Source organism: Pseudomonas sp. GM33, assembly GCF_000282295.1.
GTDB classification, from domain to species: domain Bacteria; phylum Pseudomonadota; class Gammaproteobacteria; order Pseudomonadales; family Pseudomonadaceae; genus Aquipseudomonas; species Aquipseudomonas laurylsulfatiphila.
Genome location: NZ_AKJO01000030.1, coordinates 1 through 40,538 on the forward strand (window position 1 = coordinate 1; position 40,538 = coordinate 40,538).

The 40,538-nt window shown below is 61.1% G+C and carries 34 protein-coding genes; 18 read left to right on the plus strand and 16 right to left on the minus strand.

What is annotated here, in order from left to right; genetic code table 11:
- Positions 1 to 134 precede the first annotated feature (134 nt).
- Both PMI26_RS24285 and PMI26_RS24280 read right to left on the minus strand, forming a co-directional pair.
- Complete coding sequence (locus tag PMI26_RS24285; protein WP_007971327.1) at positions 135 to 917, minus strand: response regulator transcription factor; 783 nt, start codon at positions 915 to 917, stop codon at positions 135 to 137.
- 114 nt (positions 918 to 1,031) lie between these two features.
- Positions 1,032 to 1,502: a prepilin peptidase gene (locus tag PMI26_RS24280; protein ID WP_007971329.1), complete on the minus strand. Its 471-nt coding sequence runs from the start codon at positions 1,500 to 1,502 to the stop codon at positions 1,032 to 1,034.
- Between the two features lie 75 nt (positions 1,503 to 1,577).
- Between PMI26_RS24280 and PMI26_RS24275 the strand changes: the two genes are divergently transcribed.
- Both PMI26_RS24275 and PMI26_RS24270 read left to right on the plus strand, forming a co-directional pair.
- Positions 1,578 to 2,018 carry a TadE/TadG family type IV pilus assembly protein gene (locus PMI26_RS24275; protein ID WP_007971331.1) on the plus strand — a complete coding sequence of 147 codons (441 nt, stop codon included), beginning with the start codon at positions 1,578 to 1,580 and terminating at the stop codon, positions 2,016 to 2,018.
- Positions 2,015 to 4,756, plus strand: coding sequence for a PAS domain-containing sensor histidine kinase (locus PMI26_RS24270; protein ID WP_007971332.1), 2,742 nt, complete (start codon positions 2,015 to 2,017; stop codon positions 4,754 to 4,756). The genes PMI26_RS24275 and PMI26_RS24270 overlap by 4 nt, the downstream gene beginning before the upstream one ends.
- Here PMI26_RS24270 and PMI26_RS24265 read toward each other — a convergent pair.
- The 5 genes from PMI26_RS24265 to PMI26_RS24245 all read right to left on the minus strand — a co-directional run bounded on the left by PMI26_RS24265 (position 4,753) and on the right by PMI26_RS24245 (position 9,241).
- On the minus strand, positions 4,753 to 6,723 hold the full coding sequence (locus PMI26_RS24265; RefSeq protein ID WP_007971334.1) for a pilus assembly protein TadG-related protein: 1,971 nt from the start codon (positions 6,721 to 6,723) through the stop codon (positions 4,753 to 4,755). The genes PMI26_RS24270 and PMI26_RS24265 overlap by 4 nt on opposite strands.
- Positions 6,724 to 6,967: 244 nt before the next feature.
- Positions 6,968 to 7,531 (minus strand): DUF4136 domain-containing protein, encoded by a 564-nt coding sequence (locus tag PMI26_RS24260; protein ID WP_007971335.1) that lies wholly within the window; start codon positions 7,529 to 7,531, stop codon positions 6,968 to 6,970.
- 37 nt (positions 7,532 to 7,568) lie between these two features.
- Positions 7,569 to 8,177 carry a DUF4136 domain-containing protein gene (locus PMI26_RS24255; RefSeq protein WP_007971337.1) on the minus strand — a complete coding sequence of 203 codons (609 nt, stop codon included), beginning with the start codon at positions 8,175 to 8,177 and terminating at the stop codon, positions 7,569 to 7,571.
- Positions 8,178 to 8,189: 12 nt separating this feature from the next.
- A complete protein-coding gene (locus PMI26_RS24250) occupies positions 8,190 to 8,939 on the minus strand; it encodes a methyltransferase domain-containing protein (RefSeq protein WP_007971340.1) in 750 nt (249 codons plus the stop codon).
- A complete protein-coding gene (locus PMI26_RS24245) occupies positions 8,939 to 9,241 on the minus strand; it encodes a MazG-like family protein (RefSeq protein WP_007971343.1) in 303 nt (100 codons plus the stop codon). Before PMI26_RS24245 ends, PMI26_RS24250 begins: the two co-directional genes overlap by 1 nt.
- Positions 9,242 to 9,500: 259 nt before the next feature.
- Between PMI26_RS24245 and PMI26_RS24240 the strand changes: the two genes are divergently transcribed.
- Together PMI26_RS24240 and PMI26_RS24235 are read left to right on the plus strand one after the other, a co-directional pair.
- The gene (locus tag PMI26_RS24240) at positions 9,501 to 9,794 is read left to right on the plus strand and encodes a hypothetical protein (protein ID WP_007971346.1); all 294 of its coding nucleotides are present in this window, start codon (positions 9,501 to 9,503) and stop codon (positions 9,792 to 9,794) included.
- Positions 9,795 to 9,971: 177 nt separating this feature from the next.
- Positions 9,972 to 11,321 (plus strand): MATE family efflux transporter, encoded by a 1,350-nt coding sequence (locus tag PMI26_RS24235; RefSeq protein ID WP_007971348.1) that lies wholly within the window; start codon positions 9,972 to 9,974, stop codon positions 11,319 to 11,321.
- Between the two features lie 11 nt (positions 11,322 to 11,332).
- Here the strand turns inward: PMI26_RS24235 and PMI26_RS24230 are convergent, their stop codons facing one another.
- From PMI26_RS24230 to PMI26_RS24205, 6 genes are all read right to left on the minus strand, one after another.
- A complete protein-coding gene (locus PMI26_RS24230; protein WP_007971350.1) occupies positions 11,333 to 12,133 on the minus strand; it encodes a DUF4123 domain-containing protein in 801 nt (266 codons plus the stop codon).
- Positions 12,130 to 13,449: a type VI secretion system Vgr family protein gene (locus tag PMI26_RS24225; RefSeq protein ID WP_007971352.1), complete on the minus strand. Its 1,320-nt coding sequence runs from the start codon at positions 13,447 to 13,449 to the stop codon at positions 12,130 to 12,132. Before PMI26_RS24225 ends, PMI26_RS24230 begins: the two co-directional genes overlap by 4 nt.
- A gap of 232 nt (positions 13,450 to 13,681) precedes the next feature.
- Entirely contained in the window at positions 13,682 to 15,595 is a 1,914-nt protein-coding gene (gene speA, locus PMI26_RS24220; protein WP_007971353.1) for an arginine decarboxylase, read from the minus strand.
- Positions 15,596 to 15,814: 219 nt separating this feature from the next.
- Entirely contained in the window at positions 15,815 to 16,186 is a 372-nt protein-coding gene (locus PMI26_RS24215; protein ID WP_007971354.1) for a translation initiation factor Sui1, read from the minus strand.
- Between the two features lie 303 nt (positions 16,187 to 16,489).
- A complete protein-coding gene (locus tag PMI26_RS24210; protein WP_007971355.1) occupies positions 16,490 to 17,047 on the minus strand; it encodes an NUDIX hydrolase in 558 nt (185 codons plus the stop codon).
- Positions 17,048 to 17,050: 3 nt separating this feature from the next.
- A complete protein-coding gene (locus PMI26_RS24205) occupies positions 17,051 to 18,118 on the minus strand; it encodes a DUF2333 family protein (protein ID WP_007971356.1) in 1,068 nt (355 codons plus the stop codon).
- A 485-nt stretch (positions 18,119 to 18,603) separates the two neighbouring features.
- Here PMI26_RS24205 and gcbA point away from each other — a divergent pair, with 485 nt between their 5' ends.
- From gcbA to PMI26_RS24135, 14 genes are all read left to right on the plus strand, one after another.
- Positions 18,604 to 20,274 (plus strand): diguanylate cyclase GcbA, encoded by a 1,671-nt coding sequence (gene gcbA / locus PMI26_RS24200; protein WP_007971357.1) that lies wholly within the window; start codon positions 18,604 to 18,606, stop codon positions 20,272 to 20,274.
- A gap of 955 nt (positions 20,275 to 21,229) precedes the next feature.
- Positions 21,230 to 22,273 carry a methyl-accepting chemotaxis protein gene (locus tag PMI26_RS32220; RefSeq protein ID WP_371317839.1) on the plus strand — a complete coding sequence of 348 codons (1,044 nt, stop codon included), beginning with the start codon at positions 21,230 to 21,232 and terminating at the stop codon, positions 22,271 to 22,273.
- Positions 22,274 to 22,445: 172 nt separating this feature from the next.
- Positions 22,446 to 24,191 carry a protein-disulfide reductase DsbD gene (locus PMI26_RS24190; RefSeq protein WP_007971359.1) on the plus strand — a complete coding sequence of 582 codons (1,746 nt, stop codon included), beginning with the start codon at positions 22,446 to 22,448 and terminating at the stop codon, positions 24,189 to 24,191.
- A gap of 132 nt (positions 24,192 to 24,323) precedes the next feature.
- Entirely contained in the window at positions 24,324 to 24,779 is a 456-nt protein-coding gene (gene aroQ / locus PMI26_RS24185; RefSeq protein WP_007971361.1) for a type II 3-dehydroquinate dehydratase, read from the plus strand.
- 24 nt (positions 24,780 to 24,803) lie between these two features.
- Positions 24,804 to 25,268, plus strand: a complete 465-nt coding sequence (gene accB, locus PMI26_RS24180) for an acetyl-CoA carboxylase biotin carboxyl carrier protein (protein ID WP_007971363.1) — start codon at positions 24,804 to 24,806, stop codon at positions 25,266 to 25,268.
- 17 nt (positions 25,269 to 25,285) lie between these two features.
- A complete protein-coding gene (accC, locus tag PMI26_RS24175; RefSeq protein ID WP_007971365.1) occupies positions 25,286 to 26,644 on the plus strand; it encodes an acetyl-CoA carboxylase biotin carboxylase subunit in 1,359 nt (452 codons plus the stop codon).
- A gap of 273 nt (positions 26,645 to 26,917) precedes the next feature.
- The gene (prmA, locus tag PMI26_RS24170; protein ID WP_007971366.1) at positions 26,918 to 27,796 is read left to right on the plus strand and encodes a 50S ribosomal protein L11 methyltransferase; all 879 of its coding nucleotides are present in this window, start codon (positions 26,918 to 26,920) and stop codon (positions 27,794 to 27,796) included.
- A gap of 30 nt (positions 27,797 to 27,826) precedes the next feature.
- On the plus strand, positions 27,827 to 29,080 hold the full coding sequence (locus PMI26_RS24165) for a DUF3426 domain-containing protein (protein ID WP_007971368.1): 1,254 nt from the start codon (positions 27,827 to 27,829) through the stop codon (positions 29,078 to 29,080).
- A 184-nt stretch (positions 29,081 to 29,264) separates the two neighbouring features.
- Positions 29,265 to 30,275, plus strand: a complete 1,011-nt coding sequence (gene dusB / locus PMI26_RS24160) for a tRNA dihydrouridine synthase DusB (protein ID WP_007971370.1) — start codon at positions 29,265 to 29,267, stop codon at positions 30,273 to 30,275.
- On the plus strand, positions 30,272 to 30,592 hold the full coding sequence (fis, locus tag PMI26_RS24155; RefSeq protein ID WP_015093301.1) for a DNA-binding transcriptional regulator Fis: 321 nt from the start codon (positions 30,272 to 30,274) through the stop codon (positions 30,590 to 30,592). Before dusB ends, fis begins: the two co-directional genes overlap by 4 nt.
- An 82-nt stretch (positions 30,593 to 30,674) precedes the next feature.
- Complete coding sequence (purH, locus tag PMI26_RS24150) at positions 30,675 to 32,282, plus strand: bifunctional phosphoribosylaminoimidazolecarboxamide formyltransferase/IMP cyclohydrolase (protein WP_007971373.1); 1,608 nt, start codon at positions 30,675 to 30,677, stop codon at positions 32,280 to 32,282.
- A 155-nt stretch (positions 32,283 to 32,437) separates the two neighbouring features.
- Positions 32,438 to 33,733, plus strand: coding sequence for a phosphoribosylamine--glycine ligase (gene purD / locus PMI26_RS24145; RefSeq protein ID WP_007971374.1), 1,296 nt, complete (start codon positions 32,438 to 32,440; stop codon positions 33,731 to 33,733).
- Between the two features lie 100 nt (positions 33,734 to 33,833).
- A complete protein-coding gene (locus PMI26_RS24140; protein ID WP_007971376.1) occupies positions 33,834 to 36,611 on the plus strand; it encodes a hybrid sensor histidine kinase/response regulator in 2,778 nt (925 codons plus the stop codon).
- Positions 36,612 to 36,677: 66 nt separating this feature from the next.
- Positions 36,678 to 37,274, plus strand: a complete 597-nt coding sequence (locus tag PMI26_RS24135; RefSeq protein ID WP_007971378.1) for a MarC family protein — start codon at positions 36,678 to 36,680, stop codon at positions 37,272 to 37,274.
- A gap of 84 nt (positions 37,275 to 37,358) precedes the next feature.
- On the opposite strand, the gene PMI26_RS24130 is transcribed toward PMI26_RS24135, so the two are convergent.
- The 3 genes from PMI26_RS24130 to cobJ all read right to left on the minus strand — a co-directional run.
- On the minus strand, positions 37,359 to 38,006 hold the full coding sequence (locus PMI26_RS24130) for a hypothetical protein (protein WP_007971384.1): 648 nt from the start codon (positions 38,004 to 38,006) through the stop codon (positions 37,359 to 37,361).
- 56 nt (positions 38,007 to 38,062) lie between these two features.
- The gene (locus PMI26_RS24125) at positions 38,063 to 38,878 is read right to left on the minus strand and encodes a hypothetical protein (RefSeq protein ID WP_007971386.1); all 816 of its coding nucleotides are present in this window, start codon (positions 38,876 to 38,878) and stop codon (positions 38,063 to 38,065) included.
- 206 nt (positions 38,879 to 39,084) lie between these two features.
- The coding region (gene cobJ / locus PMI26_RS24120) for a precorrin-3B C(17)-methyltransferase (RefSeq protein ID WP_007971387.1) at positions 39,085 to 40,538 on the minus strand (1,454 nt) is incomplete at its 5' end.

A 40,538-nucleotide genomic window follows, 5' to 3' on the forward strand; every position in this document is an offset into this window, starting at 1 on the left:
CCTTTTGGTTACTTTTGGGGCGTTTGCCAAAAATGACCCGCTGTAAGAGCGGAACCATAAGCCGCCGTTACCGCAGGAATGGATATGTACTCAACTCAAACCACCAGCATGGTCGGCCCAGAGGCCGCCAAGCCTCAGTGCGCCGAAACCCGCTGCCGCCCCCCAGAACCATTGGGCGACAAAGCCAGCGCCAACTGCGTCCGATTATGCATATGCGTCAACCGCAAAACCTGCGACACATACAACTTCACCGTGTTCTCGGTAATCCCCAACTCACAGGCAATCTGATAGTTGGTCTGCCCCTTGCCCACCAACCGCGCCACTTCCAGTTGCCGCGGAGACAGCTGATTGAAAATCGCCGGAACCTCCACCGCATCAGAATCAGCGACACCCCGACCACCCGCGTCCGCCGCCTGCGGCCCGCGCCGAACCTTGTCCAGGTCCTGGTACAGATCATCGATCGACTCGGACAAATACTGCAGCTTCTGATTCAAATGCCCCAACTGCAGGTTCTTGTACCTTTCCTGCAAGGCCACTTCCTGGCGCTGCAAACCTTCGAACAACTCATTTAGATCGATCGGTTTCTGGTAATAGTCAGACACGCCAGCGCGCAGGGCCTTGATCACGTCCTGCTTGTCGGCACACCCGGTGAGCATGATCGCCTCGAACGCCCGGTGCTTGCCCGACAATCGTTGCAGCTCCTGCATCAGCTCGATGCCGTCCATGCCGGGCATGTGAAAGTCCAGCAACACCAGGCCAATATCGAGGTCTTCGCTGAAACGCTTGATCGCCTGATAGCCCGATTCGCAGGGAACACAGCGGTAACCTTTGCCCTCCAGAAATTCGCAAAGCTCTTCAACGATCAATGGCGCATCGTCGACCACAAGGACTTTTACTGCCGAAGTAAACTTGCTCACGAGTAACTCCCTGTCAGGTCAAAGGTTGACCTGTCCCCCACCGACAGCCAGCGGCTGTACAACTGCTGTCTGAAAAGTAGACGTACTTTCCGGCTCTGTACATGTCAGGACCGACTAGTGAAACCAGGCCAATGTCAGCATCAGCCCCGCCAGCACAAAGGGCGCAAATGGCTGCTTCCTTGACATTTCGGGCGCCATGTAAAAAAGATGGGTTCTAAGCCCTTGACTCATATGAAGCCAGACTCTTGGCGCCAGCAGCAGCCAGAAAATACTGGCCAATCCGGCGCCAATAAACGTGCCGAGCACGTGCATACCGTCCGTCGCAAGACCCAGGGCGGCCATGAGTTTCACGTCCCCGCCGCCCATTCGCTTCATGGCGTAACCCGGTAGCGTGAAGCCCACGGCCAACAAAAAAGCCCAGCCGCCCTGCTGCGCCTCGGCCCCCAGCCAGGTCGTGCCGTTCCACAGCAACCACGCCAGGGCCAGGGCGCCGGCGCCCAGGGTCAGGCCATTGGCGATGTGCCGTTGCCGGGCATCCTGTGCGGCGCAAAGCGCCAGCCAGATCAATAGGACAAAGCTCTGCATTCGGTAAAAAACGTCCGTTTTGGCTGAATGATTCTATGCTGACATTACTCAGTGTTGGTCAGGGTAGACGCACTCATGAAAGCCAGCCTCCCCCACAAACAAAAAGGTGCCGCCGCGATTGAATTCGCCCTGGTGTTCATCATTTTCTTTGGCGTGTTCTACGGCATCATCAGTTACAGTCTGCCGCTGCTGTTGATGCAGTCATTCAACCAGTCGACCGCCGAAGCCGTGCGCCGCAGCGTAGCGCTGGACCCGGCCACCCCCGGCTACAGCGCCGCGCTGATCGCCCGCGCCACGACGGAGCTGACCACGCAAACGGCCTGGATTGCGCCGGCCCTGAACTTCAATGTCGCCACCGACGCCAACATCACTTACGTGGGCGGGTTGCTGACAGTCCGCATCAGTTACCCCACCAATAAAATCAGCGCCGTCATCCCGTTCCTGAACCTGCCCGGGATCGGTCGGGTACCCAATCTGCCGGCCACCCTCACGGCCAGTGCGAGCCTGCAATTTTGAGTGCCGGGGACAAACTGTTCGGGCGTCTGCTGCATCGTCACCCGCCGCCCCCACCGGAGCCGCCGGAGGCACTGCAGGTGCACAGCTTCGGATTGCAGATGCAGCTCAATGCCGATGGGCGTGTCGTTCAATTGAGCGGTCCGCTGCGCCACTTGCTGGCCCAGCAAACCCCAGGCGCACAGGCACCGCACCTGCTCGACTTCCTGTTGCCCCACAGCGGCCTCGTCATCGAAGGCGCGCCGGCGCAATGGCAGGGACAAACCCTGGACCTGGACTTCTACAGTCTCAATGGTCCGCCCCTGCATTTGCGTGGCTGGGTGCAACCCTTGGCCGATGCCTGGTTGTTGCAGATGCTCGACATCGGCGACTTGTTGCTCGAGCGCCGGCAATCGCGCAACCGCGAGCAATGCCAGGTGTTGGCGCTTCAAATCGCCGAACAGTTGCGCCTGTGCAGCCTGACACGCCTGCCCGAAGTGCTGGGTGAACAACTGCAAAGCCTGGCCCAGCGCTTTCAGATCCCCTGCATTGCCCTGGCCTTGCTCGATGAGCAGGAACAGGGTTGGCAGATTCACCAGCACTACACGGCTTTCGATGCACCGCAGCTATGGCAAAACGACCAGCGCCTGGGCACGGGGCTGGACAGTTTGAGCGGCTCGGCACCTCAGTACCTGACCCCGCGCGAACACCCGCGCCTGCAAGGCACGTTCGGCAATACCGATGGCTTCGCCGTGCCCTACCACGATGCGCAAGGGGTAGTCGCCTGGTTGCTGTGCGGTTTCTACACACCACAACAACGTGCCCCCGATGTCACCGAACGCGACTGGCTGCAAATCACCGCCGCGCTCGCCAGCCCCTTGCTCGAACGCCTGCGCGAGCACCGGCATCACCTGCAACTGGAACGCCTGGAGTCGCTGCAAGCGTTGCTGGGCACAGGCTGGTGGGAAGTCTTCAGCGACAGCGAAGAGGTGCAGTTGGCACCTTCGCTGGCGACAACCCTGAACCTTGGAACATCGCGTTTATCCGTACAGGACTGGCTCAACCAGGTGTATCCCGCCGACCGTGAAGAGCTGCGCATCCGTCTGCAGGACTTGCAGGTGTCGGGCATGCCGCTGCTGTTGTGCGTGCGCCTGTATCGTCCCGACGATGCACTCGAACCCGTCTGGTACCGCCTGCAAGGCCAAGCGCTGGGCGTGGGCAAAAACCGTCGGCTGGTGGGTTTCATGCACGACATCAGCGACATCAAGAATCAGCAGCAGAGCGCCGCCGCCGCCCATGCACGCCTGGACAATCTGATCGCCAGTTCACCGGCGGTGATTTATGTACAGCGCTATGACGAAGGCGCTCTGCAACCGGAGTTCTTCAGCGACAGCCTGTTCCCGTTGCTCGGCTGGACCCTGGCCGACTGCGCACCCGGAACGCTGGTGGAACGGGTGCATCCCGACGACCGTCTGCAGTATTTCGAGCGCACGCGGCTGTTGCTGCGTGAAGGCTCGGTGCGCGCCCGCTATCGGTTGCGCGACAGTCACGGTGACTATCACTGGCTGCTCGATGAAGCGAAGTTGCTGCGCGACGACCTCGGCTTGCCGGTGGAAGCAGTGGGCCTGTGGCTGGACGTCACCGAAGCGACCCTGGCGACCGAGCAGGTCAGGCAGAGTGAGGAGCGCTACCGGATTCTGGTGGAAGACTCGCCGGCGATGATCTGCCGCTACCAGCCGGACCTGACCCTGACCTTCGGCAATCGCCCGCTGGCCACCTATCTGGAATTGGCGCCCGAGCAATTGCCGGGGGTGAATCTGGGCAACTGGATGTCCGGGGAACAGCGCGAGGCATTCACCCGGCGGCTGAACCAGTTGAGCCCGGAGTTTCCGGTGAGCACCGCCGAGATCAACCTGCAACTGCCCGGGCGCGAACACGCCTGGTGGGTCTGGTCCGATCGCGGGGTGTTCGACGAACAGGGCCGCTTGCTTGAGGTTCAGGCCGTGGGGCGGGACAACACCGAGGTACGACGCTCGCAGCAGCAGCTCACACAAAGCGCGAAAATGGCCACCCTCGGTGAAATGGCCACCGGCCTGGCCCATGAGATCAACCAGCCGCTGAACGTGATGCGCATGGCCATCGTCAATGTCCTCAAGCGCCTCAACAACGGCGACGTACAGGTCGATTACCTGATCGACAAGCTCAGCCGTATCGACACCCAGGTGCAACGCGCCGCGCGGGTGGTAGACCACATGCGGGTGTTCGGCCGTCGCTCGGAAATCGAGCAGCAACCGTTCAACCCGGCCCAGGCCATCGAAGGCACACTGGCGCTGTTGTCCGAAGGGATGCGCGGCAAAGGTGTCGACCTGCGTATCAGCGAGACCGGTTTTGAAGTGCTGGTGCGCGGCTACGTCGATCAGCTTGAGCAGGTGCTGATCAACCTGATGGTCAACGCCCGGGATGCATTGCTCGGCAAGCGCGAGGCCAACCCCGATTTCAAACCGTGGATTTCGGTGTACGCCGAACGGGATACACACGCGGTACGCCTGTGGGTCGAGGACAACGGCGGCGGTATCGACCCGCGTTTGCTGGAGCGGATTTTCGAGCCGTTCTTCACCACCAAACCGGTGGGTGTCGGCACCGGTCTGGGGCTCTCGGTGAGCTATGGCATCGTCGAGAACATGGGCGGCAGACTGAGCGTCAGGAACTCCACCGAGGGTGCGCGGTTCTGCATCGAGTTGCCGATTGTGGTACCGGACTAGATCACCAGGGAGGGGCGTCCGGGCGGTTTGCAACTGAGATTGGCGCCGACATCGACCTTGTTCAGGGTGATCCCGAGGTTGGCCAGCAGGCCGTCAAGAATGGGGTCGACCAAAGGGCTGAGCAAGCTCTGGATCGCAACGCCCAGCGTGCTTTGCACACCGTTGAGGGTACCGGCCGCAACGACCAGCAAGTCCCCCAGCAAACTCGACCCGGTCGGCTTGTAGGCCTCAACCTGAATTCCCCCCAACGTGCCTTTCAGGCTGTTGACGATGCCTTGCGTGCCCAGGCTATAGACCAGCGGCGGCTGCTTGATTTCCGGTGGTTGGTTGTACACGTGGTTGGTTTGGGTGCTGGCGACTGAAGTGTCGACTTTTACCCCAAGTCCACCGCCATAGAACGGAACGCGGGTGCTCTGGTTGCAAACCCCGAACACACAACTGACCTTGCCGATATCAATCAACGCCAGGGGCTGAACACTGACATCGGCCGACGATGAAAACGCATTGGCGGTGTCGATCTTGCCGACTTTGAGTTTCACCAGCGACGTGTTGGTCTGGGTGGTCAGGGTTTTGGTGGCGTCGCTGACGCAGGTGTAGGCAGTGACGTGGCTGTCGGCTGCGGCCACTTCCAGGGAAATGTCGATGGTTGGCGTGGGTAGGATCTTCAGATCGGTTTTGTCGCAAGAGCCGGTCAATGTGCAAAGCAGCGAACTCAGCGTACCGGCCAGGTTCAAGTGCAACAGATCATTCAACGTATCCGTCAGCCCGCTGACCAAGGCGTTGTTGGTGACGGCGCTGGCCAGACCACTGATACCGGACAGCACTGGCAAATTGAGCGACAGCACTGTGCGCACCTGGGCGGTGCGCACGTAAATCCGGTTGGGATCATTGAGCTGGCCAGTGACCAGCGCCGGGTTTCCAATGGCCGACAACTGCGGCGGCTGGATGACTTTGACCTTGACCCCGCCATTGACCAGCCCCGGAATGCTCAACGGGATGTTGGCGACGGCGGCATTCTGGCTGTTGGCCAAATGGATGAAGGCCTCGACCAACTGAAACACCTGCAAATTGGTATTGAGAGCCGACGACACCGTGCCCGTTTGCAGTTGCAGTAATTGCCCCAGAACAATCGTCGTACTGCCCGCTGCCACCTTCAGGCCGGTCAGGCCGCTGACCGCCACGCTGGTGCTCGTGCCACCGGCCTGGAGTACCGTGATGGCGGAGTCGAGCAGTTGAGTCAGGGCGATGTTTTTGCTCAGCAGCGCGGTGTAGTCCCCGGCGGTGACGTGAGCATCAATGGCCAGTTGATTGAGATAACCGAGCAGGCTGATCTGCGTATCAACCAGCCCCTGCCACCCGGCAACACTCAGGTTCAGGCTGCCACCGAGCATCTGCCCCAGCAGCAGGTTCAAGGCCGCTGACTTGCTGGAGTCGACCACCAGCGCCGTACTGCCGATGGTCAACATCGCAAGGGGTGGAAGGACCGCCGGCGCACTGACCGCCGTCGCCGTCAGTTGGGTGGTCAGGCTGACGGGGCCAGGGCCCATCAGCGCATAGATGCCCGCCGCCACGCTGGTCGGCACGGTGTGGGTGACGATCACCCGGACCGCGTCTTTTTTACTGGCATCGACCCCAAAGGTCCGAAGGTTGTTGGCCCCCGTCTGCAATGTTCCGCAAGTGGTGTTCAGGGTCATGCTGTCGGCGGCGTCGTAGCCGTTGCGAGTGGCGCTGGCCTGGGCATAAGTCGCCGCAGTGGCCGCCGGCACCAGGCAATCCCCGTTGCGAGCGACCGCTTCCAGCACCGCCACGTCGGCGATGCGCTGCAACTTGCGTTGCTCCAGGTACAACCTGCCGGTATCGACCACCAGCAACATGAACCCCAGAGCCAGCGTCAGGGTCAAAGCGGCCATCAAGCCGATCGCCCCCCGTTGCCGGGCCGGGCCGCGAAACTGCATGCGGAGAGACATGGCGCACTCCTTTGCCGGCGCACTGCCGGGCGCGACCTCCGTTGGTGAAAAGCAGTGTAGACAAGGGTGGCCAAGACTGCTGGCAACTCGCCAGCCCAAGCAACAAAAAAACCCTGTGGGAGCGGGCTTGCTCGCGAAGGGGGCGGTACATCCAATTACAGATTTGCCTGACAGAATGCCTTCGCGAGCAAGTCGGATCGCCGCACCGCCGCTCCCACAGGGATGATTGTTGGTATTGAGTGGATCAGCTTGAGTGCGGTGGATAGTTGGCCAATATCCGCGTGACTGTTTCCAGGATGGCATCACGACGATCTGACGGGTTCGGTGTGCGGCTGAGTATCTGTTCGTCACTGCCACGCCACACCAGTTTGCCGTCCTTGCCGTCGAGCAGGTCGATCTGGATGGTCGCTACCTTGTAGCTGACATTACGGGTTTCGTTGTACATGGGCGCGCCGTAGTAACCATACCACGGGTACCCCCACCCGCCGCCGTAGTTGGTAGTCACCTGCTGTTGCCGCTCTTCGACAATCAGGTAGGTCTGCACATTCAAGTCGCCCTTGGCACCCGCGGCGGCCGGGCGCAGACCGCGCTGGTCCAGTTGATCGGCAACCGCCTGACGGATGCGCTGGTCGGTCAGGTCGCTCTTGATCCGTGGATCATCGGGACGATATTGCACGGCGGGTTCTTTCCACGCCCAGCTGCGATAGGCAGCAAAATCGCGGCTGGCGTCAAAATCATGATTGACCTGGTTGGCGGCGCAGGCACTGAGCAGCGCGACCATGGCCAGTAGAATGAAACGGCGGAACATGATGGTTCTCCTGCGAAATGCTTCTTATCTACAGAAGCTAACTGGGAGGATACGCCGACATCGCCTTTTCCACAGCCTCCCGCATGGCATCGGCGCGCTCGCTTTCGCTGCCCCGGTTGCCGGTTTCAGCGCTGGAGCTCCATATCGGCTGACCGCTTTTGGCGTCATACATATCCACCTGAACCACCACGACCTGTTCCTGATAGGTCCGGATGATCGGCACGGTGGCGTATGCGCCATATCCAGGGCCATAGCCGTTGTAGCCGCCATAACCGCCGCCGTAATAGTCGTCCTGAACCTGACGCAAGCGGGTTTCCATCCGCAGGTCTGCGCTGACAAACAGGTCCGCTGGACGATTGTCGTGTAGCGGACGTAAACCCCGCTGATCCAGCGCATTGCTGACCGCTTCGGCAATCTGTGCGGAATCAGCCCAGGCCGTACCCGGTGGCAGGTGCCCGTCGAGCCAGGCCCAACTGCGGTAGCGCCCATAGTCACGGGGTGCTGCCGGGTAAGCGCTGCGATCGAAGGTCTTGGCGGCCTGGGGCGGTGCCGGCGGCAAGGGGTTGGACGTGGCGACATAAGGATTGCTGCCCTGACAGGCCGCCAGCCCCAGGCAGAACAGCAGTACACCTGAATGACTTTTCATTGCGTGCTCCGATCAGACAGGCCGACAGATCCAGTGCAAGTAACGTCCAAGCCCGGCATAGGCTGGATGACGGCGGTGGGCCAGTTCCATTTCCAACAGGTCCACCAGCTCGGCGCGGGCCTGAAATTCCACCGGCATGTAATCGTGAAAAACCCGCACGCCACTCTGGGTTTCGACCCGCCACAGACCTTCAAGTTGCGCCGCCAATTCACGCGGATCAAGGGGCTGCTGCGGGGTCAGGCTCTGCTTTTCACCGGCCATGTCGTTCTTGCGCATCTTGCGGAAATGGCCCTTGAGCAAGTTGCGGTAAATCAGCGCATCGCGGTTGTAGAACGCCAGGGACAGCCAGCCGTCCGCCTTGGTCAATTGATGCAACACCGGCAGGATGGCGTGGGGTTCAGCCAGCCATTCCAGCACGGCGTGGCACAACACCAGGTCGTAGGGTTCGGTGAGCTGCCCGAGCAGTTCCTGCCAGGGTGCCTGAATGAAGGTGGCGCTCTGTCCGGCGTCGGCGAAGCGTTGGCGGGCGCCTTCGAGCATCGGTTCGGCAGGTTCGGCGAGGGTCACCTGATGGCCACGCTGGGCCAGCCACAACGACATGTGGCCAAGGCCCGCGCCGATGTCCAGCACGCGCAGCGGGCGGTCGGGCAAGGTTTCGGCCAGATCGGCCTGCAACACCGCCAGACGGATCGCACCTTTGGCGCCGCCGTAGATTTTTTCGGCGAAACGGGTCGCCAGTTGATCGAAATGACGGTCGCTCATCAGCTGAACCTCCGCTCGCTGTCCGCCAGTTTGCTGCGCACCACGGCCTCCATGTCCAGGCCCAGCTCGCTGCACAACAGCAAAAGATAAAGCACGATGTCACCGACTTCCTGCCCGGCATGGGCGAGTTTATCCGCCGGCAACTGGCGTGACTGGTCTTCGGTCAGCCACTGGAAAATCTCCACCAGTTCGGACATTTCCACGCTCGCGGCCATGGCGAGGTTTTTCGGGCTGTGAAATTGCCGCCAGTCATTGCGGTCACGGATGGCGTGCAGGCGTTCGGTCAGTTCAACAAGGTTCATCGGGCTCTCCTGAAGGCGTATAGCTTCGGGGGGATGACCGAGGATGGCAAGTGACAACGGTTGAGTGCCGTGCAGGTTTTTTGTGGGAGCGGGCTTGCTCGCGAATGCGGTTGTCCAGTTAATAATGATTCGACTGACACGCCGCCTTCGCGAGCAAGCCCGCTCCCACAGTTGCGGTGCAACCCTCTATGCTTGTGGGAACTCGGCAGCATGATCGACAGCCCAAGGCTCAATTCTCTTTAATCAGGACGTTCACTCCATGCAGGTAGAAGGTTTTTCCGAATGGCTCGGCCAGGTACTCGGCTCGATCATCCGCTTCATCGTTGATGGTCTCAGTGGGCTGTTCAATCTGTTGAGCAACGCCAGCAGCAATTTTGTCGAAGGCTTGTCCCAGGCGCTGGGCATGGAGACTTCGGTCGTCAGCATCGTGACCTTGATCCTCGGGCTGATTCTGCTGTGGACGGCGATCCGCGCCTTTCTCAATGCATCCTTCATCATGGGGATCATCTGGTTGATGCTGGGGCTTTGGCTGCTCAGCTGGATCATTCACTGACCCCACCGGACACTGTGGGAGCGGGCTTGCTCGCGAAGAGGGAGTGACAGTCGAATCAATATTGACTGGACGACCGCTTTCGCCAGCAAGCCGGATCGCCGCACCGCCGCTCCCACAATTGAATACACGGCATGCTCTAAATCTGCCGCTACAATGCCCGCTCCCCAAGGAGCCTGCATGTCCAACCTGACCGCCGACTGGCGCGACCGCCCTACCCATCGCCGGGTCTGGGCACTCGCCGCGCCGATGATTCTTTCGAACATTTCCGTACCGCTGGTGGCGTTGGTCGACAGCACCGTCATCGGTCACCTGCCCCATGCCCATCAACTTGGCGCCGTCGCGGTCGGGGCCAGTCTGTATACCTTCCTTGCCTGGGCCATGGGTTTTCTGCGCATGGGTTCCACCGGGTTCGCCGCCCAGGCGGCCGGGCGCGGGGATGGTGCGGCCTTGCGGCAGATTCTGTTGCAAGGCCTGTTGCTCGCCTTCGGCCTGGCCCTGGTCCTGGGTGCAGTGGGCGTGCCGTTGAGCACAGTGGCGCTGCACTTCATGCAACCCTCGGCGGAGCTTGACCAGCTGACCCGCGAGTTTTTCCACACCCGTCTGTTCGGGCTGCCCGCGGCGCTGGCCAGTTATGCACTGGTCGGCTGGTTTCTCGGCACCCAGAATGCCCGGGCGCCGCTGGCGATTCTGCTGAGTACCAACCTGATCAATATCGCCCTGAACCTGTGGTTCGTCCTCGGCCTCGAATGGGGCGTGGTCGGTGCGGCCCGGGCCTCGGTGATTGCCGAATGGACAGGGGCGCTGATCGGCTTGCTGATGACCCGCAAGGCCCTGCGCGCCTATCCCGGGCATATCGTCTGGGCGGCATTGGCGCTGTGGCACAGTTGGCGGCCATTGCTGGCGGTCAACCGCGACATTTTCATCCGCAGCCTGGCGCTGCAATCGGTGTTTTTCCTGATCACGGTGCAGGGCACGCGGCTGGGCGACGCCACGGTCGCGGCCAATGCCCTGCTGCTCAACGGTTTGCTGCTGACCGCCCACGCCCTCGATGGCCTGGCCCACGCCGTGGAAGCGCTGTGCGGGCATGCCCTCGGTGCCCGCGACCGCGATGCCCTGCGTCGTTCATTGGTGGTGGCGGGCGGCTGGTCGTTGCTGGCGAGCCTGGGCTTTGCCGCGCTGTTTCTGTTCGCCGGGCATTTGTTCATCGAGATGCAGACCGACATTCAAAGTGTGCGCGACACCGCGTTCATCTACCTGCCCTACCTCGCCGTACTGCCGCTGATTGCCGTCTGGAGCTACCTGCTCGACGGCCTTTTCATCGGCGCCACCCGCGCCAGGGAAATGCGCAACGGCATGGTGCTGACCGTGGTGCTGGTGCTGCCTTTCGGCTGGGCACTGCAAGGCTGGGGCAACCATGGCCTGTGGATAACCTTTTTGTTGTTCATGCTGCTGCGCAGCCTGACCCTCGGCGTGATCGCCTGGCGCCTGCGCCGTCACGATGGCTGGTTTGCCGGCAGCACTCACTGAGCGGATCGAGCTCATGGCCAGGGGCGGTCGTTCTGCCACAGGTGGCGCAGGCTATCGAGGCGCTCCTGCTGCGTCCTGCCCGGCAATGGCTGCACGGGCACGGCGTCGGGGTACTGCAAACGTAGCCATATCCAGCCATCAAGCACCGGGCGCTCGCTGAAACCCAGCGCCAGCCCTTCCTGCACATGGGCCCACAGGCGGGAGAAGTCGGCACCGCTGGATCGGTTCCAGCGCCAGGCATGTTGTTCGAGCAGGCAGGTTTGCAGTTTTCCCTGTTGCCCGGCACTGAGGCTCTCCTCGACGGCCAAAGGGCTGACCGCCAACCCGGGGTTGGACAAGCGCTGCCACCCCTCACATCCTGTTGCGCGATCGGCCCAACTGCCGCCGAACCAACGCAAATGCTGGATCGGCCCTAGCCAGCGACTCAGTTCAGCGGCATCGCAGGCATCGAAAAAATAGCTGGCCGTGATCGGGTTGTAGTAGTTCAAAAGGGCCCGGTGCAAGCCAAGCGTCACCGTGAGCATGCGCCGTAAATGCGCCAGCAACGACTCAACGCCGGCCTCGCTGACCATCAGCAATCCGGGCCAGCGTTGGCCGTCGACGATGCACAGATCGGCCAGTGCCGGGCAGGTGCGCAGATCGACCAGGAGCGGCCCCTGCTCACGCAGCGCATGCCACTCCGTACCTTCGAACAACCCGGACCACCGGGCTTGTGCAAACATCTGCCGAAGCATGACACCCGCCTGCGGCGTGCCCGGCACATCCAGCAACAACCACTGCGGGGGCGCCTCGGGCGTACGTGTGACGATCATGCTCCAGAGCTCTGGCCAAGCTGCGTCGCCAGACGACAGGTGCACAACGCCTGTGCGCAATGATTGAAACTGCCACCGCCGGGCAGCAGGCACAGCATCAGCAGCGGCTCTGCCGAGTGCAACCATTGCTCCAGGCCCTCATCAGGGGTGCAAATGGCCTGGACGGTGTCCGCATTCGTCTCCTCGATCGTTGCCGGCGCATGCAGCACTCCGGTTATCTGCGGCTGGTCGGGATCACCTTCGATAAAACTCACGACCAACTCGGTTCCTTCGCGCAATGGCGAGTACGTCTCGGCCTGCAACGGCCCGGCCAATGGCAGCCAACAATGACTGGGCGCAGCCCCTTCGCCCTGATAGAGCCAGTCGAATTGCACCGGGACCGGTCTTGCCGGATCGGGGGCTTGCTCATCGACCTCCACGACCCACGCCCGCTGCAGGCTGTGCATCTGTGGTTTGCTCGTCGCACTGGGTGGGTCGAAGCGGGTCGGCCATTGCAGGGCACGGGCCTGGTTGTGGTACGGCGTCGCCGTATCCTGGCAGCCCCAATGTTCAACGTGGGTCACCAGCCAGAGCCGATTGCAATCGGCAACCGGATGACCGGACAGCGGCATCACCCGACCGCTGCGCAAGGTCGCCAGGTCTGTCCGGCATTCGACACTTTGCGCCGCTGTCGCAGCGCTACGCTGGCGTTCGAGCTGCCGCACTCCCGGCTGATCGCCCTCGCAGCGCAAAACCGCAGGCTCTGCGGTTCGAAAATGTTGCTGATCGTCGCTGAACACCACGCAGTGCCCCCCGACCCGGTTTTCGAAGTGGTAATGCAATCCTTCCTGGGCGCAGAGTCGCTGGACAAATTGCAGGTCCGACTCTCGATATTGCGTGCAGAAATCCCGGAGCGGGTGGTCGCCGCTCAGCGCCAGGCGTCGATCTTTACCAGTAATGCCATGCTCCTTGAGCACCTGATCGAGGATTTGCGGCACCGAACGGGCGCTGAAAATTCGTTGGCTGAAGCGCTGGGCCAGACAAGCCAGTCCTGGTCCCAGGCGCACCTGGCAGAGTCGGGGCCCCGAGGCATGATCACGCTGGACGAGTTCATGCAGTTGCCCATGCACATGGTTTCCGGCTGGCCCGAAATGCAAAGAGGCCGGGCGGTACAGCAAACTGGCAAGGTCAAGCACCGGGTCATCGATCAGCAGCTCCAGGTCGAACACGAACGGCTCGCTGATGGCTTCTCTACCGGTAAAGGCCAGGACCTCAAGGGAGTCGGGCAAACCTGCAACATCCAGAAGAAATGGCGGTTCGCTGACTGGGTTGAACATCGGCGTTTCTCTACGGGAGGGGCGGCCGGGGATTCTCGCTGAGAGACATGGCCGAGTAGAGTGCCGAAATACAAATTAGGAAATAACCTACGCGAAAAGAAGACCAAATGCGTTGGGTAGTCGAAAAGGCAGGGAGTTTCCCGTGGAATAGGAGAATTGCCGCACCAGGTCATCTGAAATTTCCGAGGCAAAAGGAAAATTTTCAGACAACCTGATGAGCGTGGTGCTTACCTCAGGAAGACAGGTAAGACGAACGGGTCAGCCCCAGACGCAAGGCATCGAGGAACTGCGTGCGCTCGGTTGCACTGATACGGGCACTGGCGCACTTGTCGCGGTAGTGAGTCATCAGCTCTTCCGGCGACAAGTGCACGTAACGCAGCATGTCTTCGATGGTGTCGTGGGTTTCGATACCGGCGTGGTACACGCTGCCGTCGGCGTTCTGGTAGATGTTCACCGAGTCGGTGTCACCGAACAGGTTGTGCATGTCGCCAAGAATTTCCTGGTAGGCACCGACCAGGAACACACCCAGCAAGTAGTCTTCACCTTCGTTCAGCGCGTGCACCGGCAAACTGGTTTCGATGCTCTGCTCGTCGACGTACTGGTTGATCTTGCCGTCGGAGTCACAGGTCAGGTCTTGCAGCACCGCACGACGCAGCGGCTCTTCGTCGAGGCGGTGCAGCGGGATGATCGGCAGGACCTGGTCGATGGCCCAGGTGTCCGGCAGGCTCTGGAACACCGAGAAGTTGCAGATGTACTTGTCAGCCAGTTTGTCGTTGAGCTCGTCCAGCACCTGACGGTGGGAACGCTGACGCGCCTTCAGCGAGTTGTGCAGGCGACGGCACACCGCGAAGTAGCATTGCTCGGCCAGGGCTTTCTCGGCCAGGGTCAGCTTGCCGTCGGCGTACTGGGAGGCAACGTCACTCATGTAGTGCGTGGCGCGCCAGTAGGTTTCGGTGACCATCTCGATATCGGTCGGGCCCAGCAGGTCCACCAGCCACTGTACGGTTTCCGGCAGTGCTTCCTTGTTCTCGATCTGTGGCACGTCGTCGTTGTGCTTCTCGACGTCGGTCACCTGAATCACCAGCATGGCGTGGTGCGCGGTCAGGGAGCGGCCGCTTTCGGAGAAGATGTTCGGGTGCGGCAGGCTCTGCGCATCGCAGAACTCCTTGAGCATCCCGACCACGACGCCGGCGTAATCGTCCATGTCGTAGTTGATCGAACTGGCGTTACGCGAGTGCGTGCCGTCGTAGTCCACGCCCAGGCCGCCACCGACATCGATGTGGTCCACCGGCAGGCCGAGGTTGCGCAACTCGCCGTAGTAACGGATCGCTTCCTTGAAGCCGTGCTGGTAGTCCGCCAGGTTGGCGATCTGCGAGCCCATGTGGAAGTGCAGCAGGCGAATGCCCTGGTCCAGGCCGGCCGCGCGGAAACGCTCGACCACCGACAGCAGTTGCGCCGCCGACAGGCCGAACTTGGATTTCTCGCCGCCGGTGTCTGCCCACTTGCTCGACGCCAGGGACGACAGGCGCACGCGCAGGCCGACCTGAGGCTTGACCTTGAGCGAAGTCGCTTCTTCGATCACCAGGCCGACTTCGGATTCTTTCTCGATCACGATGAACACGTTGTGGCCGAGCTTCTGGCCCATCAGCGCCAGGCGGATGAACTCACGGTCCTTGTAACCGTTGCAGACGATGGTGCCGCCCTTCGGCGCCAGTGCCAGCACCGCCAGCAGTTCGGGCTTGGACCCGGCTTCCAGACCGATGGAAACGTTCTGGGTGGCGATGATGTTTTCGATCACCGCTTCCTGCTGGTTCACCTTGATCGGATACAGCGCGGTGTACTTGCTCTGGTATTCCAGACGCTCGATGTTGGCATCGAACGCGCCAGTCAGCTGACGCACGCGGTCTTGCAGAATGTCCGGGAAACGGACCAGCAACGGCAAGGACAGGCCGCTTTTGCGCAGCTGGTCGACTTGCTCGAACAGGTCGATAGGCGAGCTGCTCGGACCGTTCGGACGAACTTCGACGCGACCGGCGTCATTGATCGCGAAATACCCGGCCCCCCAATGGCGAATCCCGTAAACACTGCGGCTGTCCGCAACTGTCCATTGGCTGCCATCGTCTTTGCGTGTGCGTCGTACGGACATCGAAGTCCCCTATAAAGAAGTCATAGTGCGTCGCCTGGATTCAGGCCGGCGCAGTCTAAAGAATGAAAATGACGGTTCGTCAACGAGGCAATAGACCCCGCCGACCGCAGTGAGTTTAGAAACCGGTCATGAACAGGCTCTGTGAAAACCATGTGGACGGCGCCAGACCTGAATGCCATCAGGACCGGATCAAGCCGAGGGTGGTTTTCACAGAGGCTGCTAGCCGCCGGACTTCTTCGCCTTGAAACCGAGCTTGATCAGTTCTGCCAAGAGTAGCTCGACATGATCGCCCTGGATTTCGATGACACCGTCTTTCAACGCCCCACCGGTACCGCAACGCTTCTTCAACGTCGTGGCCAGGTCCTTGAGCGCCTCTTCAGCCAACGGCACGCCGGTGATGGTGGTCACCGTCTTGCCGCCACGGCCCTTGCTTTCGCGACGCACGCGCGCAATGCCGTCGCCGGCCGGGATAACGGTCTGTTTGCAGATGCAGGCGTCCACCGGTTTACTGCATTCCGGGCAATGACGACCTGCGTCGGTGGAAAATACCAGGCCGCCCAGGGCGGCGAAGGATGCGGCTTTTTTGGCCACCGGCAATCCTCTTCGGAGGACAAAGACTGGTCGCAGCACTTGGGAAGGCTATCGACCGCGAAGCCCCACTCAGGCAGGGGCAGCGCTACTGAAACGGTACAACATTCACTTCACTGTGGGAGCGAGCTTGCTCGCGATGAACTCAAAGGCGACGCGTTCATTCTGGATGCCCGCGTAATCGTTGACGTCCATCGCGAGCAGGCTCGCTCCTACAGCAACAACCAGCAATACCGGTTACAGTTTGAAAAGGTCGCGCAGTGTAACGGCAAAAACGCCGATTGCTAAGAGCCAATCGGCGCCAATTTATAGCTGTTTTGCGACGTTGCTTTGTTGAGCCTTCAGATAGCGCTTCAACGCCGCCAGAGAGTCCGGGCAGTAAGGCTTTTGCTCGATCTCCCGCATGACCTGATCGATGGGGATAAAGCGGGCTTCGAGCACCTCTTCCGGTTGCAGGGTCAACGGGCCGTCCCACACCGCCGAGAACGCCGAGCACCACAGGCGATTGCCCGTGTCCTCGAAGAAAAAATGGTCATGGGCGGTCAGCTCCACGCCACTCACGCCCAGTTCTTCTTCCAGTTCCCGGGCCGCCGACTCGGCGTAGGTTTCACTGGCGAGCACCATGCCCCCCGCTGCCACGTCCCAGTAACCGGGATAGATCGCCTTGCTCAGGGTGCGGCGATGCACGCAAAGCTCGCCAGCGGAATTGAACAACATGATGTAGGTACCGCGCCCGATCAGCCCGCGCTCGCGCAAATCGGAACGGACCAGGGCGCCCAGCAGGTTGTCCTGCTCGTCGACCCAGGCGATCTGTTCGGCATCGGAAGCCGCACGGTGTGCGGCTTCCCTGGTGTTTTCGACCATGACTCAGCCCTGATTGAGCAGTTGACGCAAATCGATCACCGCCGCGTTGGCCCGGGAAATGTAGTTGGCCATGACCAGCGAGTGGTTGGCCAGTACGCCGAAGCCACTGCCGTTAAGGATCATCGGGCTCCATACCGGCTCCTGCGAGGCTTCCAGCTCACGAATGATCTGGCGCACGCTGACCGTGGCGTTTTTCTTGGCCAGCACATCGGCGAAGTCGACTTCGATGGCGCGCAACAGGTGCGACAGCGCCCAAGCCTGGCCGCGGGCCTCGTAGAACACGTTGTCGATCTGCATCCACGGCGTCTCGACGATTTCCTCGTCGACCTGCGGCACTTGGCCCGGTGCCACGACTTCGGTTTTCAATGCGGTATTGAGCTTGACCCGACCCACACTGGCCGACAGCCGTTGCGACAGCGAACCCAGGCGGGTACCGACATCACCCAGCCAGTTGTTCAGGTTGTCGGCACGGGCATAGAACAGCGCGCTTTTCTGGTTCGGATCGGACAGGCGCGCCTGATAGCGACTCAGGGAGTTGATGCCTTCCTGGTACTCGGACTCACTGGACGGCAGCACCCAGCTCTTGTTGTCGAAGTTGAAACGCGGCTCGGCCTTGGCCAGGTCGGCGTCTTCGGCGGACTGCGACTGCGAACGGGCGAAGTCTTTGCGCAACGCCCGGCTCAGGTCGCGGACCTGCACCAGCACGCCATATTCCCAGCTCGGCATGTTGTCCATCCACAGGCCTGGCGGGAAACGGTCGTTGGATATATAGCCGCCCGGCTTGGTCAGCAAGGTGCCGGCGACGGTCTTGAGGGTTTCCACCGTGGTGTAGCCGACGACCATCTGCTTGCCTTCTTTCTCGGCCGCCAGTTGTGCGGTTTGCTGGACCGGGAAGAGCGCCGGCTCCTGGCTCCAGTACCAGCCCAGGACACACGCCACCAACAGGTAGATGCCCAGCAGAGTGGCCAGCGCCCGGCTGAACAACAGACCCCCCAGGTAACTGCGGGCCTCCGACTTCGGTTCAGCGGTACGTTCAGGCGCACTGCCTGTGCGGTTCTTCCAGTCCAGCATGGCGGTATCCTTTCAATCTCTTGAGTTCAACGATTCGACCACAACCATACAACAACGTGCCTTGGCCCGGCACCCGCCATTGCATCAATGGGGGGAAATTACCGGGCTTGTGGATGAAAAGTGTTTCTACCCACGCAACGACGCGGCGGCCGTCGAAATCCCCTGAGGGTTTGCATTGCCCTCTCTAAGGGAATCCCTGATCCCCTGAAGCCAAAGAAAACAGCCAGATCAGCACGGGCCAAAGATCATGAATGATCAACTATCAGTCACGCGCCAATTGCCGGCCCGCGCCCACCAAGTGCCCTGAATAAAGCACTTCACCCCCACACACCGCGACTTTAAAGGCCCGAACCAGACTACCCGGTCACAAACTGAATAAGGTCGCATTGCAGATTATTGACGTACAGCACTCGTGTAATGGGAAAGTGATGCTAGCATAGAGCCACCAGTCGACCTCAGTGTGCACCCTAACTAGTAGTCAGGATATGACCGAGCCAGAAGACCCGAGCCGCGAGCGCCTCAAGCACCACTTTGCCCAGCGGGTAATTCATCAGGCTCGTCAGATTCTTGAGATATGGCAGCGCCTGCAACGCAGTGAGTGGTCCACCGCCGACCTGTCGGAACTGAGCGAGGCCAATCTGCGCCTGCTGCGTTTCGCCGAGCGCTTCGAGCAACCGGAACACACGCAACTGGCACGTCATATCGGTCAATCCCTGGAGGCGGTCGACGCCAACCGCGGACGCCTGAGCAGTGGCCTGATCACCGACCTCAATCGCTTGATGCAGCGCCTGTCACGCACCGGCCTGCGCCATGGCGACCAACTCGATCAAACCTTCCTGCCGCCGCTGCGCAAGCCCATCTATGTGATGCTGCAGGATCACGACCGCGCCGAGCGCCTGGCCAAACAACTGGAATTCTTCGGGCTCAGCGCCCAGTCGCTGGACAGCGTAGACGCGTTTCGCTCGTCGATGGTCGAGCGCCTGCCAGCGGCGATTGTCATGGACGTGGACTTCAGCGGCCCCGGTGTCGGCCTGAAGCTGGCCGCCGAAGCCCAGGAAGGCCTGGACCATCGCCTGCCGCTGCTGTTCTTCAGCCTGCACGAAACCGACACACCGACCCGCCTCGCCGCCGTGCGCGCCGGCGGCCAGGAATTCCTCACCGGCACCCTCGAAGCGTCGAGCCTGCTGGAGAAAATCGAAGTCCTGACCTGCGTCGCCCAGTACGAACCTTATAAAGTGCTGATCATCGACGACTCCCGCGCCCAGGCCCTGCACACCGAGCGCCTGCTCAACAGTGCCGGGATCGTCACCCGGACGTTGATCGAGCCGATCCAGGCCATGGCCGAACTGGCGGACTTCCAGCCGGACCTGATCATCCTCGACATGTACATGCCGGCCTGCACCGGTACGGAACTGGCCAAGGTGATCCGTCACAACGACCGTTATGTCAGCGTGCCGATCATTTACCTGTCGGCCGAAGACGACCTGGACAAGCAACTCGACGCCATGAGCGAGGGCGGCGATGACTTCCTGACCAAACCGATCAAGCCCCGGCACCTGATCACCACTGTGCGCAACCGTGCAGCAAGGGCCCGCAATCTCAAGGCACGGATGGTCCGCGACAGCCTCACCGGCCTGTACAACCACACGCACATCCTGCAATTGCTTGAAGACTGCTCGTTCCGTGCCCGCCGCGAGAACAAGCCGCTGAGCTTTGCCATGCTCGACATCGACCACTTCAAACGGGTCAACGACAGCCACGGCCACCCCATGGGCGACCGGGTGATCAAGAGCCTGGCGCTGTTTCTCAAGCAACGCCTGCGCAAAACCGACTTCATCGGCCGCTACGGTGGCGAAGAGTTCGCCATCGTCATGCCGGACACCGATATCGAAGCGGCCTACAACGTGCTCGATGAAATCCGCCAGCGTTTTGCCGAGATTCATTACCCAGCCCAACCCCAGGACCTGTGGTGCACCTTCAGTGCCGGGGTGGTGGAGTTCTGCGAAAGCTCCGACAGCCTGATGATGGCCAGCCTGGCAGACGAAGCGCTGTACCGTGCCAAGGGCGGCGGACGCAATCGCGTACAGACCGCTCGCACATCAAAGCAAAGTGCCACTTTTTCATCGGAATCGACCGATACAGTCATAACCCTGTAACAGAAGCGCAATAACTTCAGGCGCTTACCATTTCTGCCGTTGGTAGTCCTTAATGCGCCTGAAGCTGCTGACCAATCTCAATACCCTCCTTTTGGTGGCCGTGTGCGTGGCCCTCGGCGCCACGCTGTGGTGGTCGCAAAAAGCCCTTGAGCGTCCGTATCTATTAATGGAGCGCTACCTGGGCCTGTCGCAGCAGTTTCAGCATGAAGTCGCCCGCAGCGTCGAGGACTATCTTGGCAGCGGCGATGCCCTGCGCCTGAGCAGTGCCGCCCAAGGCATCGACAGCCTGCAAAAACAACTCGGCGAATTGCCACCCGCCCTGGCCGAGACTTTGCGCCCGAGCCTGTCGACCCTTGAAGAGTTCAGCAAAACCGACCTGCTGGCCGCCGGCAAACTGGCCGGCGATCCGCAGGCCCTGCTGCTGCAGGCCGAACGGGAACTGGGTGCCAGTCTCGATCAGCTCAGCCAGTACGCCAGTGGCAATGCCGCCTATCTGACGCCGCTGCTCATCGCATCGCAGCACTTGGGCAAATTGTCCCTGGCGCGGGAAAAGCTGGTCAGCAGCGGCCGCAGCGAGCTGGCCGCCGACGTCGAACGCGAAGTGACCAACATCCGCACCCAGGCAGAGAAACTCGATGCCCTGCCCTTGCTGGGCGTGACCTCCAGCAGCGAATCGAACACCGATGATTTCGCCGCGATGATGGGCCTTGAGAACAAGGAAACAACCGTCGCCGAAGATGCCGGCGTCGGCCTCAAGCGTGAACTCAACAGCCTGCTTACCCGCTACCCGGCCGAGCTCGCACGCACCCGCGATCAAATCGGCAAACGCGCTGACCTGAGCACCGCGACTCACCTGAAAATCGCCGACGTGCAACAGGCCATTGCCGGGCTGGAGCCGGTGGTACGCGCCCAGCACGGGCAGATCCAGGGTGAAGTACGGCTGATGCAAGGCGTGATGATCGGCTTGATCCTGTTGATCGCGCTGCTGATCGACACCCTGCAGCGCAAACTGGCCCGGACCCTGACCAACCTCGCCCCGGCCCTGTCGACCTGGGCCGAAGGTGACTTCAGCCGCGACATTCAACTGGGCAACACCAACCGCGAACTGCATGACATTGAAGCCTCGCTCAACCGCCTGCGCGCTTATCTGGTGGACCTGGTGGGAACCATTCGCCTCAATGCCGAGCAAGTGGCCGGCAGCAGCCGCACTCTGGCCGACCTGAGCAACGATTTGCATGACGGTGCGCAACATCAGGCCGGCGATACGGCGCTGATCCGCGACTCCCTCAGCGAGCTGGAAGCGACCATTCAGCAAGTCGCCGGCGATGCCAGCCAGGCTGCCGACGCCAGCCGCCACGCCGGCCTGGCCGTGGAGCACGGACAGAAAGTCATCGGCCTGAGCCTCACCGGCCTGCACGCGTTGGTGGATGAAGTGCAAGGCAATGCGCAAATGATCGAACACCTGGCCGAGGAGTCGGCCACCATCGGCGGCGTGTTGACGGTGATCCGCTCGATCGCCGACCAGACCAACCTGCTGGCCTTGAACGCCGCCATCGAGGCGGCCCGGGCCGGGGAAATGGGCCGCGGCTTTGCCGTGGTGGCCGAAGAGGTGCGCTCACTGGCGCAACGTACCGCCGGGGCCACGGCAGAAATCCAGACGCTGATCGCCGGGCTGCAAACCGCCGCGCGGCAGTCGGTGGAAGGCATGCGTGCCCAGGTCGAACATGCCGAAGCCACGGCCAGCCAGGCCCAGGCCGCCGATGGCGCGCTGGATAAAATCGTCGGGGCGATCCAGACCATTTCCGACACGGCGGTGCGCATCGCCGATGTCACCGCCCAGCAAAGCGGCGCGGTCAGCGAGATTCGTGATCACAGCGAGCGGATTCATCAGTTGGGTGGGGATAACTTGCTGCGCATTGGCGAAGGGCGTGAGCAAGGGGAAAATTTGCTGGTGCTGGGTGGGCGATTGCATACAGCCGTTCAGGCCTTCCGCGTCTGACAGACCGCCTTCGCGAGCAAGCCCGCTCCCACATCTGATTTGTGCACGACGCCAATCCCCTGTGGGAGCGGGCTTGCTCGCGAAGGCGCCAGATCAATCACCACAGATTCCCAGCCTGCACACCCCGCCGCTGTCCGCTATCATCCCCCCAATTCCGATACGCGAGATCGTCATGCGCCGTTTGCTCTGCCTGCTGCTTTTAGTATTCGCCCTGCCGGCCAGCGCCACCGGCTTGCTGGAAAATCGTCCCAGCTCGACCCTGGGCTCGATCAACAACAGCGCCGACTTCCTGCCCGTGCGCGAAGCCTTCCAGTTGAGCCTGGTAGAAAGCACGCCGCAATCGATCAAGCTGCGTTTCGTCGCCACTGAAGGCTATTACCTCTACCGTCACCGCTTCCAGTTTCGCGCCGATCCGGCCGACGTCGTGCTCGGCGCGGCGAAACTGCCCGATGGCCAGAAAAAGCACGATGAATACTTCGGCGACGTCGAGGTCTACCACGGCATTCTCGACGTCGAACTACCGCGCACCGATCAGCGGGCCTTCACCCTGGCCGTGACCTATCAGGGTTGTGCCGATAAAGGCCTGTGCTATCCGCCGGAGACCGAACGCCTGAGCATCGACGGCAGCGGCGAGGCGACGACGGCATCTCAATGGAGCTGGCGCGAACTGGCCTTGTTTTTCCTCGCGGGCCTGGGCCTGACCTTCACACCTTGCGTGCTGCCCATGCTGCCGATCCTCTCCGGGGTGGTGCTGCGCGGCCAGGTCGGCGGCTGGCGCGGCTTCAACCTGTCACTGGCCTATGTGCTGCCGATGGCCGCGTGCTTTGCCCTGCTCGGTGCGCTGATGGGCCTGTTCGGTGCCCAGCTCAATCTGCAGGCGCGACTGCAGTCGGCCTGGGTGCTGGTGCCTTTTGCGATGTTTTTTGCGCTGTTCGCGCTGGCGATGTTCGGTGTCTTCGAACTGAAACTGCCGCACGCCATCAGCAGTCGCCTGGACCGCATCGCCGGCCGCACCGAAGGCGGATCACTGTGGGGCGCCGCGGTGTTGGGCGTGGTCTCCAGCTTGCTGGTTTCACCCTGTGTTTCGGCACCACTGGCCGGCGCGTTGCTGTACATCAGCGCCAGTGGCGATGCGCTGGGCGGCGGCCTGAAACTGTTCATGCTCGGCCTCGGCATGGGGGCACCGCTGTTGCTGGTGGCCACCGGTGGCGCAGCCTGGTTGCCAAAAAGCGGTCCGTGGCTGGTCTACGTGAAAAACGCAATTGGCGTGTTGTTGCTCGGCCTGGCCGTCGGCCTGCTCAGTCGCGTCCTGCCGGGTCAGGTCACCTTGCTGCTGATCGGCTTGCTGGCCGGCGGCGTCGGCCTCTTCATGGGGGCGCTGGAATTCGTCTATAAACCACCACGCAAACGCCTCGGACAGTTGCTCGGCATGTTCCTGGTGTTTTACGCGCTGGCCTGCTGGTACGGCGCGTTCAGCGGCCAGACCGACCCGTTCAACCCGATAGGCCAGCCTCGCATCGTCGACAACCGCGGCCAGGAGCAAATCTCCAGCGCCTGGCAAACCGTCAGCACGCCGGCCGATCTGGAACGCGCACTCGCCGACGCACGCTCCTCCGGCACACCGCTGCTGCTCGACTGGTATGCCGACTGGTGCATCAGTTGCAAAGTCATCGAGCGTGAGGTGCTGGACGACCCTGTCGTCATCGAACGCCTCAAGGGTTACCGCCTGATCCGCTTCGACATCACCGCCAGCAACGCCGAGCAACGCGCCCTGCTCGACCGTTACCAGTTGTTCGGCCCTCCGGCCCTGATGTTTTTCGGCAAGGACGGTGTCGAACGCGCCGATGTGCGGGTGATCGGCGAGATCAACGCCAAAGACTTCGCCGAACGTGTTGCCAGGGCGAATGACCACATTTAATCAAGCAGTCATATATTTCGCGCAAACATCGGTCATCGTGCTGCCTATTGCAGAGAACTGGACAGTCACAAAGGCTTTGCGGCATAGTCGCCGGGTTCTGACAATTGCTCACGGAAAATAAAGGAACAGCCGATGGCGACCCTACTGGTTCTGCACGGACCCAACCTGAACTTGCTCGGCACTCGTGAACCGGGCACCTACGGCGCCACGACGCTGGCGCAGATCAACCAGGACCTGGAACGCCGTGCCCGCGAAGCCGGTCACCACCTGCTGCACCTGCAAAGCAATGCCGAGTACGAATTGATCGACCGTATTCACGCTGCCCGCAGCGAAGGCGTGGACTTCATTTTGATTAACCCGGCAGCTTTTACACATACAAGTGTCGCATTACGTGACGCGCTGCTGGCGGTGAGCATCCCATTCATCGAAGTGCATTTGTCCAACGTGCACAAACGCGAACCTTTCCGCCATCACTCTTACTTCTCCGACGTAGCGGTGGGAGTGATCTGCGGCCTTGGCGCCAGCGGTTACCGACTGGCCCTGGAGGCCGCCCTGGAACAGCTTGAACAACAAGTTAACCGCCCCTGACCGACCCTTGGGAGTTGATGATTCATGGATATCCGTAAAGTTAAGAAACTGATCGAATTGCTGGAAGAGTCCGGCATCGACGAGCTCGAGATCAAGGAAGGCGAAGAGTCCGTACGCATCAGCCGTCATAGCAAGACCCCGGCTCAGCAGTACTACGCCCCGGCTCCAATGCCTGCTCCGGCTGCCGCGCCTGTCGCTGCCGCCGCTCCGGCTGCCGCTGCCGCACCTGCTGCCGCCGCCGCACCAGCGCTGAACGGCACCGTTGCCCGTTCGCCGATGGTCGGTACGTTCTACCGCAAATCTTCGCCAACCTCGCCGTCCTTCGTTGAAGTCGGCCAGACCGTGAAGAAAGGCGACACCCTGTGCATCGTTGAAGCCATGAAGATGATGAACCACATCGAAGCTGAAACCAGCGGTGTGATCGAATCCATCCTCGTCGAAGACGGCCAGCCGGTTGAGTACGACCAACCGCTGTTCACCATCGTTTGAACCGCGGAGAGCCTTTGATGACTGCGAAGTTGGAAAAAGTTCTGATCGCCAACCGCGGTGAGATCGCCCTGCGGATCCTGCGCGCCTGCAAAGAGATGGGCATCAAGACCGTCGCCGTTTACTCCAAGGCTGACAAGGAACTGATGCACCTGGGCCTGGCAGACGAATCCGTCTGCATCGGACCGGCATCGGCCGCCCACTCCTACCTGCACATTCCGGCAATCATTGCCGCAGCCGAAGTGACGGGCGCCACCGCCATTCACCCGGGCTACGGCTTCCTTGCGGAAAACGCCGACTTCGCCGAGCAGGTCGAGAATTCCGGCTTTGCGTTCATTGGCCCGAAAGCCGAAACCATTCGCCTGATGGGCGACAAGGTATCGGCCAAGCACGCCATGATCGCAGCTGGCGTACCGACCGTTCCGGGTTCTGACGGCCCGCTGCCGGAAGACGAAGAAACCGCTCTGCGCATTGGCCGCGAAGTGGGTTACCCGGTGATCATCAAGGCCGCTGGCGGCGGTGGTGGTCGCGGCATGCGCGTTGTGCACAAGGAAGAAGACCTGATTTCCTCGGCGAAACTGACCCGCTCCGAGGCAGGCGCGGCGTTCGGCAACCCGATGGTCTATCTGGAAAAATTCCTGACCAACCCACGCCACGTGGAAGTCCAGGTTCTTTCCGACGGCCAGGGCCAGGCTATCCATCTGGGCGACCGCGATTGCTCGCTGCAACGCCGTCACCAGAAGGTTCTTGAAGAAGCGCCGGCACCGGGCATCGACGAACAGGCCCGCCAGGAAGTTCTGGCTCGCTGCGTCAAGGCGTGCATCGACATCGGTTACCGTGGCGCGGGCACTTTCGAGTTCCTGTACGAAAACGGTCGTTTCTACTTCATCGAGATGAACACTCGTGTCCAGGTAGAGCACCCGGTTTCGGAAATGGTCACCGGCATCGACATCGTCAAGGAGATGCTGAGCATCGCCGCCGGCAACAAGCTGTCGTTCACCCAGGATGACGTGGTCATCCGCGGTCACGCGCTGGAATGCCGGATCAACGCCGAAGACCCGAAAACCTTCATGCCGAGCCCTGGCACGGTCAAGCATTTCCACGCTCCAGGCGGCAACGGCGTTCGCGTCGACTCGCACCTGTACAGTGGTTATGCCGTTCCGCCGAACTACGATTCGTTGATCGGCAAGCTGATCACCTACGGCGCAACCCGTGACGAAGCCATGGCGCGCATGCGCAATGCGCTGGACGAGATCGTGGTTGACGGGATCAAGACCAACATCCCGCTGCACCGCGACCTGACCCGCGATGAAGGCTTTTGCAAAGGGGGCGTGAACATTCACTACCTCGAGCACAAGCTGGCTGGCGAGAAGCACTAAGCTTTAGCTGGCACACGACAAAGCCGCCTTCGGGCGGCTTTGTTGTATCTGGGCATGTCATCAGATAGGTGGCCTTGCACAATCCCTGTGGGAGCGGGCTTGCCCGCGAAGACGTCGGCACATCCGACATCAATGCGACAGACAGTACGGATTCGCGAGCAAGCCCGCTCCCACAGGCACAGCGGACTCCCACAAAACCCCCACTCTCGCGTAAACTTGCGTCCTTCTCGCAGCCCGCCAGGCTGCAATCAACATTTTTCAAAGGTGCCCGCCATGCCTTGGCTGCAAGTACGTCTCGCCATCAGCCCAGAACAAGCCGAAACCTATGAAGACGCTTTCCTTGAAGTGGGCGCCGTGTCGGTGACCTTCATGGACGCCGAAGACCAGCCGATCTTCGAGCCGGAACTCAATACCACTCCGCTGTGGTCGCACACGCACCTGCTGGCCCTGTTCGAAGGTGGCACCGAGCCCGGCCCGGTACTGGCCCACCTGGAGCTGCTGACCGGCAGCCCGCTGCCTGAACACCACAGCGAAGTCATCGAAGACCAGGATTGGGAACGCAGCTGGATGGACGGATTCCAGCCGATGCGTTTCGGCCAGCGCTTGTGGATCGTGCCGAGCTGGCACGCCGCGCCGGAACCTGACGCAGTGAACCTGTTGCTTGATCCGGGCCTGGCGTTCGGCACCGGCACCCACCCGACCACCGCACTGTGCCTGGAATGGCTCGACGGCCAGGACCTGAAGGACTGCAACGTGCTGGACTTCGGCTGCGGTTCGGGGATCCTGGCGATCGCCGCGCTGTTGCTGGGCGCCAGGGAAGCCGTGGGCACCGACATCGACGTGCAGGCGCTGGAAGCCTCCCGCGACAACGCCGGGCGCAACAACATCGCCGATCACCTGTTCCCGCTGTACCTGCCGCAAGACCTGCCGCAGGTGCAGGCCGACGTGCTGGTGGCAAACATTCTCGCCGGCCCGCTGGTTTCCCTGGCGCCGCAGCTGTCCGGCCTGGTCAAGTCGGGCGGTCGCCTGGCGCTGTCGGGCATCCTCGCCGAACAGGGTGACGAGGTCGCTGCCGCCTACGCCAAGGACTTCGATCTGGATCCGATCGCCAATCGCGATGGTTGGGTGCGCATCACTGGCCGTCGGCGCTAGAATGGCCGCCTGCATAATCCGGAACGCCGCATGACCGATAGCTTCGTCACTCAGTGCCCGCATTGCCAAACCAGCTTCCGCGTCAGCCATGCCCAATTGAGCGTGGCTCGCGGCGTGGTTCGCTGCGGCTCCTGCCTGCAGGTGTTCAATGCCGCCAGGCAGTTGCTTGAGCAGGCCGGCAAGGAACCACCGGTAGCGGCGCCGCTACCGCCTGTGCAGCCTGCCGAACCGCTTGAGGCATCGGCACCGCGCGCCATCAGCCAAAAGCAATGGAGCGCGACCGAACTGGACCTGGACAGTCTCGACCTCGACGAAGAACTCGCCCGGCTCGAACAGCGGGAAATCCAGCCCGCCACCGAGCTCGGCCGCCATCGCGACGACTCGCTGAGCGCCCGTCGCGACAGCACCGGGCAGGATGACGAGGAGCCGTGGTCCGACAGCCTGTTCAGTGAGTCGGCGGCCGATCGTGCGCAAGTCGACGAACCGTTCGACCAACTAGAAACGCCAGAGCCGACGATCGAACCGGGCAAAGCCTCGCGCACCGAACCTTCGCTGACCCTGGAACCGGTCGATCTCGACGACGAACTGCAGCCACCCCAATTGCGCTTGCACGACCCACTCGATGCGCCGCTGCACCACGAACGCCTGTCGGCCGCCGACGAGAACGCAATCGACGACAACCTGCCCTCGATCGAACCGCTGCGCAAGCGCCGCGAACGCAGCGAGACGGGCCCGCGTGCCGAAGTGCTGCAAGACCTGACCGACGACCCGCTGCAACTGGACTGGCAAAAACGCCGCTCGCCCTGGGGCCGACGGCTGTTGTGGTTGCTGCTGGTGCTGATCGCCGCTGGCGCGCTCGCCGGCCAGTACATCGCCTACCATTTCGACGAACTGGCGCGACAGGATCAATATCGCCCCTGGTTCCAGCAACTGTGCCCGCAAATCGGCTGCACCGTGCCCTCCAAGGTCGACATTGCAAAAATCAAAAGCAGTAACCTGGTGGTGCGCAGCCATCCCGAATTCAATGGCGCGCTGGTGGTCGATGCGATCATCTATAACCGCGCACCCTTTTCCCAGCCCTTCCCGCTGCTGGAATTGCGCTTCGCCGACCTCAATGGCCATCTGATCGCCAGTCGCCGCTTCAAACCCGGCGAGTACCTCAATGGCGATCTCGAAGGCATGGCGGAAATGCCTCCGCAGACGCCGATCCACATCGCCCTGGACATTCTCGACCCCGGCGCCAAGGCCGTGAACTACAGTCTGAGCTTCCACTCTCCGGAGTGAAACGCTTCATCGTTCCCCGATTGAAGTCGGCTTTCTGACTCCCCCTGGCCAACCAAACCACGGGTAATAACAGAATAACTGTTCAGATTTTGTTCAATTCAGCCTTTATCCAGTCATCGAGAGCGGGTATCATGCCAACCCTTTTTCGAACTCTCATGATCCGGCCCCACAACAGGGAAGTCCTATGTCGGCGGTACGCATCGGCCCATACACATTACATAACAGCTTGATTCTCGCCCCCATGGCGGGTGTCACCGACCAGCCCTTTCGTCAGCTGTGCAAGCGCTTGGGCGCGGGACTGGTCGTCTCGGAAATGGTCACCAGCGACATGAGTCTGTGGAACACCCGCAAGTCGCGCATGCGCATGATCCATACAGGTGATCCCGAGCCACGCTCGGTACAGATCGCCGGTGGGGACGCACAGATGCTGGCGGATGCTGCCCGTGCCAACGTTGAAATGGGCGCGCAGATTATTGATATCAACATGGGCTGCCCGGCCAAGAAAGTCTGCAACAAGGCTGCCGGTTCCGCACTGTTGAAGGATGAAACCCTGGTAACCGAGATCCTGCAGGCCGTCGTGGCTGCGGTCGATGTGCCGGTTACCCTGAAGATCCGGACCGGCTGGGACCGGGACAACAAGAACGGCCTGACGGTGGCGAAGATCGCCGAGCAGGCTGGCATTACGGCGCTGGCAGTGCATGGCCGCACCCGTGCCGACCTGTACACCGGTGAAGCCGAGTACGACACCATTGCCGCGATCAAGCAGGCAGTGTCGATTCCGGTCTTCGCCAACGGCGATATCGATTCGCCGGAAAAAGCCCGGTACGTGCTCGACGCGACCGGTGCCGATGGTTTGTTGATTGGCCGGGCTGCCCAGGGGCGGCCATGGATTTTTCGCGAGATCGACCATTTCCTGCGTACCGGCGAGAAACTCCCGGCGCTGGAACTGATCGAGGTGGAACGCATCCTGCTAGAGCATCTGGCTGCCCTGCACGCCTTTTATGGCGATGTCATGGGTGTACGCATTGCTCGAAAGCATGTGGGCTGGTATCTCGCAACCCTGCCGGGCGCCAGGGAGTTTCGCGCCCACTTCAATCGTTTGGATGGTACGGATACACAATGCGCCAACGTTCGGGCGTTTTTCGCCGAGCGTTACAAGAGCCTGACAGGGGACGGAGAGTGGGTGGCCGCATGACGATGATGACCGAGACTTTAGTGAGTGGAACAACACCCGTGAGCGACAACGTGAATTTGAAACAGCACCTCAATACACCGAGCGAAGAGGGCCAGACCCTTCGCGGGAGTGTCGAGAAGGCGCTGCACAATTATTTCGCCCACCTTGAGGGCGCTGCCGTCACTGATGTGTACAACCTGGTGCTCTCCGAAGTCGAGGCTCCCCTGCTCGAGTGCGTGATGAACTACGTCAAGGGCAACCAGACCAAGGCCAGCGAGATGCTCGGACTGAACCGGGGCACGCTGCGCAAGAAACTCAAGCAGTACGATTTGCTGTAAGCATTCAATCAAACCAGAAAGGCGCCCGCGTAAAACCGGTCGCCTTTTTTGCTGACTTCCTTTGCTTTTGATGGAAATTGAGATGACCGACCAGACTACCCGCCTGCCGATCCGCCGCGCCTTGATCAGCGTTTCCGACAAGACCGGGATCCTCGAATTCGCCAAGGAGCTTGAAGCCCTGGGCGTCGAGATCCTCTCCACCGGCGGGACGTTCAAGCTGCTGCAGGACAACGGTGTTGCCGCAGTGGAAGTCGCGGACTACACCGGTTTCGCCGAAATGATGGACGGCCGGGTGAAAACCCTGCACCCGAAAATCCACGGCGGGATCCTCGGTCGTCGCGGTATCGACGACGCGATCATGAACGAACACGGCATCAAGCCGATCGACTTGGTCGCGGTCAACCTGTACCCGTTCGAAGCCACCATCAACAAGCCAGGCTGCGACCTGCCGACCGCCATCGAGAACATCGACATCGGCGGCCCTACCATGGTTCGTTCGGCCGCGAAAAACCATAAAGACGTAGCGATCGTGGTGAATGCCAGCGATTACGCCAGCGTCCTGGAAAACCTCAAGGCCGGCGGCCTGACCTACGCTCAGCGCTTCGACCTGATGCTCAAGGCATTCGAACACACCGCCGCCTACGATGGCATGATCGCCAACTACATGGGCACCGTGAACCAGGCGGCCGACACCCTGAGCACAGAAGGCCGCAGCGAATTCCCGCGCACCTTCAACAGCCAGTTCATCAAGGCCCAGGAAATGCGCTACGGCGAGAACCCGCACCAGAGCGCGGCGTTCTACGTGGAAGCAAAGCCTGCCGAAGTCGGCATCGCCACCGCAACCCAGCTGCAAGGCAAGGAACTGTCTTACAACAACGTGGCCGACACCGACGCCGCGCTGGAATGCGTGAAGAGCTTCGTCAAGCCGGCTTGCGTGATCGTCAAGCACGCCAACCCGTGCGGCGTGGCTGTCAGCCCTGACGCCGAAGGCGGCATCCGCAAGGCCTACGACCTGGCCTACGCCACCGACACCGAATCCGCCTTCGGCGGGATCATCGCCTTCAACCGCGAACTGGACGCCGAGACCGCCAAGGCCATCGTCGAGCGCCAGTTCGTCGAAGTGATCATTGCCCCGAGCGTCAGCGAAGAAGCCCGCGCCATTGTTGCCGCCAAAGCCAACGTACGCCTGCTGGTCTGCGGCGAGTGGTCGGCTGATCGCGCCGCTGCCTGGGACTACAAACGCGTCAACGGTGGCCTGCTGGTGCAGAGCCGCGACATCGGCATGATCGGCGCCGACGACCTGAAAGTGGTGACCAAGCGCGCACCGACCGAACAGGAAATCAACGACCTGATCTTCGCCTGGAAAGTCGCCAAGTACGTGAAATCCAACGCCATCGTCTACGCCAAGAATCGCCAGACCATCGGTGTCGGCGCCGGCCAGATGAGCCGCGTGAACTCCGCGCGCATCGCTGCCATCAAGGCAGAACATGCCGGCTTGCAGGTGCAGGGTGCGGTCATGGCCTCGGACGCGTTCTTCCCGTTCCGCGACGGCATCGACAACGCAGCCAAGGTCGGCATCACTGCGGTGATCCAGCCTGGCGGCTCGATGCGTGACAACGAAGTGATTGCAGCCGCTGACGAAGCCGGCATCGCCATGGTTTTCACCGGCATGCGCCACTTCCGTCACTGATACGACGATCAACTGTGGGAGCGGGCTTGCTCGCGAAGACGGCGGCACATTCAATATTGATGTGACTGAAACACCGCTTTCGCGAGCAAGCCCGCTCCCACATAAGAGCATCCCAGCGGTGCTATCAAGAATTAGCGTCATCCGAGGTTTTTGAAATGAATGTTTTGATCATTGGCAGCGGTGGCCGTGAACACGCCCTGGCCTGGAAAGTGGCTCAGGATCCGCGCGTGCAGAAAGTGTTCGTGGCGCCGGGCAACGCCGGTACCGCCATCGAAGCCAAGTGCGAGAACGTCGCCATCGACGTGCTGGCGCTTGAGCAACTGGCGGACTTTGCCGAGAAAAACGTTTCCCTGACCATCGTCGGCCCTGAAGTGCCGCTGGTTGCCGGTGTTGTGGACCTGTTCCGCAGCCGCGGCCTCGATTGCTTCGGCCCGACCGCTGGCGCTGCGCAGCTGGAAGGTTCGAAAGCCTTCACCAAGGACTTCCTGGCTCGCCACAAGATCCCGACTGCCGACTACCAGAACTTCACCGAAATCGAGCCGGCCCTCGCCTACCTGCGTGAAAAAGGCGCCCCGATCGTGATCAAGGCCGACGGCCTGGCCGCCGGCAAAGGCGTGATCGTCGCCATGACCCTGGCCGAAGCCGAAGACGCCGTGCGCGACATGCTGGCGGGCAATGCCTTTGGCGATGCGGGTTCGCGCGTGGTCATCGAAGAGTTCCTGGACGGCGAAGAAGCCAGCTTCATCGTCATGGTCGACGGCAAGAACGTACTGCCGATGGCCACCAGCCAGGACCACAAACGCGTCGGCGACGGCGACTCCGGTCCGAACACCGGCGGCATGGGTGCTTACTCCCCGGCGCCAGTGGTCACCGCCGACGTGCACAAGCGCGTCATGGACCTGGTGATCTGGCCGACCGTGCGCGGCATGGCCGAGGAAGGCAACGTCTACACTGGCTTCCTGTACGCCGGCCTGATGATCGACAAGGCTGGTAACCCAAAAGTCATCGAATTCAACTGCCGTTTCGGCGACCCTGAAACCCAGCCGGTGATGCTCCGCCTGCAGTCGAGCCTGGTGTTGCTGGTCGAAGCCGCCCTGGCCCAGGCGCTGGATAAAGTGGAAGCGCAATGGGATCCACGTCCGAGCGTCGGCATCGTTCTGGCCGCTGGCGGCTATCCTGGTGACTACGCCAAGGGCACAGCCATCAAGGGGCTGGATGCAGCTGCCGCACTGGAAGGCAAGGTTTTCCACGCAGGTACGGCGCTCAAGGACGGTCAGGTAGTCACCGCCGGTGGTCGTGTGTTGTGCGCCACAGCCATGGGTGCCAGCGTCGACGCTGCACAGCAGCAGGCCTACAAGCTGGCGGCAACGATTGACTGGGAAGGCTGTTTCTATCGCAAGGACATTGGCTACCGCGCCATTGCCCGCGAGCGTGGCGAAAGCCAGGAATAAGGTAGACACCGCACCAGGCAATGAACACGGTTCATTGCCTGGCTATTCCGGCGCCGCGCATCGTTATATTCTGGCATCAACCTTACGAAAGGATTTCGCCGTGCGCTGGCTCAGGATTGCCATAAGCTTAACCGTCACATTGCTGACCCTGCTCTGCATGCTACCGGCCCAGGCCGCGCAAGGCAGTGGCTGGGCGGTATTGCTCGACGAACAGGGCGACCTGCAACTGAGCGACATCCGTTCCGCACGCTACACCAATCAATTCAGCCCCATCGAACTCGACCGCATTACCGCGGCTGAACCCGATGGCGCGCTATGGTTGCGATTCAAGCTTGCACCGGGCAAGCACGAACAGGTGCTGCGATTGTTCGCGCCCGACCTGCGCCAGTTCAACATGTACGTACTGGACGGCGACAAGCTAATCGACCAATCCAGCACAGGCAACGAACAACCCCAATCCGAGCGTCCATTGCCCAGCAGCGACTTCATGCTGCCCCTGCCGCAAAGCGACAGCCCCCTGGACATCTACCTGCGACTGGCCTCCGACCACCAGTTACGCCCCTACATCACTCTGCAATCGGCGGTCATCGCGGCTGCAAACCAGAACCAGACGCTGATCTATGGCCTGCTGTTCGGTTGCATCGCCATGCTGATCCTGCACAACCTCATCCGCTACGCCTATACACGCTCGCACAGCGCCCTCTGGCTGGCAGCGTGCGAAGGGCTGTTGATGCTCAGCCTGGTGCTGTTGCTGAACCTCGCCAGTCCCTGGCTACCAGACTGGCACGCATTGCAAACGCCGGGGGCGTACCTGGCTTTACTGCTGACGGCGCCCTGCGGCCTGATGCTTGCCTATCGCTTCTTCTCCCCGCTCGGGCCGCACCCGCTGAACCGGTTGCTGCTCGGCGAGGTCCTGCTGATCACCGCCTGCGGCCTGATGCTGCTCTTCGTCAATACCTTGCCGCTGAACTTCATTACCTACGGCCTGGTAGCCCTGGCTGGCCTGACCATGCTGTTCATCAGCGCCTATCACTGGCAAAAAGGCTATCGCCCGGCCCGTCTCTTCGTGGCGGCCATGGTGGTGTTCAACCTCGGCACCCTCGTCATCCTGCCTGCGCTGTTGGGGCTGACCCTGGTCGAACCCCATGGCCTGATCACCACCTTGCTGGTGTTCATCTGCATCAGCGGCCTGCTGATGAGCATCGCGTTGAGCGAGCGCCAGCGCCGCATCACCGAAGACCGCTTCAGCATCAGCCGCGACCTGGCGGCCAGCAATGCCGAGATCAATGCCAAGGCCGAGTTCCTGGCGAAGATCAGCCATGAAATCCGCACCCCGATGAACGGCGTTCTCGGCATGACCGAGCTGCTGTTGGGCACACCGCTGTCGGTCAAGCAACGCGACTATGTGCAGACGATCCACAGCGCCGGTAACGAGTTGCTGACACTGATCAACGAAATCCTCGACATTTCCAAACTCGAGTCCGGACAGATCGAACTGGACGATGTGCAGTTCGACCTCAACGCGCTGATCGAAGACTGCCTGAGTATCTTCCGCGCCAAGGCCGAGCAGCAAAACGTCGAGTTGATCAGCTTCATCCAGCCGCAAGTGCCACGGGTGATCAGCGGTGACCCGACACGCCTGCGCCAGACCCTGTTGAGCCTGCTCGAAAACGCCCTGAAAAAAACCGATGAAGGCGAAATCCTGATCGTCGTGGCGCTCGACGAACGCAACGCCAAGCCGCGCCTGCGTATCGCCGTGCAGGACAGCGGCGAGCCGATGGACGCCGAAGAACGCGACGCCCTGATGCACGCCGAACTGCACAGCCGGCATTTTCTGTCGGCCACCCACCTGGGCGGCAACCTGGGCCTGGTGATTGCCCGGCAACTGATACGCTTGATGCAAGGGGAATTCGGCATCAAGAGTGGCAGCAACCAGGGCAGCACCCTGTGGCTGACCCTGCCGCTGGATCCGGATCGCCTCGAGCACCCGACCTCCGACCTCGACGGCCCGCTGCAAGGTGCGCGGGTATTGGTGGTGGACGACAACGACACCTGTCGCAAGGTGCTGGTGCAGCAATGCAGCGCCTGGGGCCTGAACGTCAGCGCCGCGCCTTCCGGCAAGGAAGCGCTGGCACTGCTGCGCACCAAGGCGCATTTGCGCGATTACTTCGATGTGGTCCTGCTGGACCAGAACATGCCCGGTATGACCGGCATGCAACTGGCGGCCAAGATCAAGGAAGACCCGAGCCTGAACCATGACATCCTGCTGATCATGCTCACCGGCATCAGCAATGCGCCGAGCAAGATCATTGCGCGCAATTCCGGGATCAAGCGCATCCTCGCCAAACCGGTGGCCGGCTACACCCTAAAGACCACCCTGGCCGACGAACTGACCCAACGCAACAAAGGCCTGGTCATCACGCAATCACTGCCAAGCGGCCCGCCCCCGCCGGTCAAGGTCCCCAGCGATTTCCGCATTCTGGTGGCCGAAGACAACAGCATTTCGACCAAGGTGATCCGCGGCATGCTGAGCAAGCTCAACCTGCAACCGGATACCGCCTGCAACGGCGAAGAAGCCTTGCAGGCGATGAAAGCCCAGCGTTACGACCTGGTGCTGATGGACTGCGAAATGCCGATCCTCGACGGCTTCTCGGCCACCCAGCAATTGCGTGCCTGGGAAGTCGGCAACCAGCGGGTCCGCACCCCCGTGGTGGCATTGACCGCCCACATCCTGGCCGAACACAAAGAGCGTGCGCGCCAGGCCGGCATGGACGGACACATGGCCAAACCGGTCGAACTGTCGCAACTGCGTGAATTGATCGAACACTGGGTCGCCCAGCGTGACCAGCAGAATCGCGCAACGACCCAAACGTCCTGAGCCGACAGACTGCGCAACCCCTGATAGACTCCCCCCTCGACTTCCTTCGCCAGTGAGCCCGGCACCATGCTCCATGTGTTGTTCAGCGTTTACCTGAAGATGCTGGTGCTCTACAGCCCATTCTTCGTATTGTCCTGCTTCATCAGCCTGACCCGTGGTTATTCGCGCAAGGAACAGCGACGACTGGCCTGGAAAGTTGCGGTCGCCACACTGGTCTCCAGTGTGCTGCTGTACTTGTTCGGCCGAGTGATTTTCAGTGTTTTCGGCATTACCGTGGACGCATTCCGCATCGGCGCCGGTAGCGTCCTCTTCATCTCGGCACTGGGGATGGCACAAGGCAAATCGGCGGTACAGACCGACAACGTGCAGCAGGATGTGACCATCGTCCCGCTAACCATTCCACTGACCGTCGGCCCCGGCACCATCGGTGCGTTACTGGTGATGGGCGTGAGTCAGCCGCATTGGGACGACAAGCTCACCGCCATTGTCGGCATTGCCATGGCCAGCTTTACCGTGGGCGTGGTGCTGTTTTTGTCCAGTCGAATCGAGCGCATTCTCGGTGATCAGGGATTGCAGATCGTCAGCCGTTTGATGGGGCTGTTCGTTTGCGCACTGGCGGCGCAGATCATCTTCACCGGGGTGAGAGGCTACCTGGTGCCTTGAAGCGGCGGCTTGTCCGAACCCGAAATCAAGGCCCTGTGCATCAATCACAGGGCCTTGTTTTTTACTGCGTGCAAAGCCTTTGAGTCAGGACTGAAGTTTGTGCACGAACACCTTGTTTGAATAAGCATCGATTTTCTCGTGAACCCGTTTACGGTAGTTTTCAAACGCCCGTCGGTCGAACACAAACACCCCGCCACTGGGAATGATCGCCAGTTCTCGATCGAACTCGCTCCACAGGAAAAAGTCGCTTTCAATCACGGTCGCGCTGTAGCGCAAGCCCAGCAGGCAGACAACCACTTCACCCGAGGCGAGCTCGCAAGGCGCGCACTTGAGGATACCCGAGCCGCCATTGGCAACATTGCCGCGAAAGAAGTCCCAGGCAAACTCATCCAGCCGCAATGCCTGATAGGTGTCCTCGAGAAGCTGGCTCAAACGCTCCACGCCCAGGTGGCCAATCACGCTGTAACTGGCACCGAGCAATTGTCGGACACTCGTGACCCGGATCGGATCGGCTGGAACGATGGTCTTGAGCCTGTATCCCGCCTTGATCAATCGCCCTTGAAAATAATCGAACCAGGCCTTCCTCGACACCTGGCCAGGGTATTTCTCATTGGCCGCCAGTTCCGCGTACAACAGGCAATCCTGTATATCCTCCTGATCTTGCGAACTTACCTGCTGGGTAAAGGACAACAGGCAACCACCCACGACGACAGCATTAACAGACGCCGGCATATTCACCCCATACAGTCAGTGCTTTAATCGGTTAAATTGATCAAAGCCTGCCCGACTTATTGACCCGTCAATTGTTTGAAAAGACCATCGGCAAATTGGTCGTTATAGGCATATACCATGTTCTTCTTCCGTTCGAATGCACGTCGATTAAACTTGCGCACGCCGGCGCCCTGGAAAACCTGCAAACCTTGAGTCTTGTAAGTCACGAATAAAAAGTTGCCGTTGTATTCCTTGTCCACCAAGTCCAAGCCACCCATCAACATGGACATGCCACCGCCTGGCGTCGTAATGCAAGGCACAGCCTTGAAGCTGACGACGTCGTTTTTCTTGCTGCCAGCATCGACAATCTTCAATGCGTCCTTATCGCCTTTGAGCGTGCTGAACCCCGACGCCACCAGGTTCAGGACGCTGCTTGCCCCACCGGAAACAACGGTCTCAAGCACTTGCAAAATGGCTTCATTCATCGTGATGGTGAGTTTTTTGCTGACGTACTTCTTGTAGGTGAAGCTTTCCGTCACCCAGCCCACCGCCAACAATGCCTCGTTGTACTTCTTGTAGCGGTCTTCGTTGCTGGTTTCGTTGGGCAGGCGCCGGACCACCGCTTCGGCAAACTGCTGGCAGTCCAGTGCATCCTGCCTGTCCTCCTCCGAAAGCGCCTGGTCGAACACCACCAGCGAGGGGCCTACTACCGAAGCCCCTAAACCTTTCGCTGACGAGTCACCCGATACTGCGCCCAGGGTCGAGGTGGAACGCCTGGTTCGCGCCCGTGGCACGACGTTTTCAAGTTCTGCCGCAATGCCTTCGAAATACTTATCCTGCAAGGCATCATCAAATGCGACCTGAGCCACTGAATAATCTTTTATATCGACCATTTAAATCTCCATTTAATCAATAAGCCGCTTCATGCGACCCGCTGAAAACTAAAGCGAAGAATTGAGTCGGTCAAAGTAAAAACACTCAGGACTTATTTCAGGAGTTACTAGATAACTAAAAGGCCCGCGACAACTTTCGTCAATCGCAGGCCCTATCGTTAGTTATTGCCTTGAACATCAGCGACTTTGAACAAAGCCGCTTTCACTCAGGTGGTTGGCTTGCTTGGGTACCAGCGCGGCGTGTACACCCAATCACCGCCGCCGACCCGCGGAAAAACACAGGTCAGGGATGAGCCGATCAAAACCATCGTGCGCATATCGACCTGGTCGGGGGTCAATTGGCCGAGAGTCGTGACCCGCAATGTCTGACCCGGCCGGCCAATGTCCCGCCCCAACACGACAGGGGTTTGCGGCATACGGTGCCGGGCGACGATTTCAAGCGCCTGGCCCAGTTGCCATGGCCGCGAACGGGAAATCGGGTTGTAGAACGCCAGGGCCAGATCGGCTTGAGCGGCCAGGTCCAGGCGTTTTTCGATGATTGCCCAAGGCTTGAGGTTATCGGACAGCGACAGCACGCAGAAATCATGACCCAGCGGTGCGCCGGCCTGGGCGGCCGTCGCCAGCGAGGCGGAAACCCCCGGCAGAATCTCGAGATCAACGTTATGCCAATGGACGTCAGTGGATTCATGTAGCGCTTCCAGCACCGCCGCAGCCATGGCAAAAACCCCCGGATCCCCCGAAGAAACCACCACCACCGAACGCCCTAGGGCTGCCAGTTCGAAGGCGTGGCGGGCGCGTTGCATCTCTTCGCGGTTGTCGGTGCAATGCAGCACCTGATCGGCACGAAACGGCCCGGCCATGCGCACGTAGGTTTCGTAACCCAGCACGTCGGTTGCGCGGGCCAGTTCCGCCTTCACGGCCGGCACCATCAACTCAGCGGCGCCCGGCCCGAGGCCGATCACTGCCAGCCGTCCACGCGGGCGGCCGATCTGCAACGGGTCCAGTGGCTGCTCTGCCACCGCAATGGCAACGGTGTCGCTACCCAGCATGGAAACGGGTTGGCCTATGGCAGTACTCAGACGTTCGCCAAGCACCTTCTCAGCGCTGGCAAAACGTAGCGGCACGCCCAATTCAAGCGCCGTTTCGCGCAACCCCGGGCAAGCCATTTCGGTGTCGGGAGCCAACAGGCAGGCCAGCGACTGCACAGCGATTTTTGCCTGATGCAATGCCTCGCGCACCGCCCCCGCGACGTTCACCAGCCCAGCATCCACAGCGACCACCACATTGCGCGGGTAGATTAACAATTCGTTAGCCGCGGGTGTCCGTTCGGCATGACTGACATGCACCGCCAAGCGGGCCTGCGCATCTTCGGGCAACTGCGCCTGCGCCAGCCACGGGGCCTCACCTTCGATGCGCAGCGTTTCACCGGCGAGCAAATCGGAAACGAAACGCTTGCCCAGTTCCAGATCGCCAAGGGCATAACCGCTGGGCGGGTTGAGCAGGCAAGTGCCAAAACGCAACTCGCCGCTGGTGGTGATCGCCGCAGCGACTTCAAGCGCGGCGGCAATCTCCCGCGCCATCACATTCACCCCGCCGAGACCACCCAGCAGTGGAACCACGGCGCTGCCGTCTTCGGCCACCGCCAATACCGGTGGCTCCC

Coding starts and splice junctions, on each gene's coding strand:
- speA (WP_007971353.1), bottom strand. CDS start 15,595: ATGTCCGTACGACGCACACGCAAAGACGATGGCAGCCAATGGACAGTT.
- prmA (WP_007971366.1), top strand. CDS start 26,918: ATGCCTTGGCTGCAAGTACGTCTCGCCATCAGCCCAGAACAAGCCGAA.
- PMI26_RS24245 (WP_007971343.1), bottom strand. CDS start 9,241: ATGAACCTTGTTGAACTGACCGAACGCCTGCACGCCATCCGTGACCGC.
- PMI26_RS24260 (WP_007971335.1), bottom strand. CDS start 7,531: ATGTTCCGCCGTTTCATTCTACTGGCCATGGTCGCGCTGCTCAGTGCC.
- PMI26_RS24125 (WP_007971386.1), bottom strand. CDS start 38,878: ATGGTCGATATAAAAGATTATTCAGTGGCTCAGGTCGCATTTGATGAT.
- PMI26_RS24230 (WP_007971350.1), bottom strand. CDS start 12,133: ATGATCGTCACACGTACGCCCGAGGCGCCCCCGCAGTGGTTGTTGCTG.
- PMI26_RS24190 (WP_007971359.1), top strand. CDS start 22,446: ATGCGCCGTTTGCTCTGCCTGCTGCTTTTAGTATTCGCCCTGCCGGCC.
- PMI26_RS24135 (WP_007971378.1), top strand. CDS start 36,678: ATGCTCCATGTGTTGTTCAGCGTTTACCTGAAGATGCTGGTGCTCTAC.
- PMI26_RS24235 (WP_007971348.1), top strand. CDS start 9,972: ATGTCCAACCTGACCGCCGACTGGCGCGACCGCCCTACCCATCGCCGG.
- PMI26_RS24265 (WP_007971334.1), bottom strand. CDS start 6,723: ATGTCTCTCCGCATGCAGTTTCGCGGCCCGGCCCGGCAACGGGGGGCG.
- purH (WP_007971373.1), top strand. CDS start 30,675: ATGACCGACCAGACTACCCGCCTGCCGATCCGCCGCGCCTTGATCAGC.
- PMI26_RS24165 (WP_007971368.1), top strand. CDS start 27,827: ATGACCGATAGCTTCGTCACTCAGTGCCCGCATTGCCAAACCAGCTTC.
- PMI26_RS24240 (WP_007971346.1), top strand. CDS start 9,501: ATGCAGGTAGAAGGTTTTTCCGAATGGCTCGGCCAGGTACTCGGCTCG.
- aroQ (WP_007971361.1), top strand. CDS start 24,324: ATGGCGACCCTACTGGTTCTGCACGGACCCAACCTGAACTTGCTCGGC.
- PMI26_RS32220 (WP_371317839.1), top strand. CDS start 21,230: ATGATCGGCTTGATCCTGTTGATCGCGCTGCTGATCGACACCCTGCAG.
- PMI26_RS24255 (WP_007971337.1), bottom strand. CDS start 8,177: ATGAAAAGTCATTCAGGTGTACTGCTGTTCTGCCTGGGGCTGGCGGCC.
- PMI26_RS24205 (WP_007971356.1), bottom strand. CDS start 18,118: ATGCTGGACTGGAAGAACCGCACAGGCAGTGCGCCTGAACGTACCGCT.
- PMI26_RS24210 (WP_007971355.1), bottom strand. CDS start 17,047: ATGGTCGAAAACACCAGGGAAGCCGCACACCGTGCGGCTTCCGATGCC.
- PMI26_RS24225 (WP_007971352.1), bottom strand. CDS start 13,449: ATGTTCAACCCAGTCAGCGAACCGCCATTTCTTCTGGATGTTGCAGGT.
- PMI26_RS24275 (WP_007971331.1), top strand. CDS start 1,578: ATGAAAGCCAGCCTCCCCCACAAACAAAAAGGTGCCGCCGCGATTGAA.
- gcbA (WP_007971357.1), top strand. CDS start 18,604: ATGACCGAGCCAGAAGACCCGAGCCGCGAGCGCCTCAAGCACCACTTT.
- accC (WP_007971365.1), top strand. CDS start 25,286: ATGACTGCGAAGTTGGAAAAAGTTCTGATCGCCAACCGCGGTGAGATC.
- PMI26_RS24130 (WP_007971384.1), bottom strand. CDS start 38,006: ATGCCGGCGTCTGTTAATGCTGTCGTCGTGGGTGGTTGCCTGTTGTCC.
- accB (WP_007971363.1), top strand. CDS start 24,804: ATGGATATCCGTAAAGTTAAGAAACTGATCGAATTGCTGGAAGAGTCC.
- dusB (WP_007971370.1), top strand. CDS start 29,265: ATGTCGGCGGTACGCATCGGCCCATACACATTACATAACAGCTTGATT.
- PMI26_RS24280 (WP_007971329.1), bottom strand. CDS start 1,502: ATGCAGAGCTTTGTCCTATTGATCTGGCTGGCGCTTTGCGCCGCACAG.
- fis (WP_015093301.1), top strand. CDS start 30,272: ATGACGATGATGACCGAGACTTTAGTGAGTGGAACAACACCCGTGAGC.
- PMI26_RS24250 (WP_007971340.1), bottom strand. CDS start 8,939: ATGAGCGACCGTCATTTCGATCAACTGGCGACCCGTTTCGCCGAAAAA.
- purD (WP_007971374.1), top strand. CDS start 32,438: ATGAATGTTTTGATCATTGGCAGCGGTGGCCGTGAACACGCCCTGGCC.